Source organism: Sutcliffiella tianshenii, from assembly GCF_016908565.1.
Lineage (GTDB): Bacteria > Bacillota > Bacilli > Bacillales > Bacillaceae_I > Sutcliffiella_A > Sutcliffiella_A tianshenii.
On sequence record NZ_JAFBED010000001.1, the window covers coordinates 461,371 to 519,041 of the forward strand.

The window sequence follows — 57,671 nt, forward strand, 5'->3', positions numbered from 1 at the left end:
ATGGCCTGGAAGTTCTTGCCGAGCTTGATTTTTTCATTGGCAATCTTAGATACATAACCTGCTGTTAAACCTAGAACTAATGCTCCTAAAAATCCGGATGCAACTCCGCCTTCGACTCCCCAGAAGGTGAAATGAAGTCCGGCAGCAAATGCTCCTCCGATAAAACCGGATACGAGTCCTGGACGGTTGGCAAGTGCATAGGCGACAAAGGCACCGAATACAGGATACATGAATTTAAAAATGAGTCCGCCGAATTTATCTAGATGATGCAATATTTTAAAGAATTCATTGGAATGTGTTGCATATTCCGGATTGCTTATTTCCTGTACCAATCCGAATGGCATTGCTCCAAGCTTGGCCAAACCGATCATCAGACCAGCTGATACGATAACCGGGATCATGTAGGAGATACCAGTCAGAATTGCTGCTGCCATCTCGGAAAAGAAGCCTTTCTTCTCTTCGTTCCCTGTTGAAGCATCCTCGGCTTCCTTCACGATGCCATCCGGTTTTTCCAATACACGGGTAATCATGTCTTTTGCATGTCTTAATGGTTCCGCCACTCTCGTACGGACGTATGGCAGGCCGTTGAAGCGCTCCATTCCCTTTGGTGCGATATCGGTTGCAAAGATAACCGCATCCGCTTCACTGATCAAAGCCTGTGTATGCTTGTCCTCGAGGCCATTGGCACCTTGCTTTTCTACGATGACTTCTACTCCAAGCTCACGGCCGGCTTTTTCCAATGCTTCAGCTGACATGTACGTATGTGCGATACCAGCTGCACAGGCGGTAATAGCCAATACTTTCTTTCGTGGTCCTTCCACTGCAGCCATCTTTTCTTCCTTTTTCTCCACAGTATTCAATGCTTGCAATAAGGAGCTCCTATCCTTTGCATCATATAGACGCTTAAGATAATCAGGATTCATTAGTCTTGTACTCAGCTCTGATAAAAGCTTGAGGTGGGTGCTGCCTGCTTCTGTATCCGGTATAGCCAATAAGAATACTAGCTCTACTTGGTTGGATGGATCCAGGCTTTCCCACGTAGAAATCGGTTTTTTCAGCTTTGCTACTGCAAAAGCCGCTTTTTTTACAGCTTTGGATTTTCCGTGGGGGATGGCCAGTCCTGCTTCCATACCAGTAGGAGAAAGCTGTTCGCGCTCCAATACAGCCTGTATGAATGGCTCTTTCGCTTCTAAGTTTCCATTGTTGTATAGAGCATCGACTAGCTGCTCTATCACTTGCTCTTTAGATGTCCATTCGGCATCCAGGAAGAGTAAGTTTTCACTTGTCATATTTCTTAGTTCCATGACAGTCACTCCTGTTTGATATATTTGAAAACAAAGTTAATCTTTTTTGAATGAAAGCGATTGTAAAACCGCTTACACGTTATTTATATCATGGGAAACGTTTGGAAAGTTGTACGGTCGGTGTACTATTGTACGGAATGTTGTACTAGTGTTATTATGTCGAATAGAGGAAAAGATATGAAATAAAGGGGGGAATTGCATGGGAAGAGTGATTGAGAGATTCGGAGCAGCTGTCCCAACTTTAAGCCATTCGGAAAAGCATGTGCTCTACTACATTGATGACCACTTGGATATTGCGAAGAATATCCCGTTAACGGAGATGGCGGAAGCAAATAATGTGAGTACGACGACGATTGTTCGAATGTGTCATAAGCTTGGTCTAGAGGGCTTTACGGAACTGAAATACATATTGAAGACATTGGATCAGGATCATATTCCAAGTGATGAAAACATAATAAAGCGTCATCAGCAGGATCTGGATTCCATGCTTGGACAGCTGGGCATTGATGATATCAATAGAATCACGCAGTTGATGGTGAAGGCGGATAAGATTGTGATTGTGGCAGTGGGGCTTTCGAAGATGATGGGTGAATATTTAAGCAAGCTCTTGATGCAGGTGAACAAGCCTACCTTCTATGTGTACGAATCACATATTATCGACCTGCTCTCCAATATGGTCGGGCGCAATGACCTGGTCATTTTCATATCATCGAGCGGGGAAACACAGACGATCCTGAAGACTGCGGAAAAACTGAAATATCACCAGGCACCAACTGCGGCCATCACCAATACAGTGGATAGCAGATTAAATAACCTTGTTACAGCTTCGCTCAGTGCGAATGTGGAAAGAGTGACCTTTTCGGGGTATGACCTTACTGCACGGTCCACACTTCTTGTGCTGATAGATATCATCTTTGAGTCGTACCTGATGCAGAAGCTGCGGGAGAAACAAAAATAGGGCCATCCAGTGTGGATGCCCTGATTTTTTATGGGTGGGAAACGATCAGGCTTACGTTTCCTTCCAAAGTGAACTTACCTAGTCCATGAGGAAGGATGAAGTGGTCACCCTTTTGAAGCTTGAATGTACCTTCTGCGGTTTCCAGCTTTCCTTCCCCATCTATCACACTTGCTATGAGGAAATGGTGTGGCTGAGAAGCGGTATAAGAGCCGGCGATGTCCCATTTATATACGGTGAAATATTCTGCTTCCACATATGTTGTAATGGTGGTATCTCTTACCTTTTCTACCTTTGGTGTCACATTCACATTCTCATGTGGGATGGTGGAAACAGCAATGGATTTCTCGATATGCAATTCACGGGTATTTCCGGCCTGGTCTCGTCGATCGTAGTCGTATACTCTATAGGTAGTGTCAGAGCTTTGCTGTGTCTCAAGGATCAATACACCTGCACAAAGAGCGTGGATTGTTCCGCTTGGCACATAGAAGAAGTCACCGGGCTTAACAGATATTCGTGTAAGCAGTTCATCCCATTCGCCCTTTTCCACCCGCGCAACAAACTCTTCTCTTGTCTCTGCCGTATGCCCGAAGATGATCTCTGCACCCTCTTCACAATCAATCACATACCAGCATTCGGTCTTGCCCAACTCACCGTTTTCATTCTTGTTTGCATACTCATCATTTGGATGGACCTGTACAGAAAGATCCTGGTTCGCATCCAGAATTTTCGTTAAAAGTGGGAAAACTTCACTTGGATGATTGCCGAAAAGCTCTTTTTTCTCCTTATAGAGCTCCCCTAATTTATAGCCCTTATATGGACCATCTGTCACTACACTTTGTCCGTTCGGATGGCCGGATACCGCCCAGCATTCACCTGTCAGGTCTGATGGGATTTCATAATTGAATTCTGTAGCTAGCTTTGTACCGCCCCAGATTCTTTCCTGGAAGGTAGGTGTTAAAAAGATTGGTTGTTTCATGGTCGTCTCCTTTTAAGTTGATTTTATAGCAATAGAGAAGACAGTATTGAGTGTCTCTCCAGGTTCGATATACAAAAGGTCATTTTTCTTATTGAATTCATCCGTCAAGGACATCCATGGCTCGACACAGACAAAATCATTTTCTTGTTCTGTCCAGAGCATCACATAGCGGAATTCCTGACCATATGTAAGAGTGATTGAATCAAACTCCACTTTATTCTGCTGTGCATCAAGTAGCACCACAGCTTCTTTCTTCGCTTCTAAATCTACCATACCATTATAAGGTTTAACTAATCCATCGTTGTAATCATATAGCTTTGTAGCATCTGTAGCCATAGGGAACACCTTAATATCCGATTTAAAATATGGATGAAAGCCTGCAGCAATCGGCATCGGAGCGTTTGAGGTATTACGATACTGTTGTTCAATGACAAGTTCATTTTCTTTCAAAATATAGGTGAACGTTACATCAAAGTCAAACGGAAACGATTTTCTGGTTTCCTCATTACTAGATAGTTGCAAGGTAATCGAAGAATGTTGTTCGTTGGTGTCCAAAACCGACCATACCAGATTTCTTGCAAACCCATGGTTGCTCATAGGATATACTTGATCGTTCCAGGTGTACTCACCATTTGTCAGCTGTCCTGAGATCGGGAAGAGAATAGGGATGCCTCCCCTTACATTCTTGTCCTTATTATAAAGAGTGTCTTTGTTTAAATAAAGGAGTTCTTTTCCGGCAAAACCCAGTTCTGTGATGATTCCTCCACGTTCTGGGACGACCGTGAGCCAGGAGTTGGTGGTGGTGTTATAGAAATTATATGTATGTAATCCCTCTACAAAGTTATTTTCCATTTTGGTCAAAGATGGTACCTCCTGTGTGTCGAATGCATAAAAAAGCTATAGAAGAGTTTATTAAGCTTATTAGATAGGTAAATCGCAAGTCATTTTTTAGTGATCATAATTTTCTATATTGACAGTCAGAAACTTTACTTTGTTAATTCTCCGAAAAACAGAAAAAGTCCTAGATTAGGGGAAACGGTGGCAAATATCGGAGTTGGAAATAGGATATTTTCCCAACCCTCCCTTCTCACAACGCTTTAATATTCCAAATTATATAATTAAAATCAGAGGGAATTCCTTGAAGTAATGGGAAAATCCCAACAATAAATCCCGCTTTCCCTATAACTTCATAAGCTTTAATAAAGGAGGCCCGCTTTTAAGGAAGGCCTCCTAGGTTAATCTCTATTAAATATATCGCGTGTATATACCTTTTCCCTCACGTCTGAAAGCTCTTCATCTATTCTGTTTGATAGGATCACATCGGACTTTTCTATGAATTCTGAGAGATTTCTCATCACCTTAAATTGTTCGAAGGTATCTCCTTGTATTACGGGTTCATAAATTACTACCTCTACGCCTTCAGATATTAAGCGCTTCATAATTCCTTGGATGGAGGAAGCACGGAAATTATCGGATCCTGTTTTCATAGTTAGTCGATACACTCCCACAGTTTTAGGCTGTTTCTCCAATACTTTAGAAGCAATGTAATCTTTACGAGTACTGTTAGAATCTACGATAGCTGCAATTATTTTGTTAGGCACTTCCTTATAATTAGCCTTCAACTGTTTGGTGTCTTTTGGTAGACAGTATCCTCCATAGCCAAAGGATGGGTTATTATAATGGCTTCCGATTCGCGGATCCAACCCTACACCTTCAATAATCTGCTTAGTATTTAAGCCTTTTTCCTCTGCATACGTGTCGAGTTCATTAAAATATGCTACTCGAAGCGCTAAATACGTGTTAGAGAAAAGTTTAACTGCTTCAGCTTCTGTTGAGTCCGTGAATAGAACTGGAATATCCTCTTTTATCGCTCCTTGAACAAGCAAGGACGCAAATTTTTCCGCACGTTCCGATTTTTCTCCTACAATAATTCTGGAAGGATAAAGGTTATCATAAAGAGCTTTTCCTTCACGTAGAAACTCTGGAGAAAAGATAATATTATCTGTATTGAATTTCGCTCTCGTTTCTTTTGTATATCCTACAGGAACCGTTGATTTGATTACCATTACTGCATCAGAATTAGTCTCTAATACAGTTTCAATAACGGACTCTACAGATTTGGTATTAAAATAATCCAAGTCAGGATCATAGTCTGTCGGTGTAGCAATAATGACAAACTCTGCATCCTTATAAGCTTGAAATTTATCAGTGGTTGCAGTGAAATTCAGATCTTTTTTCGTTAAAAATTCTTCAATTTCATTATCCACAATCGGAGATTGTTTTTTATTTAAAAGTTCTACTCTTTCTTGAACGATATCAAGAGCCACAACCTCATTATGCTGAGCTAAAAGCATTGCATTGGATAAGCCTACGTAACCAGTTCCTGCTATTACGATTTTCATTGGTTGACACTTCCTTTGTTTCAGTTGGTATAATTCTTGTTTTGTAATATCGGGTTATTAAAAAGGGGTTCTTCTACTACTTGATGAAACAGCGCCCCGACCTAAAAATCATCAGCTCTGGATCACACATAATTATTAATAAAGATACAATCTATACCAATAATTAGAAATTTTCTTCATATACAGCTTTCCGTGTGATATTAGCTCTGCACTTATTTTCTGTACTGATAGTAAAATAGACAAAGTCTGGAACCAATTCCTCCTCAGAACCACTTTTCCACAAGAACTGCAGTGCTTGCATCACCTTCATAGAGAATAGGGTAAACAAAATACTGCTACAGCTCTTCTACCACTCCTCAATTCTAATAGGTTAGGAGGTGCAGTAATTCAAGAATAATTGCCATTCACAAAAAAAACACCCCGCAATGGTGTCTTGTTATATCCCATAATTGATCTAAAGATTATAAAATGAGTTGAATATAAGCTTTCTTTATTGCTTTTTTTGATAGGATTTTTGCAGTTTTGCAGGTATACCTGCCCAAATTTCGTTATCACCCGTTGAATTCAATAGAACTGAATTAGCTCCAACTATTGTGTTTTCTCCGACAGTTAAGATACCTTTTTTACAAAGGATTTTCGAACCAGCACAAAGAACAGCCCCTCTTTTGATTACAATACCTTCCATTTCGGAAAACTTGTAGTCTTGATAAGCATCAGCTCTACCAATTGTAACACCTTGAAAAATCTGTACATCATCTTCAATGACAGTTTTTGGATGAATAACTAAACCAGTTGAAAGATGATTAAATTTAACATTTTTTCCAATTATAACTTTCTTAGGAATCTCTAGTCCTAATAATTTTAGTACTACAACTGAAAATTTTCCGATTATTAAAAACTTTCTAGTTTTTATTAAAACCTTTATAAATTTCTCCATTGTTTATCACCATCTTTTAAAAAATACGGATACATTTTTTTTGATATTTAAAAAACTCCTTGCTCTAAACTAGTTATTTTATTTCAATAAAACAACTAGTTTAGAGTTCTCAAGATTTTTTCTAAATATTCCTGTCTTACAATTCCGTTACATCTGGGACAATATAGTCAATGAATATTGCACATGAACACTATCATCTCAGTTAGAACTTTATTTACTCCACACTATTCTATTTTTTTTAGACGTTGTTAATTTAACACCTACAATCGAAAATATAGCAATAACAAACAAAAACGGTAAAGTACTCATTAGCTGACCTCTTAATAAGAAAATCTGGTATGCAGCAAAAATAGGGACAATAACTGAAGCAACCGTAATTTGTTTGTTAAGAACACAGTAGATATATAAATTTTGCATTCTTGCGGTTAAATACCCATAGCAGATAAATAAAGGGATTAAACCGATAAAACCAAAATCGATAAAGAACTCTCCAAATATTGGTGCTGATAAATTCGTATAATCATACATCACACTTTCAGCTGCAAGCATCCCAGTCCCTTGAGATTTACCATCCCAAATGGAACGAGGAACCCAAAATAAAGCTGAAGATATTATTTGTTCGCCATAACTAAAACCATTGATATCTGTGTGTTTTTGAATATTCATTAATTGTTGGAAAGCATCAAAATCACCACTTATTATTACCTTTTCATGAAAACCCTGTATATTAACTTTGAATTCATTATCATACCTGAAAACATCAGAATATGGGAAAACTAACAATAATATTCCAAGAGTGATAATAATAAAGTGTGAAACAGTATGTTGTTTGTGTTTGGAGGAGATAATGAAAAATATCGCAAAAAATATAGAACCTAGCCAAAATCTAGGGGTGGATAATGGGTTGCTAGCAATCATATTAACTACCAAAAGCACAAATATAGATACTATAGTAAAAAGGTTTGACTTTATCAAAGGATGTCTATTTTCTTTATTGATAAAGTAAACCAAACAAAAAATCAATGTGACAAAAACAGGAACTCTTAAGATAGCAGTTCCAATAGCTGAACCTGATATACTTCCCAAAGCCCCTGATACCTCACCTCTTGTACCAAAAACTACACTGGCTCCTCCAATCGCAACAAAACCAACTACAAATAATAACAAACTGATAATAATCATTATTTGTATGCTTCCAAGAGTAAGCTTCAAAGGTCTAACTTCTATAGGATTTATCTTATTACCCATTTTTAATCCTATCTCAAAAGAGATTAGTCCCACAATAATTGTAAGTCCAGCTAGAAAAAAATTATTGTCCGTATAAGAACCCGGCCAATAGAAGGAATGACTCACTATCTGTCCATAGGGGACAAGACCCATGAAAACATAAGTAAAAATGTAGAATGTCATTTCAATTAACCTTCTGTTAATTGACAGGCCAATTGTAACTAATCTAAAAGCCGAATATACAATAATTAAATAAAATAACAGCAAAGAATTAGAAAATCGGCTAATATCAGCCTCTATTAAAGCGATTGGCCCTAAGAAAACTAATACGATAAAAATTAACAAAGAAAGATAAAAGTTATAGTAGCTTGATTGCATTTTCAATACCTCTTTTAAAATAGCTTTTAACTTTAGCTATTATAGCATTTTTCTTAGATTGGTAGCATAAAATTCACGACTTTATTATTCTTAGAACTAATCTATATATTAAGTAATCACAAATTATAGTTAAGCAGTCTCTCTTAGAACAAACCTGTACTTTTGTGGGGGACAACGGAAACGTCAATGGATTTTCAAGGTGCAGTTCACGAGTTTCTCCATTATTAACAATGCGAACAGAATCATATACACGAAAAGTGTATACGATTCTGTTGTATGGATTAATACTCCGGTACAGTGAGCGTGGAGTGGTGCACTTGGTATATAAAAGAAACCTGAAGGCTTAACAGTTACTTTTGTTAATAGTTCATTCCATTCTCCTTTTTAATACGTTGAATAAACTGCTCTTTCGTTTCTACAATATTTTTGGAAATTTACAGGAATCGAGTAAATAATTGGGGTACCAACTCTTACATTTACACCACGGTCAATAAGAGATGCTTAGTTAAGAAATAGCAAGTTTTCATCTTGGAACACTAATTCTGTAACCAAACGACTACGTTCCGGTACAACCAAAAGCGAGATTTGGTATACAGGCTTTTAATTATGTGTAGAAATTCAGACCCCACATTGTTGCTTTCTTCATTAATAAACTCCTTTTTCACCCCAGAAACAAGGGCATAGTACCTGTTTCTAGAGGGAATAGTTACACGATTGCAGCCTTAAGTGCTGTCAGTCTTGCTTGACTAGCTTCTAAGGACTTTTCTTTAACACCGAAGTAATATTTGATTTTTGGCTCTGTTCCGGAAGGACGCAAGCAGAACCAAGATCCATCCTCTAGGAAGAATTTTAGAACATTCGATTTTGGTAATATAATTTCCGTTTTCTTTCCTGTAAACTGACATGTTCTTTCGCTTACTTGATAGTCCTCCACAGCAACTATTTTGATGTCCGTTACCTCTTTAGGTGGATGTAGACGGTATTCCTTCATTAATGCTTGAATCTGTTCAGCACCATCTTTTCCTTTTAAGGTTTTAGAAACTAAATCTTCTAAATAATATCCATATTCTTCAAATATTTCTATAAGCCCTTCATAAAGGGTTTTTCCATGAAGTTTATAGTATAATGCAACCTCTGCAGCAAATAATGCTGATTGCACCGCATCTTTATCTCGAACAAAATCACCAATTAGATATCCATAGCTTTCTTCATATCCGAATAGGAACTCATGTTGTCCCGTTTCCTTGTATTCATTGATCTTTTCCCCTATGAATTTAAATCCTGTTAAGGTGTCAATGGTAGCCATTCCATACTTGTCTGCAATAGCATTCCCAATTTCAGATGTTACGATGGTTTTTAACACAACCCCATTTTCAGGTAGCGTTCCTTTTTTCTTCTTTTGGTGTAATAGATAATGTACCATCAAAGCACCCATTTGATTCCCAGTAAGAACGGTGTACTCTCCAGCTAGATTCTTTACTACAACACCAATTCGATCTGCGTCTGGATCGGTTCCAATTAGGATATCGGCGTTTGCTTTTTTCCCATACTCAATTGCAAGTGCAAATGCAGCATGCTCTTCAGGGTTAGGAGATGTAACAGTTGAAAAGTCTGGGTCAGGTTGCTCCTGCTCTTGGACAATCGTTACATTGGAAAAACCTGTGGATTGTAGTACCCTTCTTACCGACTTATTCGCAGTACCATGAATAGGAGTGAATACAATACTTAATTCCTTTCCCTTCTCAAGAACCAGCTGAGGGTTTACAAGAATGGTTTTTAACTGCTCATTGTAAGCGGCATCTAACTCTTCCCCAATGTATGTTAATAGCCCTTGTGCAATCAGTTCTTCTTTTTCTAGGACTGGGATTTCCAATTCGTTCTCTACTTCGTTCACTTTAAGCACGAGTTCATCTGCTTGTTGAGGAGGGAGCTGTCCACCATCTTCGTTATACACTTTATAGCCATTGTATTCTGCAGGATTATGACTAGCTGTAATGACAACACCAGCGAACGCGTTAAGATGTCTTACGGTGAAGGATAATTCAGGCGTTGGGCGGAGTTCCTCAAACAGATAGGATTTTATGCCATGAGCTCCAAGTGTTTTTGCTGTTTCTAAAGCAAACTCAGAAGACTTGTGCCGAGAGTCATATGCAATAGCAACTCCACGTTCTTTAGATTCTTCTCCATATGATTCTATAAATCTTGCAAGACCTTCTGAAGCTTTACGGACGGTGTAAATGTTCATTCTGTTTGTGCCTGGGCCAATTTCTCCACGCATGCCACCGGTTCCGAAATCAAGGTTTTTATAGAAAAGTTCTTCTTTTTGTTTTTCATCGATTATATCATTTAGTAATTGAAGTAACTCAGGGTCAAGCGACTGATTGTTTCTCCAAAATTCGTATGTTGTTTTCCAGTTCATGGTGTACCTCCTGTGTTTACGAATATAAAATGTATAGTATTTGATTGGAAATGTCCGAAAGACAAGATTTAGCGCTAGTTATTAAATCTTGTTCATTCCTAACATCCCTAATATAGTCTTTACTTATAATTAGTCTTTTTAATTCTTCCCATTGAATAGTAGAGCATCTATTCAACTCTTTTAAAAAGGTTATGGTGACTTGGTCTTCTTGCATATCTTTACGATCCAATAGTATCAATGGTTTCTTTGCAAGTAATGCTTCACTTATTGTCCCCCAACCAGGTTTGGAAATTATTAAATCAGTGGCTGCCAGATAGTTCTGAGATTCTATATAATTTCTTGGGACTACTGTCACGTTAGTTTTCTTAATTTTCATATTAGATGAAACGATAAAATGACAATTCGGACTATCCCATATAGGAAAGTCTTTCTCCACTAAATTATCAACCTTCATACCTAGACCAATGAAAACTACTTGTTTACCTACAGGTATGCTTTTTCGAATTCTTTGAACCTCCATTGTATCAATCTCGCGAGCAAAGAATAAGAATGCAATGTTTTGCTTTCTCCCCCAATTCAGCTCCCTACTGGCTCCCAAATGAAAAAAGTAGTCTACTAACTGGTATTGTTTCCTTAACCACTTCAATTGTTTGGCTGGCACTAGCCCATGATATGCTGTATACCATGTAAAATTAGAGATTCCTATCGTCGGAATCCCTAATAAAGACGCCGCATACAGTGGTAATGGAGAAATATCCGTAATTAGTAAATCTACTTTTTCATTTTTCAGAAATTCGCTTTCTTTTAATGAGCGCCCAGGAAAGTCATTTATGAAGTTATCCATCTTTTTGGATACCGCTTCATAGTCGGGGTATATGGTACACTTTTGCAAAACATATCCTACGTCTGTCTCTATTTCTCTGAAGCGCACTCTATCTTCTAGAAGGGAAGCTTTCATGAATGTTAATGCGAAAGAGTGACAAACAATAATGCATATCTGATCCTCCCTCTTAAGTAACTCCCTAATTATTGCAATACTTCTACTTGCATGTCCATATCCGTAATCTGATATGTAAAAAGCAATGGTCTTCCTGTTCATATTAAAGAATTACTTTTGATTTTGTTTGTTTGAAGTGCTTTAAAACTTCTTCCCAAGTAAAGTATAATCTTGTGAAATCCTCGTCACTTATACCTATTCCAGTCTGTACTTCAATAAATTCAATTTCAGATACTGCTTTAATGCCATGTTTCTTTCCCGCAGGTAAGTGAATAATGTCCCCTGCTTTTACACGTGTTATATTATCATCGAGAGCCAATTCTCCTTCTCCACGGACAATAGTCCAAACTTCGTCTCGAAGGTTATGATAATGGTAGCTAGAGTTCTTGCCTGCATGAATACAGATACGTTTCGTAACCATTTCTTGACCAGATTCATAGGTAGCATAGTCTAACACTCTAGACCAACCCCAAATCCGTTCTTCATACATAGGTGGATGATTAAACTCACCAATTAAACTTTTTATGTTAGGACTTGAAGCTTTGTCTGCTACTAGTATTCCATCTGGACTCGCAGCTACAATAATATCTTTTACCCCCAGGATAGTAACCGGAATATCCAACTCATTAACAAGATGTGTATTGGTCGAGTCGTTTGAAAGGACACCTTTACCTATTTGTGAAGTAGCCATCTCCTCTGTTAATGTGTTCCACGTCCCAAGGTCTTTCCAGTATCCATCATATGGTAGGGCAACAATATGTTGAGCCTTTTCCACTACTTCATAATCAAAGCTAATTTTTGGTAAGGAAGAGTAGTGAGTAAGTAGTTGATCATATTCTAAAGGCAATTCTTTTTCTTTTAAGATGTTTAATAAAAAGCTTAATTTAAACCCAAATACTCCACAATTCCATAATGCGTTAACTTCAAGAAGTGTTTGTGCCTTCTCTTCACTTGGCTTCTCAGTGAATTTACCAACCTTAAAATAGCTACCCTTTTCCACTTTGTCCTGCGGTACAATATACCCGTACTTAGAAGAAGGATAGGTAGGTCTAACGCCCATTAAACCAAGATCTGCATTTGATTCAATTAACACATCTTCTAATTTCTTTACTTGCTCAAAAAAGCTATTTTCCACATATGGGTCTACTGGAAGAACAGCAATAATTTCTTCTTCACTAGTATTCTTTTCAGAATATAAATATGAAGCAGCTAGAGCAATTGCAGGAAATGTATCTCTTCGTTCAGGTTCTACAATAATTGGGACATCTGTTCCGACTTGGCTATGAATCATATCACGTTGCATTTTAGATGTGGCAATTATAGAAGACTCAGCTAGATTAACATTTTCTAATTGCGCCCATACACGTTGGACCATAGATTCCTTCTCACCATTTTTTCCTTCTAGTACTTTTAAGAACTGTTTAGATCTGGTGTCGTTTGATAACGGCCATAACCGCTTACCAGAACCACCTGAAAGTAATACTAGTTTCATTTTTTCCCCTCCACAAAAAAACAGGTCATTTATAGACCTGTTTTATTTCATATTTGTTTTTTGCTGTCTATTTCTAAGTTACTTTACAATACCAGTACTGCTCGGAAAGTACTTCCCTCTATCACTTATTAAATCAAATTTTCTTAATTAACTCTCTATATTTATTAATTGAAGTTTCGCGTCTCAAATATTTTTCTAAGAAAGTACGTCCATTCAATCCCATTATTTTTCTTTCCTCTTTGTTTAGTTTATATAAATGCACAATAGCATCTTTAATCCCTTCATAATCTTGCGGCTCAACTATTATCCCAGAATTACTTTTCTCAATTAATAATTGAGCTTCTGAGTCTTTTTCCAATACACCAAGGATTGGTTTCCCAGCAGCCATTACTCCATAAATTTTACTTGGAACTGAAACGCCTTTAATACCTTTTTGGTTTACAACTAGATGTACATCGGCAATATTCAAAGAGTATTTAATTGATTCTTTGGGCTGATATGGTAAAAATTTCACATTTGAAATTTTATTTTCAATAATGTATTTCTCCATAGTTTCTTTCATAGCCCCTTCACCAACAAAAAGAAAAACAATATTTTTATTGTTTTTAAAACTGTTTGTGACCCTAATAATATTTTCCAAGTCATAATAAAGCCCTAAATTACCTGAATACATGATAATAAATTTATCATTTAAGTTATTCAAACTAATTAATTTTTCAACCTCGAGGTGAGATTTCTCCAAAGGTAAAATCTCATTTTCATTAGTCCAGTTATTAATAATAGTATGTTTAGGAATTGCTTTATTTACAAAACGTTTTCTTAGTGTTTCTGACATATCTTGGCCGACCAAAACAATCATATCTGAATATGAACAGTTAAATTTATCGACTGTTTTTGCTAATTTGAAAATTATTTTATTATTAGTATAATTAACAGCTTCAGCTTGTTCAGGGTTGAAATCTTGAATGTTATAAATATGTTTAGATCCTTTTATAAACTTCCCAATAGTACCAATTAAACCACCTAATATCGGAGGCTGTGAAATGGTATATATGATATCAGTTTTTTCCTCTTTTAATAAAGCAATATTTGCCAATAGAAAATATGATAATATATACTTAATTCTACTTAACTTTGAAGTTTTATTGACTTGTGGGAGTTTAATCCTTACAACCTTAATATTTTCTAATTTCTCGGTTACTAAAATCCCTTTAGATAAGTCTTTTTCCCCAGCGTAACCGGGTTTTGCAGCTATTACTGTTATTTCGAAGTCATCTTGTAAATCTAAACAGAGTTCTGTCATAAGTTGACCTGTGGAAGCAAGATCTGGATAAAAATAATTAATTACAAATACAATTTTCTTCAATTCTATCACCAAAATTCAAATTTTATGAAGCATTAATTGCTTTTAAGATGCTTTTAGCATAAGAAAAAGGATGCAACTTCTTCCAAAGCTTTAAAGGGACACTATTTTGTTTAACTATTTCTTTATTGTCTAAAACCCAATTCAATGACTTGGCATAGTTATCTATGTCTAAAGGATCAATTGACTTTCCGTTCTTTTCTTCAATAATAATATCTCCAGTCGCACCAGCATATTTTGATGCTAATGTAAAAGTATTTGTGGCAATACCCTCATTAATAACTAATCCCCACACCTCGCTGATTGATGGAACAATAAGACAATGAGAGGAATCAAAATAAAGTATTATTTCATTTTGTTGTTTATAGCCTACAAATTTGATATGATTATTCAACTTCTTCTTCTTAACAATATCTGTCAGTTTTTTTTCTAATGGTCCAGAACCTACTATTGTTAGCTCCCAATCATATCTCTTTAATTTTTCGAATGCAGTAATGGTTTCAATTATACCTTTTCTCTCAATCAATTGACCTACATACAAAAATTTAAATTTTTCTTGTTGGTTTTTATTTAATTTATTTTGGTTGGTATTTTTATAATAATACTTAACATCTACTGTATTTGTACCAGTTGTTATCTTGTTTCTATTAACTCCATAATGTATTAAACATTCTGTGGCCTTAGTGCCGTAGGTAACGAAATGATTAATTTTTTTAAAAAAGGTTTTTCTAACTCTGTTTACAATTTTATTTTGTATTCTACTGCTATCTAGTGTACTTCCCCACCAAACGATACATTTTTTTCTGAAAATTTTACAATAAATCATTGCAACCCAATAACCTATATTATCGTAACCCGGAATGATAATTGTATCAGGTGATTCTTTTATCAATTTTATAAACATTCCTGGATTAATATGAATTCCCATATCAAGTTTTTGAATAAATAAATGAAATCCGTACAACAATACATATTTATATTTAATTTCTTCTAAATTTACCTTCCACTTTCTATTAGCTTCTTTTTCTTGCAAGTACCATACATCAAGATCTACATAACTGCTTAGTTTATTTAAAACGCTTATCCTATAAGGAGCAACGGTATTAGTAATTAAGAGAACTTTTTCCACTTGTTTATTCTCCATTATCTTTAAAGATTTTAGTTAAATTTTCTAAATACACTTTATTTGTAAATTTTTCTAAAAATAACTCCCTACTCTTTTTTCCCATTTCTATTCTCATTTGCTTATCGGTTGATATTTCAGAAATATGTGTCTGCAACTCGGCGATAGTAGGGTCTTTTAATAATATCCCATTATCCAAAATTAGATCTGGAATCGCACCTACACAACTGGAAATTATAGGTAATCCGGCTGCTAACCCCTCAATAATTGATATTGGTTGGCCCTCAAAATCTGAAGCTAGAACCATAATATCCGAATTTAGCAATAAATCTTTTTTTTCTTGTCCTGTAACCACACCTAAATGTTCGATAAATTGCGACTGATTCTCCTCTTGCACTTCTTTCATTACACTTTCAAAAAGTGTTTCATCCTGGATAAGTCCGGCTAACTTGAGTGTAAGGTTAAAACCTTGTTTTCTTAGATTTAAAACAGATTTAATTATTTTGTGGTAACCCTTACTTTTCATGAGATTACTTAAATAAACAATTTGAATTGGGTCATCGACCTTCTTTTGAAACTTCCTTTCTTGGTTAGAAACTATTAACTCATTTGGTATAAAATCCTCATCAATTCCATTTGAAATAATTTCCACTTTTTTTGGGAATCCAAGAAAATTATTCCTTAATGAATCACCCAATACTACCGCTACATCCACCTTTAACAATCCATTTTTTACAAATAGCTTTTCATAATTATTTAGACTATTAATTAATTCTCCCAGTTTATTACCATGTAAATGAGTAATGACCTTTTTTACCCTTTTTCGTCCAATATTTATCATTATTATATCCCTTAATAACCCAAATCTGGTTTGTGAAATTGAAATATATAAGATATCTGTATTATAATTTCTAACTAGTTTATTTAATCTAGTGATCCTAAGAATATCGTCCTTTATTTTCTTGTTTGTAAATTTGCCAATATTCTTTATTTCCCCCCTGCTTGTATCAATCACCTCAATATTAAATATTTTCTTTAAGTTCCGTGAAGATACAATTGTATCTATAGCAATACTTTCCCCATGAATAGGTGGGGGGAGAGGTCCTACTACTAATATTTTTTTTTTCAAAAAATCCCCCTCTTTCAAAAGCTTTATTTGTAAATCTTTATTAATCGACACCCGTTTATAATTTCTCAACTTTAATCGTCGGTAAATTAAATTGATTTGTACACCAAGTATCCGGTTAATTGTATAAAAAGATAATATACACACTTCCTGGACTGTTATAACCTTCTACCGGAATTTAAAACAATAAATCATATCGATATTTTCTGTTAAAAATTATTATTATCCATATTAATAAGCGCTAAATATTGATTTGCAAAGTTTTCTACGCTTCTATCTTCTTCAAATTTTCTACTTACTTTTTTTGCATTTGTTTCATAAAATTCATAGTTAAGTAACAGTTTATCAATTGAACTCGCTAAATCTTTAGCATCTTCTACTTTGAATACTATTCCATTATTAAACTTGTTTATAGTTTCAGGAAAATGGATAATATCAGGAACTACAACTGGTTTTTCCATTAAGATAGCATCTGTAAGGACACCGCTCTCACCATTAAAATAAGATCTATATGGAAGTATAATTGCATCAGATACATAAAAATATTTTAAAACATCCGCTTCTTCCACATAACCTAGTCTTAAGGTATTATTAGAGTTTTCATTAGCCATATCAAGCTTGCTTTTAATGAATTCCTTTTTAAAAGTTTGTTCTTGTCCGACTATCATTATTGTGACTTTACTTTCAACGATTTTTAATGCATCTAATAATATATCTAACCCCTTATCATGTCTAGTGCCACCAAAATATAAAAGCACTCTAGAAAGGACAGAATCGGTAAAATCTTGATCAATTTTTAATTTTTTTAATACCTCTTCTTTAGAAGCAAAACTAGGCTTAATTTTTTTTACAGGATATCCAATTGTGTGCACATTAATTTTTTTATTTATATCATTTAACTTTTTCTTTACATCATTTGTATGAACAATAAAAGAATCATTACTTTTCCGTAGTAACGAGAGAATAAAAACTTTAATATTATTATTAGGAAACCAATGTAAAACGTTTATGTTCTTTTCTTTCTTTTTAGTGAAAAAATATTGTAAGATGTATTGGTCAAAATATAGATTAACAAAAATATCTGCCTTAAGTTTTCTAGATATTCTTTTTGCATTTAAATAATCCAGCGAGGATATTAATAAATTGTAAATATGTGAATATTTTCTTTTTTTTGTTTCTTTTGTTGATTCTATACAAATAACTATTATTCCTTTTTTCTCTAAAAAGGATTTATTACTTTCAGAAATATGTTTAGTAATATAAACTATTTTGTGAAATGTGTTTTTCACTTTTAGATTAATCATTAATTCCGAATTATAGAACCAGTGATGTCCTTGGTTAGTTAAATCGAAAAATACAATTTTCATAATATACAGCTCACTTTTTTCCTATATTTCTAACTTTTACTTAACTTTAATTTAATTATTTTATATGTTAATTCTTCTTTTATAAGAATTATTATAATTAGATATGTGATAACACCTATAAAAATAGAGAAAAAGAAATTGAGATCAAAAAAATATATACTTAAACTCATAACAAGAGATGAAAAAAGTATCTTAGAATTATTCAAGCAGAATAATATTGGCACTAAATTAATTGTTTTTTTAGATTTTAATATACACCATATTAATAAGGCCAATTCGCTTATTATATACGCTATCATTGCAGCGTAAATATTATATTTATTGATAAACACATAAATTATAAGTACTCTCAATAGACTTGCAATTATCAACCCTTGAATATAAATAAATTCAAGCTTATTTGGAAAAATAACTTGTTGAATAATAACATTCGATAAACAACCAGTAATAATTAAAAAGCTCCCTAACTTAAAAATTTCATTGTATTGTAAAAAATCTGAACCAAAATAGAAACTTACGAATTTATTGGACGTTATTAAGACACCAAAAAATATGGGTAAACCTAACAAAAAAATAAAATTAGTACTAATCTTAATTACCTTTTGATAATCTTTTTTTTCTTCTCTACTATGGTTTAAATTAGTAACAAACGGCATTAATATTGTGCCTATCGCGGTTATAGGAGCTAGAAATACTCCAAACGTTTTTATGTATTGGCTGTATATACCCAGTTCATAGGTTAGGTTTTTAGATTCTATTATTAATCTATCGACATTCATATAAACTTGAATAATTACAGCTAATACAAAAAAAGGTATTAAAGATTTAATAATTTTCAATGAGTTTCTCATCGAGAAATATTCTAGTTTAGGTTTTCCCACTTCAATGAAAAATTTTATTATAAAATAGATATTTGGAATAAATAGCGTTAAACCGTTAATTAATATAAATACATCTAGATCCCCTGTATCGTTTACAAATAATAATATAAACGCAAAACCAACTATTTTCACAAGAGCATTTCTTATTGTTATTTCCTTAAATCGTTCCTTCCCAGCAAAGTACCAAGTTACATCTAAAATAGTAAATGCCAATAAGTAGACTAACTGTAATAGTAAAAATTCTTTGTAAACTGAATTACTTGCAATAAAAAGAAATAGTACTATTACAAAAAATGCAATAGTACTTCTGATAAAGAATAAATTATAAACTTCTTTACTTAATTTTTCTCTTTCGCCTCTTAAACTCGCAACCATTCTTGTAGCATAGACCGAAGTACCACCTGAAGCAAAAGCGACAAAGATGGATACTATTGAAAGGGTAAAGGCTTCGATTCCTATATTATCTGGACCTAGCACTCTTGTAACATACGGTATTGTAATAAAAGGAATGATTATTGTTAAAAACTGATATCCTAAATTATAAATGTAATTTTGAATAAGCCGCCTCACTTTAAAACCTCAGTTCTGCACCTAAAATATCCTTTAATTTTTCCTTTATAAATACTTTTCTCCAATTACTCTTTCTGTACAAGCAGACTATTGAGGGATATTTAGAATTATTATAACTTTTTATCAAATATTCACGCCCGGGAGATGTGTATTGCCAAGGCCTTCTCCCATATTGTGATATATCTCTAAATAACATCAAATTTTCCTTTTTTGCCAACAAACTTAATATGGACTGATCGTGTCTATGAGCTATTAAATCTTTATTAATATTTGTATTCATTTCATCATTAAGAATACTATAGTCTGAACACCAGTCTAAGTAGTTTGAAATAAATTTTACAGATTGGGAAGTTTTTTTCACTAAAATGAATCCAGCTTGCACCTGATTAGAATATTGGTAACTTTCATTTAAACAACCTAACTTAATGAAACATTCTTTTTTAGTCCATTGATATTCTATAAGAGGTGTTTCAGTAAGAAATATATCTTGGTTAACTTTATCTAATTCTTGAATTATTAAATCAACAGAATTTACGAAAAACGAGCCTGAATCACAATAAAAAACATAATCTCCCTCTGCTGCTTCTTCCATTAGGGTCTTATATAAGATATATGGTTTCCAAAGCCAATATCCATTTCCTTTTCTGCTATTTGTAATAAAATCAGCATGCTTGTCGTAGAAGTTTTTATCTATGCTTTCTGGACCATATTCTATAACTCTATCAAAATTACCGACTGACTTAGCAGTCTGTGTATTTTTTTTTTGTTGTTTTTTAAAGTTTTTGTCTGCATAATTAATTAATATTTTCAAGTTTATTATTCCCTTTCACTAGACAAAAATCAATCAAACATTTTCGTTGTTTTGCTTTCATTTTTTACTTTCTTAACATCCGATTCTACCATTAGCCTTACAAGTTCTTCAAATGAAGTTTTAGTTGGATTCCATCCAAGAAGTGTTTTAGCCTTTGTTGGATTACCTAATAATTGATCTACTTCTGCAGGTCTGAAGAATTTAGGGTCAACTTCTACTATTACGTCACCAGTAGCCTTATTTACCCCTTTCTCTTCAACACCATCTCCACTCCACTCAATTTCAATACCAACATATTTAAAAGCTAGCTGTACAAATTCTCTTACTGAGTGCATTTCACCTGTTCCAATTACAAAATCCTCAGGTTTATCATGTTGAAGAATCAACCACATACACTCAACAAAGTCTTTTGCATAACCCCAGTCTCTAAGAGATTCTAAATTCCCAAGGGACAATTTCTCCTGTTTACCTTGTGCTATTCGAGCTGCTGCAAGAGTAATTTTACGAGTCACAAATGTTTCACCACGACGCTCTGATTCATGGTTGAAAAGGATTCCATTTACTGCGAACATATTATAAGATTCACGGTAGTTTTTAGTTATCCAATAACCATATATTTTTGCTACTCCATAAGGTGATCTTGGATAGAATGGAGTTGTTTCACTTTGCGGTACTTCTTGAACTTTCCCAAATAGTTCAGAAGTTGAAGCTTGGTATACTTTGGTCTTCTCAGCTAAGCCTAGTATTCTTACTGCTTCCAGTATATTAAGTGTGCCCTTTGCATCCACATCTAGAGTATATCCTGGCATATCAAAAGAAACACGAACGTGTGATTGTGCTGCTAAGTTATAAATTTCATCCGGTTGGACTTCCCCAATTATACGAGTCACGTTTAAAGCATCAGTAACGTCTCCATAATGCAAATGGAAATTTTTATTATCTATTAGCGCTTTTGCTTCTTCTTCTGTTAATAAATCTTCTAATCTTTCTTGGTTATAGGAAGAACTACGACGGATTACTCCATGTACTTCGTATCCTTTCTCTAATAAAAACTCTGATAAGTAAGATCCGTCTTGTCCTGTAACACCTGTAATTAATGCTTTCTTCATAATTGCCTCCAAAATTTAATTATTCACTGTAGTAGTTAATTCATTTTCTAAATACCAAGTATATGCTTTGTTTAGTCCCACTTCCAAGGACACAGTAGCTTTCCAACCTAAGGCATTTATCTTTGTTACATCTACTAGTTTGCGTGGTGTACCATCTGGTTTTGAAGTGTCGAATTTAATCTCTCCTTCAAATCCTACAACTTCTTTCACTTTATACGCTAGATCTTTAATGGAGATATCTTCCCCTACTCCAATATTGACAATCTCATTTCCTTCATAATTATTCATTAGGAAAATACATGCCTCTGCTAAGTCATCTGAATATAGGAATTCCCTCTTTGGAGAACCAGTTCCCCAAACTTCCACATTAGAAGTTCCATTTTGCTTCGCCTCATGAAATTTACGGATGAGTGCCGGCAATACATGCGAAGAGTGCAGGTCAAAATTGTCGTTTTCTCCGTATAGGTTAGTCGGCATTGCAGAAATGTATTTCGTACCATATTGACGGTTATAAGACTCACACATTTTAATCCCTGCTATTTTCGCAATAGCATAAGGTTCGTTAGTTGGTTCTAGTTCTCCAGTTAATAGATACTCTTCTTTTAAAGGTTGAGGTGCTAATTTCGGATAAATGCACGTGCTGCCCAGGAAAAGAAGTTTTTCTACATTATTACGATAAGCTGCATCTATTACATTCATTTGTATTAATAAATTATCGCGAATAAAATCAGCTCTATATTCATTATTAGCTACTATCCCACCAACTTTAGCCGCAGCCAAGAATACATATTCAGGCTTTTCCGTTTCGAAAAACTGATCTACAGCAACTTTTTCCCGAAGATCTAATTCACGGCTTGTGCGAAAAATGATGTTTTCATATCCTTGTTTTAGTAAGTTGCGTACAATGGCTGACCCGACTAGACCACGGTGACCAGCTACATAAATTTTTGATTCTTTATTCAACTTAATCATCCTTTAGAAAGCGTTTTTTGAACCTACTAATAATAGCACAGTTTTAACAATTATTTTCATATCTAATAACACGCTGCGTTTTTTTATGTAGGCAATATCCAACTCTACCATTTCTTCAAAACCAACATTACTTCTACCACTCACTTGCCATAGGCCTGTACACCCAGGAGTCACCAATAGCCGTTGCTTATCATATTCTGTATACTCAGCAACCTCTCTTACTAAAGGTGGTCGTGGCCCAACTAGGCTCATATCTCCCTTTAGGACATTCCACAACTGCGGTAGTTCATCGATGCTTGTTTTTCTTATGAATTTCCCAATCCTGGTGATCCGTGGATCATCCTTCATTTTGAACATAGCACCTGTTACTTCATTATATTTTAATAATTCGTCCAATTTAGCTTCAGCATCTGCCACCATGGAACGGAATTTATACATTTTAAATTCTTTTTCATCTTTCCCAACTCTTATTTGGGAGAACAGGATTGGACCTTTTGGATCCTCTAACTTTATCAATAGGGCTACTATTAAAAACAAAGGTAACAATAATAGCAATCCAATAGAAGCACCTATTATATCCATAAGTCTTTTAATCGTTAATTGTATTTTGTTTTCATTTATGGCTGATAGCGGTACGTGAGTTGTGTCATTAATTAATCTCTTAGCAAATTCAGTCAATGTCCTTCACCTCTACTTAACAGGTTGAGCATTTGTGTATTTTTCTAAGATGTCTCTCATGTACTCTACTAATCCTTGTTGAAGGTCTTCATGCTGAAGCGCAAATTCAATAGATGTCTGAATAAAACCTAATTTCTCTCCAACATCATATCGTTTGCCTTCAAAATCATAAGCGAAAACCCTTTGGATTTCATTAAGTGCTTGAATGGCATCGGTCAATTGGATTTCTCCACCCGCACCTGTTTCTTGCTTATCAAGGAACATGAAAATCTCCGGTGTAAGGATATAACGGCCCATAATCGCTAGATTGGAAGGAGCAGTACCTGGCTTTGGTTTTTCAACAAATTTATTCACTTGAAAGCGACGACCTTCATTTTGAAGAGGGTCAATAATCCCGTAGCGATGTGTTTCATTATCTCCTACAGTTTGAACACCAATGACAGAAGATAACGTTTTGTCATATTCATTAATCAGTTGCTTTAAGCAAGGTGTTTCTGATTGCACGATGTCGTCACCAAGCAAGACAGCAAAGGGTTCATTTCCAACGAAATTTCTGGCACACCAGACAGCATGACCAAGTCCTTTAGGTTCTTTTTGGCGAATATAATGAATGGTAACATTCGAGGATTGACGAACTTTTTCTAAAAGATCGAATTTCTCTTTTTCTAATAGATTTTGCTCTAATTCCAAATTGTGATCAAAATGATCTTCAATAGCACGCTTTCCCTTACCAGTTACGATAATGATATCTTCAATTCCTGATTTAATCGCTTCTTCTACTATGTATTGAATCGTCGGTTTATCCACGATAGGAAGCATTTCTTTAGGCATTGCTTTCGTAGCTGGCAAAAATCTTGTCCCTAACCCAGCCGCAGGTATAATTGCTTTTCTTACTTTTTGCATGTAATAAAACCCTCCTTTTAATTATTACCTTCAAAAAGGAAATATCTAATTACCGAAAAAGTTCGATAATTAGATATTTTCTTTTTATTAAATAATGGGCATCTAACCCATCCTCACACCAAGCCTATGACGACAGGCGTCTAAGGCTCGCAGACCCAACAGCTTGATCGAGTGCCTCCATTGATAAAGGTAAGGAGACATTACCTTTCTCTTTAACCTCTTGTTGAAATCAAAGTTTAATTTGTCGAATTCTTATATATCTCTATCATTTTATTAATATAGGATTTAATACCTATGTCGAAAACTGTAATATTCCTGTAATGTTTTAGCACTTTCCAATCTTAACATAGAATACCTTGATATGTAATGGGTGAATTTTGTCGAATGCAGTCGGTTTGGGGTGTAATTTTTAACAATTAACTAGTTCTATTTATCTACATTTGTAACGTTTGTAAAATAATAATAGACGGTTTGAATGTCAGACAACTTTTGTTACCAATGCCTATTATATACAATCTTTCCTTATGTATCTACATTATGTGACATATTTACATAGAAATAACTAGGAAATTTTAGTGAATGCGCTTTCTTGTTTCCTCCTGTACTTCTAACCTACTAACCTTGTCATACAATGGATATAGATAAGCTCAATGTGGGAACGGGGTGGAAAGTCCCTTGCGGAGAAGGCAACGGCAAAGACAGGTTCTAGTTGGAATTGTGGGTGTGTTTCTTCTTATTATAATCGTGTTAATTTTTAAATTGATTTTCTCGATTGGAAATAATACCGCTGAAGGAACGGTGCATCAGTTTTATGAATACGAGCAGGAAGGTGACTTCGGGCGATCCTGGGAGCTGCTTCACCCAGTCATGCAGGAGAAGTTTGGACGCAGTGCATATTTTCAGGATAAGGCGCATGTGTTTATCGGACATTTTGGGGCAGAGACATTTTCCTATGAGGTTAGTGATGTTAAGAAACTAAAGGATTGGCGGATGGAGAAGGAGGGGGAGATCTTTGAAACGGTTTATGAATATGAGGTGGAGTTGAACTATCGTGGGAAGTATGGGCATTTTTTATATATTCAATATGTTTATGTGGTGAAGGAAGAAAAAGAGTGGAGGATATTGTGGGATTATAAAAAGTAAATTTATTTTTCATAGAAAAAGGGACAGCATTTACTGTCCCCCCGCTTTTGGATGGATTACTGCTGGTCGTTCTCAGCATCCTCTTCATCTTTATTCATATCTTCTTCCATCTTGTTCTCATCTTCTTGCATGTCTTCTTCCATGTTGTTCTCATCTTGTTCCATATCAGGATCCATAGGCTCTTCCGCAGGAGGCTGCTCGTTCTCAGGTGGTGGAACATCCTCGTTATTTGCTGCACATCCAGTGATCAACATTGCCGCTAACGCTGTACCAGTTAATTTGATTAACATTTTGTTCATTCTAACCTACTCCTTTCGCATATGGGTTTTATTGTCGAAGACCTTTAATGCTTTTTTCGTTTGGTCCCTTTTTATATTCCCCAATATTCGTAAAAGCTTGCATAAATGAACAAATTATTTCAAATTACGACTTTGGTCCTAATGCGAACATCATTTCCAATTCGCAGACAAGCTCTCCATCGACAGTTGCGACACCTTTTCCTTTACCGATGCTGCCGCGGACGCGGGTCATTTCGACTTCAAGGCGGAGCTGGTCTCCAGGGATGACCTGCTTTTTGAATCGGCAGTTGTCGATGCCGGTGAAGAACGCAAGGCGTCCTTTGTTTTCTTCTTTTTTGAGCATGGCCACCGCTCCGACTTGCGCTAGTGCTTCCACGATCAGTACCCCGGGCATGACAGGGAACTCTGGGAAGTGTCCATTGAAAAACTCCTCATTTGCCGTTACGTTCTTGATCCCGATTGCACGCTGGCCTTCTTCGATTTCTATTATCTTGTCCACTAACAGGAATGGATATCTATGTGGAATGATTTCTTTGATCTGATTGATGTCTAACATTTTTATGACCTCCTACTAATAGTTACTTACAATTATATACGAAGGCATAAAAAAGAGGAAGCCTTTGTCATAGACTTCCCTACTCTTTATTCACTAAGTCGATGATATGCTGCCATGTACTCTTGTCCAGTACATCCATCGGTTTGCCGTCGCCTAATACCCCGTAGCCGAACATGGCACCTGCAACCACTGCAATAATCATGACTCCCAGGACGATGATTAGACGAAGCCAGATAGGAATAAGACGAACACGCCATTTAAGCCGTTTTGGTTTTTCTTCACTTGTTGCCGCTTCTTCTCTTACCTGCTTTGGTTTAGATTTCTGAGCTTTGCGCAATTCTTCCCTTGTTAAGCTCTCTTGTCTTGCTTCATTTTGTTCCATTGCGCAACCTCCCTTTACCTTTGATTTCTATGTTAAGCCTTTAAGCCATTTACAAGTCCCATCATCTGATCTGCGAATTGGACCGATTTTGCATTGAATTGATAATTCCGTTGCATCAAGGTCATTTCCGTTAGTTCCGATGCGAGATCCACATTGGAATTCTCAAGCATCCCTTGTTGCATGCCTACCGCTGTACGGTCAGGGCCTTCTACAAACTCTATGATGTCGTCCGGATTCGCCAATCCTTCTCTAGGAAAGGAATAAAGCGAACCAGGCTTTGCATCCAGCATCTGCGGACGGATTGCACGGGCTATCCCTAGCTCACTTGCAAGTGCCTCACCATTAGGACGTACCGCTGAGATAACTCCACCGGGTTGCAATTTTATATCCTGTATATCATCTGGAAATATTATTTGCTGGTCGTTACTGTCCAATACAGGATTGCCTTCAGCTGTTACCAGCATCACTTCATTGTTATTGATCGGGGACAGGTAAAAGACACCATTTCTTGTGAATTGGGTGCTTTGTTGACCGTTTTCTGTTGCCTGAACGGTAAAAAATAGGTCTTCTTTTGTTAATGCAAAGTCTAGCATACGTTCCGTCGTTTTTAAAGAACCCTGTGTCAGATTTAGTTTTGTCTGGCCAAGGCCTGCCCCAGAGGAAAGACGAATTCCGGTTGGTGTTTGGCGCATGGATTCGTAGCGTCCCATCGGCTGGTTATTGGCTTGTTGCACAAGTAGCTCCTGGAAAGTCGCAGAACGGTTCTTATAGCCGACTGTATCAATATTTGCTACATTATGGCCGATCAGATCCAATTGCTTTTGAAGTTGGTTCATCGTATTGGTTGCATTCAGCATGATTCTGTTCATGATTATTCCTCCATTCCGTTCGTGAGGCGATTAGTTAATACGTCCGATTTCGTTCGCCGCTTTCTGCATGCTCATGTCATAAGCTTGTATCACTTTCTGGTTCGCTTCAAATGCACGGTAGGCGGCGGTCATATCACTCATTGTCTGGGCGGAATCGACATTTGAACGTTCAATGTGCCCTTGCATGATTTGATAGCTGATATTCTGATTCGTAAAGGCGTTCGTCAGCTGCTGCCCTTCCGATGCACGGTACAAACCGTTTCCATCGCGGATTAGCTGGTTCGCATTGTCTGCATAAGCGATGCCCAGGCGTGTTTGTGGTACATTGTCGACAAGTAGGGTACCGTCCGGCTGTAATGTGAAGGAATTGGCATTCACCTGGATACGGTTGCTGGTTTCATCGAGCACATACAATCCATTGTTGGTTGTGAGATAGCCTTGGGAGTCCAATGCAAAGTTACCGTTTCTTGTGTATCGTGGTGTGCCATCCGTGTTTTCTACTGTAAAGAATATAGATGCGTTTTCTGGAAGGGTCTGATTCAGGATGGCAAGATCTGTGTCATTGCCTGTCGGACGCATGTCGCCTTGTGAGAATTTCGGTGCAACATCCTGGACATAGACGCCCGTATTGATTGGTCCAATCAATTGGTTCTGGGCAAATTTCAACGGTTTCGTGGTAGGTACGCTCGTTGCATCGAGCTTGCTTAAAAGCATTTCCGGAAACGCGCGTAGGGATGATTGGTCCGCTTTATAGCCAGCTGTGTTCGCGTTGGAAAGATTATTGGACAACAACTCCATGCGGCGCTGCTGGGCGATCATGCCGGCGGTTGCTGTGTGGAAGCCTCGTAACATTTCATTCACCTCATTGTTTGACGTACAGTTTTATCTATTTTCTATTATAGTACAAAATTGGAAATGTCGATATATGTAATTTTGTGAATAGTGGGTTTTTGAGAGTCATAAGGAGGATTCATACAAAAAAAGAACCCGGTATTTTCACCGGATTCCTTTACATTTATTCTTTCACCATCAGATTGGTCATTTTTGACCTATGGTAATTCAATTTAATTTTCAATGACTCCTTCAAACCTTCATCCAAACAGTCTTGTATCAATATTTCGTGGTACCTTACTCTGATTGTATGCCACATGAGTTTGATTTTTAGAAGCAAATGAGCACACCTCCGAAGTGTTGTTGTTCTTATATATACCCTTCGAAGGCGTTATATAACTTGTGAGGGAGTTTTTAATTTCAGGAGGATAGCAGTATCTAGCTGCATTATTTTCTATATTTTCTGACTCTTTAGACCTATTTTGTAGTATAATTTAACAGAAATACTACAAAATGGAGGTTGGTGGATGAAGAAGATATTGGTTCCTTTTGCAGTGCTGATGATTGGGGGTACACTGGTTGCCTGTAGCGGTAATGAGGGTGCTGCGACGAAGAAAGTGGACAAGGTGGACGAGACCGAGGTTGCGGGTACAGAAGTAGAGACAGAGAAAAGTGAACCTGCGATTGATGCTGCTACTGCACAGGTGGTGGCGGAGGAGGCTCTCCAATCCCACTTCAAGCTTTTGGACGAGGGTGATTTTGAGAGGTATACGGGGTTGTTTGAGACACCTCCCGATGAGGACCGTGCTGCCACAATTCAGAAGATGATGGAACTAAAGCCGACCTCTGAACTAAAGGACATTAAAGTGATATACCAAAAAGAAGATGAAGTATTGGCTACATTTGATATTTCTCAGATAACCGAAGGATTTGACCCATATAATAATTTTAACCGTCGTGGAGATGGGTACTTCATTTTTAAAGTCATGGAGGACGGCAGCTGGCAGATAAGTCACCTCGACTATATTACCCTGCATTACCTTGATTTTTATGGAGAGCGGGACCAAGGATCCTTCAATCACATGGACGTGGAAAACCTATTCATCTGGTCCAGGGAGCTTGCGAAATTGAAGCGGGAGAAGCTGCTTCCGTCCGAATGGGCTGGTGCATTTCTTGCGGAACTAAAGAGAATGGATGATGCCATGCCGGACCAGCCGCTCCAATTTACCCAGGATACGCGCGATTGGCTGGCGCCTGAGATATTGGTAACGTTGCAAAAAACGCTGAATAAGCTTGGTGATCCGCCGAAGGATACGATTACGATCAATAATTTCTTTTTTTATGAACAGCATCTGGAGGGTAATGATTACATAGTTTTTAATGCTTTTATCCGTAATGGATTCGATTACCCGGTCAGCAATCTGCATGGACCAATTTCCCTGACTGGTAAGGCGTTGGATGAGAATGATGAATTGGTCGAAGCTGAAGTCGCAGGGATGACCATGAAATTTGTTGGGTTGGAGACGATAGAGCCTGGTGGCACCGGACTTGCTACCATTTTTTTTGGTCCTGAGAGTATTATGGTTGATAATCTCGATGAGTTTTTGGCGTATGGGGAGTTTGAGATCGAGTCGGAGTTGGCACATGGTGGTGAGTAGGAAGCTGAGATACGAGTGGATACCTGTTGCGGTTGTGTTGATGGGCGGATTGCTTGTTGGGTGTGGCGGTAAGGATGAGGGTGTAAAGGAAGAAGCGGATGGGACGGTAGAGGTTAAAGAGATTGAAGTTGTTGAGTCTGCTGGTGAGGCGATCGAGACGAATGAGCATGGGGTGGATATGACGGTTGTAAAGCAGGTGGAAGATGCCATTCATAATAAGTTCAGGCTGCTGGACGCGGGGGATTATGAGGGGTATCTCGCGACTGTTGATGCAGAGAAGAATGATGAGTTCCTCTCTTTGGTCCGGGATATGATTGAGGCAGATACGATCAGTAGCGTGGAGAATATTGAGGTTATGTATCATAAGGATGATGAGGTACTGGTTGTGTACGATTTGAATCTTATGACGGAAGAGTTTAATCCGGATATGAATTTTAATCGGAACGCTACTTCTTATGCCATTTTGCATAGGGTGGATGATGGTTGGAAGTTTATTGTTGATCATGCTGTTTCGTTGACTGTCCTTGATGGAGAGGGGCAGCCTGATAAGAATTTTGATTATATGAATTATGATACGAAGATGGCTTGGTGGGCTGAGCGGAAGCGGTTGGTTAGCATTGGGCTTGTTCCGAGTGAGTGGTTTGAGGAGGTTTTGCGTGAACAGTTAGATGCTGCTGCGGCTTCTATTGATGATCAGCCACTGCAGATGACTCAGGAGGAGCGTGACTTATTTGCGCCTGGGGCGGTTGAGCAGGTGCAGGCTGTATTGAATGGGTTGGGAGCGCCGGTGGAGGATACAATTACGATGGAGGCGCTGAACTTTTATCCTGAGGAGTTGGAGAATGGGGTTTTTATGTTTGGCAGCTTTATTCGGAATGGGTTTGATCATCCGGTGAGCGGGTTGGTTGCCGAGGTAAGTGTTTGGGTGAAGCAGCCGGATGAAAGCGGGAGATTGGTTGATGTGTTGATTGGTGAGGGTGAGTTTGATCTTAGTGATATGGGTACGATTGAGGCTGGTAATTCGGTGTTGATGACGTTGTTTTTGGATGGGGAGAGTTTGTTGGTTGATGGTTTGGAAGAGATGGAGATTGATGGGTTTGAGGTGGAGGCGGAGTTTTGGTATGTAGAGGAATGATGTGTGGTTTGTAGGATGGGTTGAATTTTGTGTGGTTTAGTTAAAGAGCTTGGGGCCCTTTTTTCTTGATGGGGTTTTGGTGTTGGTTTTGAATTTTGTGTTTCTTAGGATGCACAAGACCGGGGTCAGACCCTTGCAGCTTTATTGGTATCTATTTTTCGAGGGTAGGATAGGCAGAGTTGTGTTTAAGTTTTTGTGTTTTGAAGGGTCAGACCCCAGGCAGCAGTGTTCTTTAGAGTTTTTGTTACTTAAAGCTCGAAGAGCTGTTGTAATTTAGTCTTATAAAATTTTGTTTTTTACGTGGAAAAGAGCAGCCGTTTTTATGGGGCTGCTCTTTTGGTTTTTGTTTATGTTTTTTATGCGAAGCTTTTTCTTGGTAATCGGTCAATGTGGTCTAGCATGATGCCTGTGCCGATTGCTACGCAGTCCATTGGTTGTTCTGCGACTAGGACGGGTACTTTTAGTTCTTCGGCTAGGAGCTGGTCCATGCCGTGGAGGAGTGCGCCGCCGCCTGTCAGGATGACACCACGGTCGATGATGTCGGATGATAGTTCTGGCGGTGTGCGTTCTAGGACGCTTTTCGCTGCTTGTACGATGACTTGTACGGATTCGCGAAGTGCTTCTTCGATTTCTGCTGATGAAACGGTAATTGTCTGTGGCAGACCGCTTACCATGTCACGTCCGCGGATATCGATCGTTTCATTGCGGGAGCCCGGGAAGACGGTCGCGATGGATATCTTTATGTTTTCCGCTGTGCGCTCACCAATTAATAGCTTGTATTTTTTCTTGATGTATTGAAGGATTTCGGCGTCGAATTTGTCGCCGGCCATTTTGATGCTGCTTGCTGTTACGATGTCTCCCATGGAGAGTACGGCTACGTCGGTTGTTCCGCCGCCGATGTCTACTACCATGTTTCCGCTAGGCTGGAAGATGTCCATGCCCGCTCCGATTGCTGCCACTTTCGGCTCTTCTTCAAGGTAAACCTTTTTGCCGCCGCTTTTTTCTGCCGCTTCCCTGATCGCTTTTTGCTCTACGCTTGTGATGTTCGTTGGGCAACAGATGAGGATGCGCGGCTTGGAAAGGAATCCTTTGACGTTCAGTTTTTTTATGAAATGCTTCAGCATTGCTTCTGTGACTTCGAAATCTGCGATTACTCCATCTTTTAGCGGTCGCATCGCTACAATGTTTCCTGGAGTACGCCCAACCATTTTACGGGCCTCTTCCCCTACCGCTAATACTTTTCCTGAGTTTGTATCTAGTGCCACTACTGACGGCTCATTCAGAACGATCCCTTTTCCTTTTACGTGGATGAGAACGTTTGCCGTTCCTAAATCAATTCCTATATCCCTAGCAAACATGTTACTTTTTTCCTCCTTGCATATGCTTTGCGACTGTTGTCCGACAACTTATAGTCCTAATTGTATATTCTATCACAAATTACAAATAAAAGGTTGAAATTAACATTAATTTCATGTCAGAAATTTGAGGTTTTTGTCGAATAGTTTAGGTTGCGGATCTAGGGTGTTTTTTGTGGGGAGTGGTTTGCTGTGGTGGTTGGCGAGCCAGGGGGACAGGCACCTTGGTTTGGATGCTGTTACACGCGTTGAAGTTTGTCGAATGGTGCGCTTTGAGCGTATTTTGGGATTTTCGAGCGTATTTTTTAATTTTTGTGCATAAATTCATTTTTTTGTGCATATACTAGTAATTTTTGAGCGTAAATCAATATTTTTGAGCATAAGCCTTTTTTAGCAGTGGAAAATCGACTTTGCGGCTTACCCTAAATTGGCCAAAACACAAAAACAGCCCAATTTTATGTAAAATGGACTGTTTTGAGAAGATATTTCCCTATTTTACTGCTTCCTCTTCCTTCTTGTACTTCATCTTGGTCGCTTCCCCGCCTCGCAGATGTCGGATTGATTTATGATAATCGAGTATATCCTTCACTTCATTCGCTAAGTCTGGGTTGATCTCTGGCAGTCTTTCTGTCAGGTCTTTATGGACAGTACTTTTGGAAACTCCAAATTCCTTCGCAATCACGCGAACTGTTTTCTTTGTCTCCACGATATACTTTCCAATCTTGATAGTTCTCTCTTTGATGTAATCGTGCACACCACTCGCCCTCCCTAAATTGGATGTTGAGGAATGTGAAATGAGACTCGCCTTTTCCGATGTAACGAAGTGCGTAGTGCTTACAGTTGTGTTTTATAAATAACGATTAGGATGTTTGGTGTTATGCTTCGAGACAATCTACGATCCCTCACCTCAAACACTCTCTTTGTATGTTTGGTTAGTTACAGTTTATTAGCTTGTGTCCTGCTTTATGCTAATAATGTCAAGTGGGACAAGGGATTTGTTCGATTTTTTTGAATTTTTGCGTTTTAGTTGCATCCACAGGTGGAAAAAATGGCAGGGTTAAGGTCCGGAGTGTGGAATATATATAGAAAGGGATACTCAGTTTATGCGAAGGAAGTGAAGTTTATGGCAATGGAAGCCACTCTTACCTATTCCCCATCTGGTCCGGATTCGGTGATGCTGCATTTTATCGTTGAAAACACGGGGAGCAGTCCGGCCAAGGTGATTTTCACTAGCGGACAGCGATATGATTACATTTTGTATCGGGATGGCAAGCGAGTGGAGCAATTTTCCGAAGGCAAGTTCTTCATCATGATCTATGAGGAATTAATGGTGGAACCCGGGGATGAAATGAGCTTCGACATTCCTCTGAAGAACCTGACTCCCGGAAACTATAAGGTGAAAGTCTGGCTGACTGGAGGCAATTGGCCAAAAGCACGCGCAGAGCTCGAGTTTACGATTTGATTCGTAGGCTCTTTTTTATTTTCTATAGACGGCTCTGGTGCTTGTCGGATATATTAAATTGGAATGTACATTTTTTACATATATAGGGGGATGGGAATGCGTATTATTTGGAAGTCAGGTTTGGTGTTTGTATTGGCCATGTTGCTGGCAGGATGTTCGCTTGTGGAAGAGAAAGCAGTGAAATTGATGGATCATCTCGATGCGGAGACCGCGATACTCGATTATCTGGATGCCACCAATCCGATCATAGAAGAAAGTTACGACATTGAATTTGCCGCGGAATCGGGTTTCTGGAACGAAGAGGATGACGCTAAAGCACTCGCATTTATAACTGAAAACACAATTCCCGCTTTGGAAAAGGTGCTACAGGATTCCAAAGAAGTGACGGTGGATTGGGAACCGCTGCAGGCGTCCCACGATGCATTGATCCTTTCAAATGAAAAGCTGCTTGAAAGCTATGTCATTTTTGCCGAGGACATGAAAAAAGGCAACTATGAAATGTCGGAAGCGGCAACTGTGGCTTATGATTCATCGGTCGAAGAGTACGAAAAGCATGAGAGATTGTTCGCTGAACTTGCAGAGGAATATAAGGTTGAGGTTTATTTGGAAGAGGAAAAGGAATAGGGTAAAGTGCGTCTGCCTGTGTGCGGACGCACTTTTTAGTTGAGCCACTCTTTTAGATAGGCCTGTAATTCCCCATTAATTTCGTTGATGGTCTCGTCCATAAACTCCCCACTGATCCTGCTGCCCGGGATGTTTTTCCCGATCGGATTTCCGAGTAAGGTTCTTTGGCATTCCCAGATGACGATGGTGTGGAGGTCGAGCAGATCGCCTCCTGTTTCGCTGATCCCGATGTTGAGGCTCGAGCGGTAGCCTGGTCCGAACGGGTCTGTCCCTTCCTGGTCGAAGGATGAGTCGAGTTCTAAGCCTTTGTTGTGGAATTTATTTTTGTAAGGTTGTGTTATTTCTTCCAGCAGGCTGCCGAGTGACTGCTCGGTTTGTTTGATCTTATCGAGTAATTCCGGTGTGAATTGTTTTGGTGTGTATTTCATTGTACTTGGTGCCTCCGATGGTGTTTAGGTTACTTTTGTATTCGACAGGCCTATGCCAGGTTCCTTTTTTATGCCCCTTCCCCTATCCGCAGCAGGTCACCCCATGTTCTGATCCCTCTGTCATGGCAGATATGTAGAAGCTCGACAAACAAAAAGGCCGTGGTCATGGCGTCCCCGATGGCCGAGTGACGTTGATAAATCCGTGTCCCGAAATCGCGGGCGTATTTTTCAAGGTCGCGCATGTCGTAGCTAGGGGCGATATAGCCGATCAGGTTGAGAGTGTCGATGGCTTTCGGCGCTTTCCAGTGGAGATTGCGGCGCTTGAGCTCGTACTTGATGGCGTGCATGTCAAAGGCGATATAGTGCCCGACATAGCAGGCAGACTTCTTGTCGGCGAGACTGGTCAGTCTGCGAATCGCTTGCATAGCGTCAGGCGCTATGGCCACTTGTTCGTTTGCGATTCCTGTCAGTTCGGTAATTTCCCGTGGGATTTGTCGATTCGGGTTGACGTAGGTTTGAAAGGCGCTATGTTCGATCACTTCCATGCCTTTAATCGTCACTGCCCCAAGCTCGATGATGCGATCTTCTTTTGCCAGGTTGAAGCCTGTCGTCTCGGTATCGAAGACGGTGAATTGAAGTGTGTCAATTGGTGTAGAAAGCGGCAGATTTTCAGCTAAATTGCTCGGGAAATAATCCTTTCGGGCGAATGGAAACATAATTACGCCCTCCTTTCCTAGTAGTAGGATAGCATGTGGCTTTGCAGTTCCTTGATGAGTCGGATGCTGAGCATGAGTTCCTCTTTTTCGCGGGTTGTCAGCTTGGTCAGGTCGAGTGTCGAGGTCAGCGCCTCCCCTTTTTGATGCTGGTTCCAGCGGTTTGTCACGTAATAGTCCAGGATCGATTCGATCGATGCCTTGAGATCCTTTTGAAAGCTGTTGGAAAGGATCTTTTTCTCATGAAGCTGGTCGATTTTCTCGATCGGTGTGCCATAGGTGATCCCGTTCATGAGTGCGAGGATCTGCAGGCTGTGGTGATACGGGAAAAGTATGTGTTTTTTCAGGTCGATGGTTTTCTTTTGCATCCGGAATATGGAACGTATCGGCTGCTCCAAGGCCGGGATCGGGTTGTCGCGCTCAAGCTGGGACAGGCGGTAGAGAAAGATTTTCGCCCGGTCCAGGGATTGCTCGATGCTGGCTTTGAATTGCTCGTGCAAGGTGTCGTCCCCGTAGATGAGCCGGTAGGAAAAGAAATTTTGTGCGAGCAGGAGCCTGTCGTTGGTGGCGTGGAGCACCCACTCTCTTATGCGGCTTTCCCATTGTTCTAGGTCCCCTCTCCACTGCGGGTTGGAGGCCATCATGTCTCCCGGGCATCTTTTATAGCCTGCATGTTCGAGGTTGGCGACGATTTTTTCAGAAAGCTGCTCGAAGTACTCCTTTTTGCTGTCGTCCTCATAGACAAGGAAATGGTCCTGGTCGGTGAGGAGGAACTGCTCCCTTCTGCCGGCGCTGCCCATGAGGTAGAAGCAGAATCTTGCCGGCGCGTCTGTTGGTGGCATCTCCTCGATGCCAAGCTCGATGCAGCGCTGGATGAGCTGGTCGTACAGGGTGTTCATCACGTCCAAGGCATGCAGGGTCGGGACTTGTTGCTGCAGCATGGTGCCGAGTGTGGAGTACAAGGCTGTCTTGATGGTTGGCAGGGTCTCTTTGTTTGCTGTTGAGATCTCGGTCGTCCCCTTAAGGAAGTTCGCGCTTTTGATCTGCAGGAGTTCTGTCAGTGTGACGATGCCGAGAGTTTGCTTGTTGTCGGTGACTGGCAGATGCTTGATTCCGTTTAACAGCATGGTCGTGATAGCTTCATAGAAAAAGGCGGTGGGCTCGATGGTGATCGGGTTTGGCGTCATGACGGTGTGGACGGGCTCTGCGAGATTTTTTCCGTTTGTGATGACCCTGTTGACGAAATCGTGCATGGTGATGATGCCTTGGAGCTCATTGTTTAGGGTGATGACGGCTGCTGTCTGGTTTGTTTGGGAGAGTTTCTGGGCGACCGTTTGGATGGTGTCGGTGGAAGCCGCTTGGACAAATTTTTTTGATAGGACATCCTGGACTCTAAGTGTCGATGTGTCGGATTCGGTGAGCTTTTTCCCAAGCTGAACCTGTTCAGCGAGAGATTGATAGACATCATAAAGGCGCACGCTGACCTGGATGAGCAGATATTCACGGACGGCGGGGTCGCTCCATCTTTCTTTTAGCACAGAGAAAGGGATATAAAGGGCTGTCACATCGTCGATGGCACGAACTTGGAGCAGCGATGCCTCGTCGGTGGTGCCTGAAGCCGGATCTGACAGGAAATGAATGAAGTGCGAGAGGCCGATCAGTTGGTCCTTTTTGATAATTTCCAAGACTTCGTCGTGATCTTGCGCAGGCAGATAGACTTCCACTGTCCCAGATTGAATGAGAAATAGCCCCTCCCGCGTCTCGTTCGCTTTCAGGATGGGCTGGTGGTGGGTGAAGGTGTGGGTTTGGCAGCGAGTGAGCAGGTTTGTCCGCTCCTCGTTGGTGAGGTTATGGAATAGTGGGTGGTGCATCGTTTTCAGTCTCCTTTTATTTTTAGTAGAAAAAGAGGAGCAGCGGGTGGGACTGCTCCTCTGGATAAAATATTATTTGTTGAGCCAGACGCCTCCATCTTTGTAGGTCATCTGTTCCGGATAACGAAGGTCGACTACTTCGTCCTGGATTTTTTGCGATGGTGCTTTCGTTCTTAGGGATACGATGACGTTTGTCAGGATTGCAGCTGTTGCGCCGAAGACCCCTGCCCCAGTGTCGATGATGCCCAAGATCGTGAAGCCGCCGTATTTTGCAGCGAATATATAGGCAAGTGTCACGATAAGACCGACCAGCATACCGGAGATGACCCCAGGTGCGTTGGCTCGCTTCCACCATACACCAAGAATGAGTGCAGGAAAGAATGTTCCGGATGCGAGCGCAAAGGCCCATGCGACAATCTGCGTGATCGCACCAGGCGGGTTAAGTGCCACAAGTCCCGCAAGGACGGTTGCTGTGATAATCGTGATACGACCGACCTTCAGACGGTTGGCATCGGTTGAATTCGGTCTCATCACACGGTAATAGATGTCATGTGCAAAAGATGATGAAATGGCGATCATCAGTCCGCCTGCTGTGGAAAGGGCTGCCGCCATGGCTCCCGCAGCAACAAGTCCGATGATGAATGCTCCTAGGTTGGCGATTTCCGGTGTCGCCATGACGACGATATCGTTGGCAATGATCAGCTCTGACCATTGCAGAATGCCGTCGCCGCTCGTGTCAGCGACCTGCAGTTTACCCGTGTTGACCCAGGATGCTGTCCAGGCCGGCAGCTGATCGATTGGCTGTCCTGCCACATTTTTCATCAGGATGAAGCGAGAGAACGCCGCATATGCTGGCGCTGAAAGGTATAAGAGTCCGATGAAAAGAAGTGCCCATGCTCCTGACCAACGCGCCGCTTTCATCGTGGAAACGGTGTAGAAGCGGACGATGACGTGCGGAAGACCCGCAGTACCTGCCATCAGCGTGAACATAAGCGCAAGGAACTGCCATTTGGTGCCGTTGGTGAATGGTGCAAAATATTCGGATATACCGAGCTCGCGGTCGAGCGCACCGAGTTCATTGACGATGTTCCCGTATGTCAGCCACGGCAGCGGGTTATTGGTAAGCTGCAGGCTCATGAAGATTACAGGAATCAGATAGGCAATGATCAGGACGATGTACTGCGCCACCTGTGTCCACGTGATCCCCTTCATCCCTCCGAAGGCTGCGTAGAATGCGATCAGGACGACCCCGATCATCGTTCCAATTTTTGCATCCACTTCAAGTAGACGGCCGATTACCACTCCGGAGCCGGAAAGCTGGCCGATGGAGTAGGTGAAACTGATGATGATCGTACAGATCGCCGCAATGACGCGTGCGGTGTGGGAGTCAAAACGATCCCCGATAAACTCCGGCACCGTGTAGCGCCCGGATTTCCGGAGCTGCGGTGCTAGAAGGAAGGTAAGAAGCAGATAGCCTCCGGTCCAACCCATTATGTATGCAAGTCCGTCATAGCCGAGTAGCATGATCGTTCCGGCCATCCCGATGAATGAAGCCGCACTCATCCAGTCCGCTCCGATGGCCATCCCGTTAAATACCGGCGGCACCCCGCGACCGGCTACGTAAAAGTCCGAGGTCTGGCGTGCTTTGTTGAAGATGGCGATTCCGATGTAGAGCGCAAAAGTGATCAATATCAATGATAGCGATACAATAAACTGATTATCCAACTGTACATCCCCCTTTGTATGTGATGGTTCTGTGGTTTTTCGCTTGAGTTCGTTGAGTAGAGATTTCTTTTTCAAACAGCGTGTCGATTGTTTGAAACCGAGATTCTTTATTGTGAGGGTCTAGGGTAGATTTGATCCAGTGGCTTGAGTTGCGATTGGGTTGGTGCATGGTTTTTGTTAGGTCTGGCTCTAGCTGCGGCAGGATTTAGTTTAGTGGTCGAGCGTTTTGCCGTAGCTCAGCTGCTCGTTGGCTTTTTCGTCGATGCCATACTTCTGGTCGATCTTGTCGCTCACCTTTGCATTCACGAAAAGCAAAATGATGAAAACCAGGATCGAGCCTTGGGCACCCATATAATAGTGGAAAGGAAAACCGCCGAAAATAGTGAAATCAAGGGACTCCGCAAACATCACCACGCCAAAAGAAACAACAAACCAAATCGCCAAATAAAGAAAAATATACCTCGTCTTCTCACGAAAATACGCATCAGCAACAGACTTATCAATCTTCTTCAAAAGAAAACCTCCTTCATGAATTTGTTGGGGTTTCGACACGGAAGGGAAAATCCCTGCCGGGGTCAGGCACCTGAATTAAATAAAAAAAATATAAAAAATTTGTAAATGCTCGTTATTGCAGGGTGAAGATGAACTTGACGGTGTCAATGAATGATCCGGGCACGAGCGCAATTTCGACGATGACGTAGAATGCGAGTGCGAATACCGGTACGGACAGCAGGATTGGCCGTTGTTTTTTGATGGCGAAGAATATGCAGAGAACGATGACGACCAGGAATGCATAGAAGAAATACATTGTGCTTCCACCTCTTTCTTGGTTGTAAGCGCTTTTATTTTTTGTTGCTGGCCTCCTTTCTTCTTGTTAAAAGTCTGTCTTGTTATAAAACAGAATTTTATAATAATTCTAATAATTAGATTATGAAACATGCTATCGCTTTAGTCAACTACCAAATTAATAACCACTTACTTTTTCTACCGCCACTGTATTAGTACAAATATATAGGTTAAATGGTGGGTTTTTATAGAAAAAATATGTAAATATTACTAGATTAACTATATAATAGAGACAACTTACATTGATAAACTATTTTTATTTGGGGGAAATCATGAAAAAATCATTCACCTTTATCATTTTATTAATACTATCGATAATCTCAAACCCTTTAAATATGACAGCCGATACCACCCGAATCCAAGATAATAGTGATACTTTTCTGCAACTCGAGTTAACCTCGGCTCCAAAACCACCGAGGATTCCTAGTCCACAGGACCCGCCTAAGCCCCCTGTGACAGAGCCGGAACCTGAACCTGTACCAGAGCCTGAGCCAGAACCAGAGCCGGAACCTGAACCACAGCCCGAACCTGTTCCGGAACCAGAGCCTGAGCCGGAACCACCTGCTACACCTAAACCTAATCCTCCAAGTGAACCAAGTACACCTTCTAGACCTCAACCTCCTACTACAACACCTTACACTCCAGTAGAGCCAGACCTGGAGGAAGAGGAAGTAACTAATGAGGAAGAAGAGGAAATTTTAGAGGAAGAAATTATGGTAATCGATATTGAACAGCATGGAGATGTACTTTGGTCGTGGAAAAAAGAGCTTCAGAGACTTCCAGTTCCCATCCTCTATGATGTGCTAAAGCAATACCTTGAAGAAGAAATCGTACCTTCTCTTGACTTTCTCACCAAGCCTGAGCTTGAGGAACTTCTCTCTTTCCTGGAAAATGAAGAACTTGTCTCATCCGTGAACTTTGATGAACTTCGCCAGGAAGTTGAATCTGCGTTCGAATCAGCTCCTGAGGTAGCGGTCGAGGTGGAGGAAGCACCTATCGAGGATAAAGAGGAAGAAACAGAAGAGGTTGTATTGAGCGAGACAACTGAAATCCCACTAGTAGAAGTAAGTGAAGAAAAAGAGTCTGGATTCGGTTTATCCATCAGGAACTTTTTTGAATCCATTGGTTCATTTTTCAAAGGTCTATTCAGCTAATTACCTTCATAAATGAGTTTTAGGAGATCCTTTTCTAAGGATCTTTTTTTCATTTCACGAAATTTGTCTAAAATTATTTTGAATATTGTTTATTTTTCAGACAAATTATTGCGAACTTTTCACTTTTCATCCTTCATAATAATGGGTATATAAAGGTAAACGCTTACATGTTTAAATGTCACTCTTAAGGTCAATAACTATAGAAACAGAAACGGTTCTTTAGGAGGATGCTAACTATGGTCAAAAACAATTTTTTAGTAGGAATGTTTTGGGGAACGGCGTTTAGCATACCATTATGGCTATCTTTTTTTGGATGGATCAAGCTTATCGTAGCTTTTGTTCATATGTAAAAAATAGAGCGTCCGCTTTCGGGAACGCTCTATTTTTTTGTTTTAAAACATTATAGTGTTTGTATAGTCAGTCGGATCGCTTCCGTCAAATCCTTTTGCGACCAGCTCGGGCTGTTCTTCAGCTTGATGGCTAGGCTATGGGACGCCGGGATATGGATGAATCCGGCTTTGATCTGGTCTTGCTTTTGCTCTTCAGCGATTTTGTGCAGGATGGCGTACATGACGTTGTTGCACAGATAGGTGCCGGCGGTGCTAGAAATTTTCGCTGGGTAGCCGTTTTCTGTGAGGTGGTTCACCATGGCACGGATCGGTAGTGTCGAGAAATAACCGTCCGGTCCGTTAGGGTTGATCGGCTCGTCCTGGCAGGTGACGCCGTTGTTGTCAGGCGCGCCGTCCTTGCAGTTGATGGCAATCCGCTCAGGTGTGATGTGTGTGCGGCCGGCAGCAAGACCGAGCGAGACGACTGCATCCGGCTGGATGTCGTTGTAGTGCTGCAGGATTTCCTGTTCTGATTGCTGAAAGTCTACAGGCAGCACCTTGCTGATAATCTGGTAATCTCCTATTGTAGCGCCGTCCAGGGACTTTACGATCTCCTCTGTGGGATTCACAGGGAAGTCCAGGAACGGGACGAAGCCTGTTAAGAGTAGTTTTTTCATTTTTTGTGGCCTCCTTATGTGGTGTAGGGGCCAGACCCCTGTCATTATGTCAACTAACTAAGCACTACCGCTCCATATACCAGTGCTCCGCTTATTACGTAGGCTGGGTGCACTTTCCATCGTTCGAGTAGCAGGTAGCTTGCTACGATTAGGAAGAGTGTTTGGAGTGCGCCTGATCCTTCGTAGGATTCGAAGAAGAAGCGGTATGCCATGCCTCCAAGGAGCAAGGCGATGGTCGGGCGGACGTAGTTGGACATTCTTTTTACTTTTGGCGAGTCACGGAATTTGTAGAGGATGCTCATGAGTCCGATCATCAGGATCAATGAAGGTGCCACGGTGGCAAAGACTCCTACTGCCGCTCCGAGAATCCCGGCTTGCTCATAGCCGATGTAGCCTGCCATTTTTGTGGCGATCGGTCCTGGCAGGGCGTTCCCTAGTGCGAGTACCTCACTGAATTCACTTACAGTTAGCCAGCCGTAGTTGTGGACCACCTCGTTTTCAACGAGGGGAATCGATGCGGGTCCTCCCCCGTACCCCAGGATGCCCGGTATGAAAAAGGCGAGGAATATCTCCCAGTAGATCATGATGCGTCCCCTCCTTGTTCCACTGTTGGCTTTGGTTTATCTTTTTTAAGTATGGCTGCCGCAAGAAGCACACCGATGACGATGCCTGGGTGAATCCCCAAGAGTTCGATGGTCAGGAAACTGACGATGATGAGGATGGCTGCCGCTATCCACCCCATACCTTTTTTGGCGTTTTTGAAGAAATCCCATGTGAGAACCGCAAGCATCACGCCGACCACCGGCAGAACTGCTTTGGTCATTCCTTGCACCCACGGCTGATCTTTGAAGCTCGCTAGTGTGGTAAGCAGTACGATCATCAGGACAATGGTCGGGAGCGTGGATGCCAATAAGGCATTGAGCATGCCGCGGTAGCCCGCCACACGATAGCCGATGTAGCCTGCCATTTTCGTGTTGATGGGACCAGGTAACGTATTGGCCATGGCGAGGATATCAGAGAAATCATCGTCCGTGAGCCATTGGTTTTTCTCTACAACTTCTTTATGTACAAGCGGAATGCTCGCCGGTCCGCCGCCATAGCCAAGCATGCCGATGCGGAAGAAGGATAGGAAGATTTGTGTTTGATGCATGGTGTGATGCCTCCTAAAACTACAAACTTATTTAAGGGGGTGCCTGACCCTCAGTGTAGTAAAGCGATAAAGTACTTGTTGTTAGAATGCGTGTTGAAGGCTACATTCTTTATCGCTTTACTGTGGAGCGGGTCAGACCCCCCAATTAATTAGTAAGCAAATATCGCCCCATCTGTACGTGACTCCGTGCCGCCGCTGAGGACGCCTGTTTTTGGGTCGCGCCAGATGATTTGTCCGCGGCCGAAGCTGCCTCCGTCCAAGGTGACCTGGATCTGATGGCCTTTGCGTGACAGGGCTTGTGCGAGATGCTGCGGGAAGTGGTGTTCGACTACAACCTTTTTGTCCTCCATCCACTGCCATCTTGGGGCATCGAGTGCCGCTTGCGGGTTGAGGTGGAAGTCGACGGTGTTCATGACGACCTGCATGTGGCCTTGTGGCTGCATGTAGCCTCCCATGACGCCGAATGGACCGACTGCCTCGTTGTCCTTTGTCAGGAAGCCCGGGATGATGGTATGGTACGTCTTCTTTCCTGGAGCCAGTGCGTTTTCGTGCTCATGGTCCAGGGAGAAGTCATGGCCGCGGTTTTGCAGCCCTATTCCTGTTCCAGGTACGACGACTCCTGAGCCGAAGCCCATGTAGTTGCTCTGGATAAAGGATACCATATTCCCTTCCCCATCGGCTGTCGCCAGGTAGACGGTTCCGCCTTTAGGTGGTGTGCCTGGCTCCGGAGCCAGGGCTGTTTCTCCGATAAGCTCGCGGCGTGCTTTTGCAAAGGAGTCGGAGAGCAGGTCTTCGGATGTGTGTGTCATGGTCGATGGATCAGATACGTATTTTTTTGCGTCGGCGAATGCCAATTTCATTGCTTCGATCTGTTTATGATAGGTTTCAAGGGAGTCTCTTTCCGTGAACGTGTCTTCTTTTAACATATTTAATGCCATGAGCGCGACGATTCCCTGGCCGTTCGGCGGGATTTCCCATACATCATAGCCTCGGTAGTTGACCTTGATCGGCTGCACCCATTCCGGCTTGTAAGCTGCCAGGTCCTCGTAGGTCAGGAAGCCGTTATGCTGCTTGCTGAAGTCCGCGATTTTGTGAGCAAGCTCCCCTCTGTAGAAGGATTCCCCATTTGTTTCCCCGATTTGTCGCAGAGTATCTGCATGGCCTTTTGATGACCACATCTCCCCGATTTCAGGTGCGCGTCCGTCCGGTGCAAAGGTTTCGAACCAGTGTGCGAATTCTTCTGTTGTGCAAGCCTTTTTATAGGCATTATAGGCGCCCCTCCAGTACTTTCCGAGGGTTGGAGATACAGGATAGCCGTTCTCCGCGTAGTCGATGGCAGGCTGAAGAACTTCGGATAATGGCAATCTACCAAACTTTTTCGAAAGCTCTGCCCATGCTGAAGGCGCACCAGGTACGGTTACTGGGATCAGACCCATTTTTGGCATCGTCTCGTGTCCTAGTTCTTTTACCGCTTCAATGGAAATGGATTGTGGTGCCGGTCCGCTTGCGTTCAGGCCGTGAAGCTCTCCCTTCGTCCACACAAGGGCAAATGCGTCTCCCCCGATACCGTTGGAAGTCGGCTCCACGACAGTCAGGCACGCCGCTGTCGCGATTGCTGCATCTATGGCATTTCCGCCTTTTTTCAGTATATCGAGGCCAGCTTGTGCTGCAAGCGGCTGTGAGGTTGCGACCATCCCGTTTTTCGCGAATACGGTGTTGCGCTGGGATGGATATGGATTGTTCAAGTAGTCGATGTTGTGCATGTTGAAAGTTCCCCCTATTATTTCGTATTTCGAATTAATACCCATTATACTTAATTTTCTTTATTTTTTCAAAATAGAAAATTCAACTTTTCGGTTGGGTGTGAAATGGATTCTGGTGTTTGGGGTTTGGATGTAGTTGGCGTAGGATCCAGATGGATGGTCGGTGAAGTATTCCAGGATGTGGCCTGTGGTGATGATCGGGTCGTCCTTGCGGTTGTAGTAGTAGGCGCGATAGCTGCTCCAGGGGTATTCTTCGGGCTTGGTGACGAGTTTGGCGCGTACGGGGTTCAGATGGATATATTTGCTCACCTCGATTTCATAGACGAGGTCCATGATCAATTTTTCGCCGAATCGACCCTGGAAAAGATGGCCGCTCCATTTGTATTTTCGGTTGATGTATACGGCGTATTTGGTGTTGATATAATGCATGATTTTGCTTATGTCTGTGTCGGTGGTTTCGATTTGGAGATGGGTGTGGTTGGACATGAGGCAGTAGGCGTGAAGGTGGAAGTGAAATTTCTTTTTGGCTTGCTTGATGGTATAGAGGTACATGAGATAATCGTCCACGTCCATGAAAATATTGCTCTGGCGGTTCCCCCGGGTGGTGACGTGGTACTTCGCTCCCTTGTACCACAATCTCTGTTTTCTAGGCATCTTTGTGAGATCTTCCTTTCTGTTTTGGGTATTTTGTGTTGAACTGTTATAGGTTCTACGCGAGTGAGGAAATTCCTGCCGGGGTCTGGCCCCCGATTTGATATTTTTTAAAAACCCCGCGTCCTCCCCCCATGAAAACAGAAAAAAACCGCTGAACGGTACCCTCGTTCGGCGGCCTTAGACATTCTCTATTTGTTGCGCTGTTGTGTTGCTTTGTATCGGTAGTTTTAGTATACCCAGTTGCAGCTGGGTTTATTCCTGTCATCGGAAGTGTTTTGTGACTTTTTTATGAACTTCGGTTAATACGGCTATTCTGACTATCCTTCTACCCGCTCCATTCCATTGAACTTTCCCAGCACGGAATAAATAAGCCTGAATGCCAAAGGAAAAAAGACTAGACTCATCAACAGCCCAATGATGGCAATAGGATCAAAGAAGGATGAGACGAGCAGCATGCTGATACTGATAAAATAGAAACACACGACAAACCAATATAAACCACGGAAGTACATGGATTTAAAATCATTATGTTTTTTATATGGCTTACCGAATAATAAATGAATGAGTTTCATGTATATGCTCCTCACAAATATAATCATATTTTTACCCTATCAATCTACACCTGTGACTTTCAAGGGGCTAATGTACCTCTTTATCTCTCATTAGAGACCGGTACCCTTTTCGCATCAACATTGAATCCTCTTACGGGAGCATGGTTCAGCTTTATCAGATCATAGGTAAATGTCTTATTTCTTACTTTTACCGTTTTACCTGTCTTAGTTGCGCAGTAATCCCATTCGAGGGTAATGTCTCTCCCATTCTTTTTGAGCGAGTGGATGGAAAGGCACTCTTTGGATCCTGCTTTCAGTTCCTTGGTTAATAGCACATAGGTTTCATTTGCGTAGAACATGGTATAGCAGAATGGATGCCTTTTATAGATGAATGGAAAAAAGCTGATGAGGTACAGCACTTTTTTGGCGCTATTCAAATGGGTTTCTTCCAATTGTAAGCTGTCGAATTCCAAGGAGTTTACTTTCGTTTGTAGCATTCTATTCACCTTCCGCCAGGAGCCTTTCTTTTAGGGAATGTTTGAACTTCCCTTCTTCTTCATCTTCGTAGCCTTGATAAACAACTTCCGAGATGGAGGATCCATTGAAGAAGGCTGTATACTCATTACTTACAAATCCGTATGGATAGAGGCATGCCAGATAGTCGAACACCTGCCCCGTGTTTGCACGTGTGATTTTCCTGCCATAGATCATGAATTTTTCATCGGATTGGTGTAGCTTCACAAGCGTTCCTATAGGCAACAATTCAGTTATTTCCATTTATTTCTCTCCCTTTTTCATTTATTTCTTTTTGTCTATTTCTAAAGAAAGCCCTCCGCCGAAGAGAAATGCCCCATATAATTTTACCTTGAAGCCATCCTTCCATTTCGCTTCTCCGCGTCCGCCTATACTGCCAGCAGAGAATTCACCACCAAACTTGATATCAAACCCGAACAGTTCGATGCCATCTGTTTTTCCTTCATATTTTACAATTGCAGCTTCCCCACCAAACTTGACTTCCTCCATGGTAAGTCTTGCTTCAATTTCTGCTGCTGCCAATTTGACGCTGCTATCCACATAGTTGGTATCCCAGCCGGCATCCACCCCGCTCACACCGACCTTTCCACCATACCCATGTACACTATCTCTGTTGTTGTCAGTAGATTTAAAATTGAAACCAGCTTCGGCATTCCCGATGTTCCCATAGAATCCGTCTGAATCAGAAACGGTTTGATAGGAATATTGTCCATCTCCTTTTACATGTTTCTCCACCTTTATGTCTCCACGTTGATTCAATGCTTGAATGCCTTTCTGTTCCTCATTTATTTTATCTCTATAGCCCTCTATCTTTTCTTGTATATCCACTAGTTTCTCCAGCGGATCCTTTTCCCGGTTTGTGACACTGCCTTCGCGAAACTTAAGAAGCAGCTCGTTTCCCGCTTTAGGGTCACCTTTGTAATTTAGGATATCATTTTTCAAGCCTTTCATCTCTTTTTCCAACTTCTTGATCTGTTTTTCATACTCGCTGATTTTTCTTTCCGCTTTGGTCAGGCCATCTGAAGCAGACGAGCTTTTCCCTTTCGGGGCACCTTGATCAAATAGCTGGCGGTATTTGAATTCAGCATGCCGTTGCTGTGGTGATTTTGCTTTTGCGTTCAATCTTTGCTCAGCCTTTAGGTAGTCGCCTGCGGATTGATCGATGAACACCTGCAATTTTTGTATGTTCTGCGTCAGTTCATGCATCCGGTTAGCTACAAGGGAAACACCGAAGCTGATGCCATTCCTAGAGAGTATCCTGCTGTCCAATCTGCTTTGTATCGAAGAGGCCATATCCCTGGCCTGGATGATTTGATTTTTTATCGCATGAAGCCTGGGATTCTGAGCCTTTACGGTATCAATATTTATCCTTATTTCTGACATAGCCGACCTTCCTTTCCACCTTATCGCAACTCTTATTTCCCAATTTGTTTCCATCATCCTATTCCCTGTTTTTATTTTACAGAAACGTTATTATTTATCTTTTACTCAAAAAAATAAAAGCACCCACACATTAAGCGTGGATGCCCTTGCAAACATTTATTTTTACAAGACTTCGTATTAGATGTTATAGCTGACGTTTTCTTCTTCCTCTGCGGAATCAGTTCCTTCGTCGCCATCTTTTTCTTCTCCATCTTCAGGCTTGTCTGTGCCTTCAGCTGGCTTTTTCTCTTGCTCGTCAGCCGGCTCGCTGCTCTCTTCGGAAGCTTGTCCCTCTTCGTCAAGAAGCGCTGTTACCGGTCTGTCAAAGTACTCAGTAGGATTCACTGCTACAGAATCTTTGCGGATTTCAAAGTGAACGTGGACGGAATCCTTGTTCATCAGGCTTGTGCCTGCTTCCGCGATCTTTTGGCCTTGGTCAACGAAATCTCCAGCTTTCACTGTTACATTGGAAAGTGCTTGGTAGTAAGTTTTAACACCATTCAAATGCTCGATTTCTACAACATTACCTAAAAGCGAATCTTCTTCTGCACGAATTACAGTTCCACTTAAAGATGCTACGACGTCAAACGTTTCGCCATCTTTCATTTTGATATCTACCCCAGTGTTTGGATGGTACATACCATTGTAGTATACGAAAGATGCCTCTTGCTCTTCCTTGGACGCATCTGCATCCCAGAATTGCTTTTCGATCACTGCGGAATTTTTGTCCGTTACCGGCATTACGAAGTTTTCGACTGGACGGTTAACCTCTACTGCATCGTCTTCATTGTATGAAGTAGTTGGTCCTTGTCCGTTGTTGTTTTCATCCTCTGGATTCGTTTCCGTGTTACCTGCTTGGAACATCAAAACCGCTGTCAAAATGATTGCTGCGCTAGCTAGATAGATTGCCGGGAATACCCAACGCTTTTTCATTAAACGCTGCCAATTTGAATTTTGAGAAGTCCGTTTCTTTTCTTCCTCTCTCATTGTATCATCACCTCAGCAATCATTCTGAACAGAATCAGAGAATAATATACACACCGACGAAAAAAAATTTAAAAAACTTATTTTCCTTCAAAGTTGGCGGAATTATGCATGAGGGGGGAAAGTTTTTTTAGCGGGGAACTACATTGAAACTACATTTGGGGCCAGACCCCGGCAGGAGAAGTGGAATGGGTGTCGAATAGTTTAGAGTTTTGGTATGATTAGTTTGTCTTTATAGCCTTCTTTAATATCACAACTCTCCCATAAAGAAGTTCACAACAGCTTATACATAATAAAGGAGCACAAAATATGTTTCGCAACCTAATCAGATTTTGTTTAAAACTTGCACCCTTCGCCTACATGGGGTTCATCTGGTTCCTATCGAGCAACCCCGCGGATGCATTCGTCGATACAGGAATGTCCTGGGACAACGCATTTAAAGAATCACTCCATCTCATTGAATTCGGGATTCTGTACGTCATGCTCGCTCTATTCTTCCTTATAGACGGCAAACTCACAACAAAAACAAACATCCTATGCGCAGCCATCGCCATCGCCTATGGCCTAACAGACGAGATCCATCAATCCTTCGTCCCAGCCCGTTCAGCAACCGTGATCGACTTCGTGAAGGACACAACAGGAGTGTTGATTGCCTTTTTCTTTATTCATCATGCACACTTCGGCACCAGGTTCCAAAAGCTCGGCCACCTTTTACAAAAAATCGAAACCACATTCAAAAAGCCCGTATCACTCAAATAAGCGATACGGGCTTCTTTCTATTGTTATTGCTTCGCTGTCAGCTTCGTCAAATACTGCTCCGCACTGCCAATCTGAACACCTTTATAATAATGCGCCACAATATCCGAATGCTTTTTCCCCTCAAGCGCCATTCCATTCGCGCCGTATTGACTCATCCCGACGCCGTGCCCGTAGCCTTTGGTTGTGATGACGATGTTATCGCCCTTCCTCTCCCAACTGAAGTCGCTTGATTGCAGCTTCAGCTTTTCACGGACTTCCCTGCCTGTCAGCCTCTTGCCATTGATCTCGACCGTATCGACCCGGTTTCCGGTGGTGCGTGCGGTGATTGTCCCAACCGTCCCATCCGCGCCAAGCTGTACGCCAAGCTTATTTTGAAAATCGGCAACCGATAGGCTTACCTGCTTCAGGAATTTAGGCGTGTCGATGTCCCACGGGCTTTCTACGCTTCGCAAGTAAGGAATTTCGTTTGGCCAGTATTCCTCCGAGTTTTCCGTTTTCCCGTTGCTTGTGGAGAAGAAGCTTGCGGTGATCGGTTCATTATTATAGGTAAGGATCTGGCCGGCAGTTGCCTTTACGGCTTCTGTCACTTTTGCCAGTTTCCATTCGTAATCGCCTTTCCAAATATTTTTCAGTTCCTCTTGCCCTTTATACACTTGATGTGCCACCGTATCCGTCACATCAGCTCCCTCTGGCGTCCCAATCTTCTCCCCTGCCAATAGGTGCCTTAAAATAAATGTCCTAGCAGCGAGCGCCTGGGCCTTTAATGCCTCTTCTTCAAACTCTGCAGGCATTTCAGAGGCCACCACCCCCACCACGTACTCTTCTAATGGAATGTTTTCTATTACATCTTTATTCGCACGGTACACCGCTACATCGATGGGTGATTCCGCTACTGATGTCTGGACCTGTTGCTTGCTCTGGAGTTCTTCGGCGAGTTTTCCACTCACTTTGTCGGTGAACGGCATGACTAGCAATGTTGGTATCATTAATACCATAACGAAAAGGATGGATGTTAGTACGATGAATGGTTTTAAGTTTCTCATAGCGTCGAGCCTCCGTTAGAAATTTTGAGTAGTTGTTAGCACCTTTACTCTTACATTCTTATGGGGGCGGACAAGCAATTATGACTAAAAACTGGGCAAGTTTTAGTGTTGCGTTTCTATAGAAAAAAAGCGGTGAAAAAATATATTTCCAACACATTACACATAACTGGAAAATGTTACATTCCTGTGAAAATGCATTTTCCTAAAAAAAGTGGAATAAAAATAATTTAAACATCCATAATAAATGAGGTGAAAAAAATTAAAAAAGATGAAAAAGAGGGCCAGACCCCGGCAGGAGTTTGACCCTCTTCGTAGAATATATGTTATTAGGAAGGTTTATGCTTCTTTGATCTGCTCAAGGATGACTGTTTGTTCTTGTTCCATTGAGCTTACACGTTCGATGTCTGCACCAAGTGCTGCTAGCTTGTTGTGGAAGTTCACATAGCCGCGATCTAAGTGTTTCAGTTCTGTAACGCGTGTATATCCATCTGCAATTAATCCCGCCAAGGTTAATGCTGCCGCTGCACGCAAGTCCGTCGCCGCTACTTCTGCACCCTGTAAGCTTGATGGTCCGTTTATTACAACGGAACGTCCTTCAATCTTGATGTCACCGTTCATGCGGCGGAATTCTTCCACGTGCATGAAGCGATTTTCGAATACAGTTTCCGTGATCATACTTGTGCCTTCAGCCGCTAAAAGAAGAGACATCATCTGGGACTGCATATCAGTCGGGAATCCAGGGTGAGGCATTGTTTTGATGTCAATCGCCTTCAACTTTTCTGGTCCAATGACACGTAAGCCGTTTTCGACTTCTTCGAATTTAACGCCCATTTCTTCCATTTTGGCAATAAGTGAGCTGGAGTGTTCCGGCACTGCTCCCTCAACGATTACGTCTCCGCCAGTGATTGCAGCTGCTACCATGAAAGTACCTGCTTCAATACGGTCAGGGATGATGTCGTGTTTGCAGCCGTGAAGCTCAGACACACCTTCGATTCTTAATGTTCCAGTACCCGCGCCACGAACCTTCGCTCCCATGGAGTTCAGGAAGTTCGCCAAGTCCACAATTTCCGGCTCTTTTGCTACGTTTTCCATGATAGTCGTACCTTCTGCAAGCGTCGCCGCCATCATGATGTTTTCAGTAGCCCCTACACTTGGGAAATCCAAATATATTTTCGCGCCTTTTAGTCTTCCGTCTACTTCAGCGTCGATATAGCCATTTCCTACTTTCACTTTCGCACCCATCGCTTCGAATCCTTTTAAATGCTGATCAACCGGTCTAGAACCGATTGCACATCCACCAGGTAGAGCAATTTTGGCTTTTCCGTTACGAGCAAGCAATGATCCCATTACAAGTACGGATGCACGCATCTTTCTTACATATTCAAATGGTGCTTCGATATTCAAGTCTCTCGTTGCATCGACAGTTATACGATTATTTTCAAAATCAACATCGGCATTCAGAAAACGCAAAACCTCGTTAATCGTATAAACGTCGGAGAGCTCTGGTACATTTAAGATTTCGCATTTGCCTTTGCTAGCTAATAATGTTGCGGCGATAACAGGTAGTACTGCATTTTTTGCTCCCTCTACTCTTACAGTACCTTTCAACCTTTGTCCGCCGCGGACGATGATTTTTTCCAAAATTTTCCCCTCCGCGTCATATGTTCTATATATTAATATTCAACAGTAATAATTGGCGTGCCTACAATCACGGTAGTCTTATCGCCCAATCCTTGTTTTCGTAACCCAATTTGTAAGTTCATCTTTCCATGATGTGTCGGAAGAACATTATTCCATAATTCAGTGTATGCTGAAACTGAAACAAAGGTATCTTCATTCAACTCTTCGATTACACTTGCTGAAAATGCGTCCAGCAAAATATTTGTCGTATTTTGCAAACCATCTTCAATTTTATCACTGAAATCGCCTGTCATACAACTAAATATTTCAATGTTCTCTTGAGAAATATTGGTAAGATTAGAATGGAAGTCCTTTAGTATCTCCATTGCCGAGGTGTTTTCCCAACCATATCCAGTGACCTCATATAATAAGTACGATGTTGGGGCTGAGTTTATGTGGGTTGTGATGAGCTGAAGGGATTCTTCCTGCTTTAATGAATCATTATAATGAGTTCCAATCGCTTTCCACTGATCCTCTTCCACTTCCACAGTCCAGTTTAAATGGCCCATCTTCTGTTTTAAACCATTTACCTCTTTTTGAAAACCTACTAAATCCCTAATTTTATAGACGTCGTTTCTGCCATAAAGTTTCCACTCTCTAATATTAATTTTTTTCTCTTGAAAAACTTGAGCAATTTCAAGTATCTCAGTACTGATTTCGTTTGGTAATTGAGCTCTGCTTCTTTCATTCCCAAGAATTACCCCAGTAAAACATATAACCAAAATAAAAATCAAACTAATTACCCTCTGCACCATCTTCTTCCCCGTTTCACCGCTCAAAACCATCCTCATTTTCATATCCCCCACGTCCCTTTTTCTCTTCTCTCCTTACTAACCATTCTTACCACCAAAAGCCCCGCCATACATGGGAATAATCGTCAAATTTCTCATAGCGACCCGGCCGGGAAAATGATAAAAAAACATCAAATAGGGGCCAGACCCCGGCAGGAGATTTTAGACATATGTCGAAAGACGCACAATTTATTTATTTTTTTATTTTTGTCGCCTGATGTCAGGTTATGGCAGGACTATTTGCATGGTTTTGGGGTTTTATGGAGGATATTACCAAGGGTTTGTTTGGTGGGTTTGGTGGGTTTGGTGGGTTTGGGGCTTAAATGTGTGATGGGGTGTAGTTAAAAATGGGGGTGGGTATCGGTTTTTTTCTTTTTTGAAGGATTTGCTTCATTTTCTTAGGCTGGAACGCTGAGCGACTATGCCAAATACATGCTTATGCTCAAAAAAGACGAGGTTATGCACAATTATTTCAATTTGCGGTGAAAAATCATGCTCTTTCGCACAAAAATTATGATTTGCGCTCAAAAATGAAAGGTTTATGCACAATACGCAATCCTCGACACAATAAGTCACTCCCCGATTTGTCGATTCGCCAATCCACCGATTCCTCGATACGCCAATCCGCTAATCCGCCATACCGCCGGCCTCCCACTCGCCACTCGCCGATCCATATCCACTCCCCTAACCAAAACAAAAAACCGAGGCACACACCATCACCTCGGCTCCCAACTCTCTATACGTTTCTCCCTGCCTACCACATCATCGGCAATCGCTGCGACAGGAACAGATAATCCAAAAAGAAATTACTCACAGCCGATCCGATCGCAATTGTTACCAGTATAAGCAACAGTCTCATCTGCACCACGCGATTCGGCTTCATCCATTTTTCGTAGTGGATGGCCTGCAGCGCCCACCAGGTGATGCTGATGAAAAGCAGATGCGACAGGATGCTGATCAATGATTGTACGCCTAAGTCAACCATACTGCATCTCCTTTCTCCCATTCGTAATCATTATTTATGTATACTTTTTTCCGCCCTTGAAATGATAAAAGTGATGAGCGGAAACCGTCACTTTAGCACATTAACGCACAGCGGGTCAGGCACTTGAACGCACTTGAACGCTCTTGAACGCTCTTGAACATACTGATCCTATAAAAAAGAGAAGGAGCACATCCCCATGCTCCTTCTCACATTAAACCATATACCCCTTTTTACTTTCAAACCGTGAGTTTGCGTTTACTGGCGGTTTTCAGGTTATCATCTGCCAGGTGCGAAGAAGTCCTTGAGCACGTCGAGATTTCCGTTGTAGAAGTCGAGTGCCAGGCCTGGCATGATTCCAAGTGCGATGGTCCCGAGTGCACAGAGGATGACCGTGATCCAGATTCCCACTGGCACGGTGATTTTCTCTTGGCTTGCTGCGGGACGGAAGAACATTTGGGTCATGATACCGAAATAGTAAAAATACGAAATGACGGTGGTTGCGATCAGCACCGATGCAAGGACGTATGCCTTGGATGGTTCTGTGATCGCGCCGACGAAAATCCCAAGCTTTCCGATGAATCCGGCTGTTCCCGGAATTCCTGCAAGTGATAAAAGAAAGATGCTCATCAGCACAGCGAGCACCGGCGAGCGTCGGTACAATCCGGCGAATTGGCTCAGATCCTCGGAATCGTCCTTCGATGTAAGCACCTGCAGGACTGCCAATGCCCCGATGTTCATCAATAGATATGCCGCCAAATAGAACCACATTGTCTCAAAAAGGAACAACAGGTTGATTGAGCTGATCGCGACGAGCAGGTAACCTGCGTGTGCAATCCCGGAGTAGGCGAGCATTCTTTTGACATTGCGCTGACGCAACGCGACTGCATTCCCGACTACCATCGAAACGACTGCAAGAATTGCGATCATATCCTTCAGCGAGAAGAGCATGGAATTCTGCCCTTCAGCGGCAGGTGTCATCAGGAACAGCGTGATGAACAATCGTGCGATGATGACAAAGCCCGCAGTTTTGGATACGACCGCAAGGAATGCCGTTACAGGTGTCGGTGAACCTTGGTACACGTCCGGCGCCCACATATGGAACGGGGCGGTGGCGAGTTTAAAGGACAATCCGACAAACATCATGACAAAGGCCATCATCAACAGGAATTGCATGTCGCCTGCACGGGTTTGCATCAGGACCTGCTGCATTTCCAACAGGTTGGTCGTGCCGGTCAATCCGTACACATAGCTCATCCCGAATAGCGTGATGGCAGTGGCGATACCGCCGTTGATGACATATTTCATCGCTGCTTCGTTGGACTTCAGATTCTTTTTGCGCAGTCCAGCGAGCACGTATGAGGAAAGGGATAATAGCTCCAATCCTACAAACAAAGTGATCAGGTCGCCGCTTGACGCCATGAACATGGTTCCAAGGGTTCCTGCGAGTAGTAGATAGTAGAATTCCCCGCGATATTCCTTCAAGCCTTCCTTCGGTTCGTAGCTGACTGCCATCAGCATGACAAGTGCCGAGCCTGCCAACAACAGGAGCTTGAAGCCTTTTGCAAAGCTGTCCAATCGATAGGTTTCAAAAAGGATGCTTGTGACCCCGCCCTCATCGAAGTAGGACAGTACCACAAAGACGATCGCAGCCAAAATGCCTGCAAACCCGATCCATCCGAGGATGCGTCGGTCGATGTCTTTTGGCATGAATAGATCTAACAGAGTTAAAAGAGTGATTACACCAAGGATGATGAATTCCGGTGCCATTGCTCCCCACTCAAAGCTGAGCAGCGTATCTAAATCCATCTTTCATCACCCTCCTATTCCTAAAATAATGGCTTCGATGGTTGCCTGAAGCGGTTCTGCCAGGATGCTCGGGTAGACACCGATCAGTACGATGAAAAACAGCATCGCCACCACCGGAATGAATTCCACCCCGCGGATGTCGACCACCTTTTCCCCATAAACAGGCGTTTTGCCGAAGGTCATGCCCATCACTGCGCGCAGCAGATATGCCGCTGTCAGGATGATCCCGAGCGTGCCGACTGCTGCCACAACAGGCATTTCGTTGAATAATCCCAAGAACGCAAGGAACTCACTGACAAACCCTGACATGCCCGGCAAGCCAAGTGACGCCATCGCGCCAACAAGGAAAAAGCCCGCCGTCAGCGGCATCACTTTTGCCAAGCCACCTAATTTTTCAATCGAAGTCGTGCCAACACGCTCATGCATCACACCGATCAGGAAGAACAAGAGTGCTGCGATGAAGCCGTGGGAAACGACTTGGAAAATGGCCCCCTGGACGCCCGCTTCGTTCATGGAAGCGAGTCCGATCAGCACAATTCCCATATGCGAGATACTGGAGTATGCCAGCACCATTTTGAAATCAGTCTGGATCAGTGCAAGGAACGCTCCATATAGAAGGTTCACGACACCAAGTATTGCAAGGACGAACGCAAGCTGCCCGAACTGCTCAGGGAAGATCCCCACCCCGAAACGGATCAGACCGAATGCCCCGATTTTCAGGAGCACGCCGGCATGCAGCATGACGATCGATGGCGGAGCCTGGACGTGCACCTTCAGCATCCAGCTGTGCAAGGGCACGATCGGCAGCTTGATTCCGAATGCAACAAGAAGCGCGATCAGCATGCCAAGTCGGAAATCATCCGTCATGCCGCCGATCAATGCATCGTTGCCGGAATGGAACAGATACGTGATATCGGCAATGTTCATCGTCCCTGTTTTTGCAAAAAGAATGACAAAAACGATAAGCAATATCGCAGAACCAAGTCCGTTGTAGATAAGGAAACGGTATGCTGCATTTTCTTTTTCAAAATAGCCCCACTTACCGATCAGGAAGAACATCGGGATCAAGGTCAGTTCAAAGAAAAAGAAGAATAATAATAGATTTTCAGAAGCAAAGACTCCAAGCATCCCGATCTGTAAAAGAAGGAACAGGATGAAATATCCCTTCCACTCTTTTTTGATATGGATGGAAGCAATCGCTGCAAGCGTCGAGAGCACGGCGGTCAGAAGGATCATCACCAGTGAAAATCCATCGATGCCAAGCTCATAGGAAATCGGCTGGTAGAGCTCGATGCCATAGAGATTTTGCATAGCTTCCTTGTTGCCGAAGCTGAACCATTCCGCTTTTACCGCGAATTGCTCGAGTCCCGCTCCCGCCTTGTACTGCCAGAATGCGATGATGGCGAAGATCAAGGAAGGCAAGGTAGCCGCGAAGCCGACGAGCTTGATCAGCTTTTCGTTTGTTTTTGGTATAAACAATAATGCCAGTACACCTAATA

General features: G+C 41.3%; 56 protein-coding genes (2 of these 56 only partly in view). 8 read left to right on the plus strand and 48 right to left on the minus strand.

Annotated features, from left to right (window positions below):
- Positions 1 to 1,304, minus strand: the 5' portion of a protein-coding gene (locus JOC95_RS01965; protein ID WP_204412889.1) for a fructose-specific PTS transporter subunit EIIC. It extends 661 nt beyond the left edge of the window; the window shows 1,304 of its 1,965 coding nt (coding positions 1-1,304); it begins with the start codon at positions 1,302 to 1,304; its stop codon lies beyond the left edge, outside the window.
- Positions 1,305 to 1,503: 199 nt separating this feature from the next.
- Here JOC95_RS01965 and JOC95_RS01970 point away from each other — a divergent pair, with 199 nt between their 5' ends.
- On the plus strand, positions 1,504 to 2,262 hold the full coding sequence (locus JOC95_RS01970) for a MurR/RpiR family transcriptional regulator (RefSeq protein WP_204412891.1): 759 nt from the start codon (positions 1,504 to 1,506) through the stop codon (positions 2,260 to 2,262).
- Between the two features lie 28 nt (positions 2,263 to 2,290).
- On the opposite strand, the gene manA is transcribed toward JOC95_RS01970, so the two are convergent.
- From manA to galU, 18 genes are all read right to left on the minus strand, one after another.
- Positions 2,291 to 3,238, minus strand: coding sequence for a mannose-6-phosphate isomerase, class I (manA, locus tag JOC95_RS01975; protein ID WP_204412892.1), 948 nt, complete (start codon positions 3,236 to 3,238; stop codon positions 2,291 to 2,293).
- 12 nt (positions 3,239 to 3,250) lie between these two features.
- Positions 3,251 to 4,090 (minus strand): aldose epimerase family protein, encoded by an 840-nt coding sequence (locus JOC95_RS01980; RefSeq protein WP_239582684.1) that lies wholly within the window; start codon positions 4,088 to 4,090, stop codon positions 3,251 to 3,253.
- A 383-nt stretch (positions 4,091 to 4,473) separates the two neighbouring features.
- Complete coding sequence (locus JOC95_RS01985; protein WP_204412897.1) at positions 4,474 to 5,640, minus strand: nucleotide sugar dehydrogenase; 1,167 nt, start codon at positions 5,638 to 5,640, stop codon at positions 4,474 to 4,476.
- A gap of 490 nt (positions 5,641 to 6,130) precedes the next feature.
- The gene (locus JOC95_RS01990) at positions 6,131 to 6,577 is read right to left on the minus strand and encodes an LbetaH domain-containing protein (RefSeq protein ID WP_204412899.1); all 447 of its coding nucleotides are present in this window, start codon (positions 6,575 to 6,577) and stop codon (positions 6,131 to 6,133) included.
- A 210-nt stretch (positions 6,578 to 6,787) separates the two neighbouring features.
- Positions 6,788 to 8,182: an oligosaccharide repeat unit polymerase gene (locus tag JOC95_RS01995; RefSeq protein ID WP_204412901.1), complete on the minus strand. Its 1,395-nt coding sequence runs from the start codon at positions 8,180 to 8,182 to the stop codon at positions 6,788 to 6,790.
- Between the two features lie 706 nt (positions 8,183 to 8,888).
- Complete coding sequence (locus JOC95_RS02000; protein ID WP_204412903.1) at positions 8,889 to 10,601, minus strand: phospho-sugar mutase; 1,713 nt, start codon at positions 10,599 to 10,601, stop codon at positions 8,889 to 8,891.
- Between the two features lie 16 nt (positions 10,602 to 10,617).
- Positions 10,618 to 11,700 (minus strand): glycosyltransferase, encoded by a 1,083-nt coding sequence (locus JOC95_RS02005; RefSeq protein ID WP_204412905.1) that lies wholly within the window; start codon positions 11,698 to 11,700, stop codon positions 10,618 to 10,620.
- Between the two features lies 1 nt (position 11,701).
- A complete protein-coding gene (locus tag JOC95_RS02010) occupies positions 11,702 to 13,090 on the minus strand; it encodes a sugar phosphate nucleotidyltransferase (RefSeq protein ID WP_204412907.1) in 1,389 nt (462 codons plus the stop codon).
- Positions 13,091 to 13,223: 133 nt separating this feature from the next.
- Positions 13,224 to 14,456, minus strand: coding sequence for a glycosyltransferase family 4 protein (locus tag JOC95_RS02015; RefSeq protein ID WP_239582661.1), 1,233 nt, complete (start codon positions 14,454 to 14,456; stop codon positions 13,224 to 13,226).
- A gap of 22 nt (positions 14,457 to 14,478) precedes the next feature.
- Positions 14,479 to 15,582, minus strand: coding sequence for a glycosyltransferase (locus JOC95_RS02020; protein WP_204412909.1), 1,104 nt, complete (start codon positions 15,580 to 15,582; stop codon positions 14,479 to 14,481).
- A gap of 4 nt (positions 15,583 to 15,586) precedes the next feature.
- Positions 15,587 to 16,705: a glycosyltransferase family 4 protein gene (locus JOC95_RS02025; RefSeq protein WP_204412911.1), complete on the minus strand. Its 1,119-nt coding sequence runs from the start codon at positions 16,703 to 16,705 to the stop codon at positions 15,587 to 15,589.
- Between the two features lie 206 nt (positions 16,706 to 16,911).
- Complete coding sequence (locus tag JOC95_RS02030) at positions 16,912 to 18,069, minus strand: glycosyltransferase family 4 protein (protein ID WP_204412913.1); 1,158 nt, start codon at positions 18,067 to 18,069, stop codon at positions 16,912 to 16,914.
- 29 nt (positions 18,070 to 18,098) lie between these two features.
- Positions 18,099 to 19,520, minus strand: a complete 1,422-nt coding sequence (locus JOC95_RS21490) for an oligosaccharide flippase family protein (protein WP_204412917.1) — start codon at positions 19,518 to 19,520, stop codon at positions 18,099 to 18,101.
- Between the two features lies 1 nt (position 19,521).
- The gene (locus JOC95_RS02040) at positions 19,522 to 20,331 is read right to left on the minus strand and encodes a hypothetical protein (protein WP_204412920.1); all 810 of its coding nucleotides are present in this window, start codon (positions 20,329 to 20,331) and stop codon (positions 19,522 to 19,524) included.
- 29 nt (positions 20,332 to 20,360) lie between these two features.
- The gene (gmd, locus tag JOC95_RS02045) at positions 20,361 to 21,440 is read right to left on the minus strand and encodes a GDP-mannose 4,6-dehydratase (RefSeq protein WP_204412929.1); all 1,080 of its coding nucleotides are present in this window, start codon (positions 21,438 to 21,440) and stop codon (positions 20,361 to 20,363) included.
- A gap of 15 nt (positions 21,441 to 21,455) precedes the next feature.
- Positions 21,456 to 22,403, minus strand: a complete 948-nt coding sequence (fcl, locus tag JOC95_RS02050; protein ID WP_239582662.1) for a GDP-L-fucose synthase — start codon at positions 22,401 to 22,403, stop codon at positions 21,456 to 21,458.
- Between the two features lie 12 nt (positions 22,404 to 22,415).
- Positions 22,416 to 23,066: a sugar transferase gene (locus tag JOC95_RS02055; protein WP_419096217.1), complete on the minus strand. Its 651-nt coding sequence runs from the start codon at positions 23,064 to 23,066 to the stop codon at positions 22,416 to 22,418.
- Positions 23,067 to 23,102: 36 nt separating this feature from the next.
- On the minus strand, positions 23,103 to 23,993 hold the full coding sequence (gene galU, locus JOC95_RS02060; RefSeq protein ID WP_204412932.1) for a UTP--glucose-1-phosphate uridylyltransferase GalU: 891 nt from the start codon (positions 23,991 to 23,993) through the stop codon (positions 23,103 to 23,105).
- Positions 23,994 to 24,668: 675 nt separating this feature from the next.
- Here galU and JOC95_RS02065 point away from each other — a divergent pair.
- The gene (locus tag JOC95_RS02065; RefSeq protein ID WP_204412933.1) at positions 24,669 to 25,136 is read left to right on the plus strand and encodes a hypothetical protein; all 468 of its coding nucleotides are present in this window, start codon (positions 24,669 to 24,671) and stop codon (positions 25,134 to 25,136) included.
- 56 nt (positions 25,137 to 25,192) lie between these two features.
- Here the strand turns inward: JOC95_RS02065 and JOC95_RS02070 are convergent, their stop codons facing one another.
- From JOC95_RS02070 to JOC95_RS02090, 5 genes are all read right to left on the minus strand, one after another.
- Positions 25,193 to 25,435 (minus strand): hypothetical protein, encoded by a 243-nt coding sequence (locus JOC95_RS02070; protein ID WP_204412934.1) that lies wholly within the window; start codon positions 25,433 to 25,435, stop codon positions 25,193 to 25,195.
- A 124-nt stretch (positions 25,436 to 25,559) separates the two neighbouring features.
- A complete protein-coding gene (gene fabZ / locus JOC95_RS02075; protein WP_204412943.1) occupies positions 25,560 to 25,991 on the minus strand; it encodes a 3-hydroxyacyl-ACP dehydratase FabZ in 432 nt (143 codons plus the stop codon).
- A 79-nt stretch (positions 25,992 to 26,070) separates the two neighbouring features.
- A complete protein-coding gene (locus tag JOC95_RS02080; RefSeq protein WP_204412944.1) occupies positions 26,071 to 26,373 on the minus strand; it encodes a DNA-directed RNA polymerase subunit beta in 303 nt (100 codons plus the stop codon).
- Between the two features lie 32 nt (positions 26,374 to 26,405).
- Positions 26,406 to 27,242 (minus strand): flagellar hook-basal body protein, encoded by an 837-nt coding sequence (locus JOC95_RS02085; protein ID WP_204412945.1) that lies wholly within the window; start codon positions 27,240 to 27,242, stop codon positions 26,406 to 26,408.
- 30 nt (positions 27,243 to 27,272) lie between these two features.
- Positions 27,273 to 28,094, minus strand: coding sequence for a flagellar hook-basal body protein (locus tag JOC95_RS02090; protein ID WP_204412946.1), 822 nt, complete (start codon positions 28,092 to 28,094; stop codon positions 27,273 to 27,275).
- A 506-nt stretch (positions 28,095 to 28,600) separates the two neighbouring features.
- Here JOC95_RS02090 and JOC95_RS02095 point away from each other — a divergent pair.
- Complete coding sequence (locus tag JOC95_RS02095; RefSeq protein WP_204412947.1) at positions 28,601 to 29,731, plus strand: hypothetical protein; 1,131 nt, start codon at positions 28,601 to 28,603, stop codon at positions 29,729 to 29,731.
- Entirely contained in the window at positions 29,718 to 30,866 is a 1,149-nt protein-coding gene (locus tag JOC95_RS02100) for a hypothetical protein (RefSeq protein ID WP_204412948.1), read from the plus strand. The genes JOC95_RS02095 and JOC95_RS02100 overlap by 14 nt, the downstream gene beginning before the upstream one ends.
- A gap of 356 nt (positions 30,867 to 31,222) precedes the next feature.
- Here JOC95_RS02100 and mreB read toward each other — a convergent pair whose 3' ends face one another.
- Positions 31,223 to 32,224, minus strand: a complete 1,002-nt coding sequence (mreB, locus tag JOC95_RS02105) for a rod shape-determining protein (RefSeq protein WP_204412949.1) — start codon at positions 32,222 to 32,224, stop codon at positions 31,223 to 31,225.
- A gap of 487 nt (positions 32,225 to 32,711) precedes the next feature.
- Positions 32,712 to 32,975, minus strand: a complete 264-nt coding sequence (gene spoIIID / locus JOC95_RS02110) for a sporulation transcriptional regulator SpoIIID (RefSeq protein WP_204412950.1) — start codon at positions 32,973 to 32,975, stop codon at positions 32,712 to 32,714.
- Positions 32,976 to 33,269: 294 nt separating this feature from the next.
- Between spoIIID and JOC95_RS02115 the strand changes: the two genes are divergently transcribed.
- Positions 33,270 to 33,683 carry a BsuPI-related putative proteinase inhibitor gene (locus JOC95_RS02115; RefSeq protein ID WP_204412951.1) on the plus strand — a complete coding sequence of 138 codons (414 nt, stop codon included), beginning with the start codon at positions 33,270 to 33,272 and terminating at the stop codon, positions 33,681 to 33,683.
- Between the two features lie 96 nt (positions 33,684 to 33,779).
- Entirely contained in the window at positions 33,780 to 34,307 is a 528-nt protein-coding gene (locus JOC95_RS02120; protein WP_204412953.1) for a hypothetical protein, read from the plus strand.
- A 35-nt stretch (positions 34,308 to 34,342) separates the two neighbouring features.
- Here the strand turns inward: JOC95_RS02120 and JOC95_RS02125 are convergent, their stop codons facing one another.
- The 6 genes from JOC95_RS02125 to JOC95_RS02150 form a co-directional block, all read right to left on the minus strand.
- Positions 34,343 to 34,735 carry a hypothetical protein gene (locus JOC95_RS02125; RefSeq protein ID WP_204412954.1) on the minus strand — a complete coding sequence of 131 codons (393 nt, stop codon included), beginning with the start codon at positions 34,733 to 34,735 and terminating at the stop codon, positions 34,343 to 34,345.
- 68 nt (positions 34,736 to 34,803) lie between these two features.
- Positions 34,804 to 35,451 carry a 3'-5' exonuclease gene (locus JOC95_RS02130; protein WP_204412955.1) on the minus strand — a complete coding sequence of 216 codons (648 nt, stop codon included), beginning with the start codon at positions 35,449 to 35,451 and terminating at the stop codon, positions 34,804 to 34,806.
- 17 nt (positions 35,452 to 35,468) lie between these two features.
- Entirely contained in the window at positions 35,469 to 37,319 is a 1,851-nt protein-coding gene (locus tag JOC95_RS02135; protein ID WP_204412960.1) for a DUF294 nucleotidyltransferase-like domain-containing protein, read from the minus strand.
- Positions 37,320 to 37,391: 72 nt separating this feature from the next.
- Entirely contained in the window at positions 37,392 to 39,044 is a 1,653-nt protein-coding gene (locus JOC95_RS02140; RefSeq protein WP_204412961.1) for a sodium:solute symporter family protein, read from the minus strand.
- A gap of 210 nt (positions 39,045 to 39,254) precedes the next feature.
- Positions 39,255 to 39,557 (minus strand): DUF4212 domain-containing protein, encoded by a 303-nt coding sequence (locus tag JOC95_RS02145; RefSeq protein ID WP_204412962.1) that lies wholly within the window; start codon positions 39,555 to 39,557, stop codon positions 39,255 to 39,257.
- 112 nt (positions 39,558 to 39,669) lie between these two features.
- Positions 39,670 to 39,852 carry a hypothetical protein gene (locus JOC95_RS02150; RefSeq protein WP_204412963.1) on the minus strand — a complete coding sequence of 61 codons (183 nt, stop codon included), beginning with the start codon at positions 39,850 to 39,852 and terminating at the stop codon, positions 39,670 to 39,672.
- A 310-nt stretch (positions 39,853 to 40,162) separates the two neighbouring features.
- Between JOC95_RS02150 and JOC95_RS02155 the strand changes: the two genes are divergently transcribed.
- Positions 40,163 to 41,044 (plus strand): hypothetical protein, encoded by an 882-nt coding sequence (locus JOC95_RS02155; protein WP_204412964.1) that lies wholly within the window; start codon positions 40,163 to 40,165, stop codon positions 41,042 to 41,044.
- A gap of 400 nt (positions 41,045 to 41,444) precedes the next feature.
- Here the strand turns inward: JOC95_RS02155 and pcp are convergent, their stop codons facing one another.
- The 10 genes from pcp to JOC95_RS02205 form a co-directional block, all read right to left on the minus strand.
- Positions 41,445 to 42,050: a pyroglutamyl-peptidase I gene (pcp, locus tag JOC95_RS02160; RefSeq protein WP_204412965.1), complete on the minus strand. Its 606-nt coding sequence runs from the start codon at positions 42,048 to 42,050 to the stop codon at positions 41,445 to 41,447.
- Between the two features lie 53 nt (positions 42,051 to 42,103).
- Positions 42,104 to 42,634 carry a chromate transporter gene (locus tag JOC95_RS02165; protein ID WP_204412966.1) on the minus strand — a complete coding sequence of 177 codons (531 nt, stop codon included), beginning with the start codon at positions 42,632 to 42,634 and terminating at the stop codon, positions 42,104 to 42,106.
- The gene (locus JOC95_RS02170) at positions 42,631 to 43,200 is read right to left on the minus strand and encodes a chromate transporter (protein WP_204412968.1); all 570 of its coding nucleotides are present in this window, start codon (positions 43,198 to 43,200) and stop codon (positions 42,631 to 42,633) included. The genes JOC95_RS02165 and JOC95_RS02170 overlap by 4 nt, the downstream gene beginning before the upstream one ends.
- Positions 43,201 to 43,349: 149 nt before the next feature.
- On the minus strand, positions 43,350 to 44,954 hold the full coding sequence (locus JOC95_RS02175) for a gamma-glutamyltransferase (RefSeq protein ID WP_204413426.1): 1,605 nt from the start codon (positions 44,952 to 44,954) through the stop codon (positions 43,350 to 43,352).
- 69 nt (positions 44,955 to 45,023) lie between these two features.
- Positions 45,024 to 45,617, minus strand: coding sequence for a transposase (locus JOC95_RS02180; RefSeq protein WP_204412969.1), 594 nt, complete (start codon positions 45,615 to 45,617; stop codon positions 45,024 to 45,026).
- A 317-nt stretch (positions 45,618 to 45,934) separates the two neighbouring features.
- A complete protein-coding gene (locus JOC95_RS02185) occupies positions 45,935 to 46,189 on the minus strand; it encodes a hypothetical protein (protein ID WP_204412970.1) in 255 nt (84 codons plus the stop codon).
- Between the two features lie 80 nt (positions 46,190 to 46,269).
- Positions 46,270 to 46,665 (minus strand): hypothetical protein, encoded by a 396-nt coding sequence (locus tag JOC95_RS02190; protein WP_204412971.1) that lies wholly within the window; start codon positions 46,663 to 46,665, stop codon positions 46,270 to 46,272.
- Position 46,666: 1 nt separating this feature from the next.
- The gene (locus JOC95_RS02195) at positions 46,667 to 46,945 is read right to left on the minus strand and encodes a DUF4176 domain-containing protein (RefSeq protein WP_204412972.1); all 279 of its coding nucleotides are present in this window, start codon (positions 46,943 to 46,945) and stop codon (positions 46,667 to 46,669) included.
- Between the two features lie 21 nt (positions 46,946 to 46,966).
- Positions 46,967 to 48,085, minus strand: coding sequence for a hypothetical protein (locus JOC95_RS02200; RefSeq protein WP_204412973.1), 1,119 nt, complete (start codon positions 48,083 to 48,085; stop codon positions 46,967 to 46,969).
- Positions 48,086 to 48,262: 177 nt separating this feature from the next.
- On the minus strand, positions 48,263 to 49,111 hold the full coding sequence (locus JOC95_RS02205) for a stage II sporulation protein SpoIIQ (protein ID WP_204412974.1): 849 nt from the start codon (positions 49,109 to 49,111) through the stop codon (positions 48,263 to 48,265).
- A gap of 306 nt (positions 49,112 to 49,417) precedes the next feature.
- Between JOC95_RS02205 and JOC95_RS02210 the strand changes: the two genes are divergently transcribed.
- On the plus strand, positions 49,418 to 49,867 hold the full coding sequence (locus tag JOC95_RS02210; protein WP_204412976.1) for a VanZ family protein: 450 nt from the start codon (positions 49,418 to 49,420) through the stop codon (positions 49,865 to 49,867).
- A 23-nt stretch (positions 49,868 to 49,890) separates the two neighbouring features.
- On the opposite strand, the gene spoIID is transcribed toward JOC95_RS02210, so the two are convergent.
- The 6 genes from spoIID to JOC95_RS02240 all read right to left on the minus strand — a co-directional run.
- A complete protein-coding gene (spoIID, locus tag JOC95_RS02215; protein WP_204412978.1) occupies positions 49,891 to 50,910 on the minus strand; it encodes a stage II sporulation protein D in 1,020 nt (339 codons plus the stop codon).
- A 336-nt stretch (positions 50,911 to 51,246) separates the two neighbouring features.
- On the minus strand, positions 51,247 to 52,551 hold the full coding sequence (gene murA / locus JOC95_RS02220; RefSeq protein WP_204412981.1) for a UDP-N-acetylglucosamine 1-carboxyvinyltransferase: 1,305 nt from the start codon (positions 52,549 to 52,551) through the stop codon (positions 51,247 to 51,249).
- 32 nt (positions 52,552 to 52,583) lie between these two features.
- Positions 52,584 to 53,381: a YwmB family TATA-box binding protein gene (locus tag JOC95_RS02225; RefSeq protein ID WP_204412982.1), complete on the minus strand. Its 798-nt coding sequence runs from the start codon at positions 53,379 to 53,381 to the stop codon at positions 52,584 to 52,586.
- A gap of 754 nt (positions 53,382 to 54,135) precedes the next feature.
- Entirely contained in the window at positions 54,136 to 54,366 is a 231-nt protein-coding gene (locus JOC95_RS02230; RefSeq protein WP_204412984.1) for a DUF1146 family protein, read from the minus strand.
- A gap of 276 nt (positions 54,367 to 54,642) precedes the next feature.
- Entirely contained in the window at positions 54,643 to 56,172 is a 1,530-nt protein-coding gene (nuoN, locus tag JOC95_RS02235; protein ID WP_204412986.1) for an NADH-quinone oxidoreductase subunit NuoN, read from the minus strand.
- 6 nt (positions 56,173 to 56,178) lie between these two features.
- Positions 56,179 to 57,671, minus strand: the 3' portion of a protein-coding gene (locus tag JOC95_RS02240) for a complex I subunit 4 family protein (protein WP_204412988.1). It continues 40 nt past the right edge of the window; the window shows 1,493 of its 1,533 coding nt (coding positions 41-1,533); its start codon lies beyond the right edge, outside the window — the gene reads right to left on this strand; the stop codon is at positions 56,179 to 56,181.

Bases quoted from the DNA above. Each gene is read 5' to 3' on its own strand.
- JOC95_RS01970 (WP_204412891.1), top strand. From the start codon at position 1,504: ATGGGAAGAGTGATTGAGAGATTCGGAGCAGCTGTCCCAACTTTAAGC.
- manA (WP_204412892.1), bottom strand. From the start codon at position 3,238: ATGAAACAACCAATCTTTTTAACACCTACCTTCCAGGAAAGAATCTGG.
- JOC95_RS01980 (WP_239582684.1), bottom strand. From the start codon at position 4,090: ATGGAAAATAACTTTGTAGAGGGATTACATACATATAATTTCTATAAC.
- JOC95_RS01985 (WP_204412897.1), bottom strand. From the start codon at position 5,640: ATGAAAATCGTAATAGCAGGAACTGGTTACGTAGGCTTATCCAATGCA.
- JOC95_RS01990 (WP_204412899.1), bottom strand. From the start codon at position 6,577: ATGGAGAAATTTATAAAGGTTTTAATAAAAACTAGAAAGTTTTTAATA.
- JOC95_RS01995 (WP_204412901.1), bottom strand. From the start codon at position 8,182: ATGCAATCAAGCTACTATAACTTTTATCTTTCTTTGTTAATTTTTATC.
- JOC95_RS02000 (WP_204412903.1), bottom strand. From the start codon at position 10,601: ATGAACTGGAAAACAACATACGAATTTTGGAGAAACAATCAGTCGCTT.
- JOC95_RS02005 (WP_204412905.1), bottom strand. From the start codon at position 11,700: ATGAACAGGAAGACCATTGCTTTTTACATATCAGATTACGGATATGGA.
- JOC95_RS02010 (WP_204412907.1), bottom strand. From the start codon at position 13,090: ATGAAACTAGTATTACTTTCAGGTGGTTCTGGTAAGCGGTTATGGCCG.
- JOC95_RS02030 (WP_204412913.1), bottom strand. From the start codon at position 18,069: ATGAAAATTGTATTTTTCGATTTAACTAACCAAGGACATCACTGGTTC.
- gmd (WP_204412929.1), bottom strand. From the start codon at position 21,440: ATGAAGAAAGCATTAATTACAGGTGTTACAGGACAAGACGGATCTTAC.
- galU (WP_204412932.1), bottom strand. From the start codon at position 23,993: ATGCAAAAAGTAAGAAAAGCAATTATACCTGCGGCTGGGTTAGGGACA.
- JOC95_RS02070 (WP_204412934.1), bottom strand. From the start codon at position 25,435: ATGAACAAAATGTTAATCAAATTAACTGGTACAGCGTTAGCGGCAATG.
- fabZ (WP_204412943.1), bottom strand. From the start codon at position 25,991: ATGTTAGACATCAATCAGATCAAAGAAATCATTCCACATAGATATCCA.
- JOC95_RS02080 (WP_204412944.1), bottom strand. From the start codon at position 26,373: ATGGAACAAAATGAAGCAAGACAAGAGAGCTTAACAAGGGAAGAATTG.
- JOC95_RS02085 (WP_204412945.1), bottom strand. From the start codon at position 27,242: ATGAACAGAATCATGCTGAATGCAACCAATACGATGAACCAACTTCAA.
- JOC95_RS02090 (WP_204412946.1), bottom strand. From the start codon at position 28,094: ATGTTACGAGGCTTCCACACAGCAACCGCCGGCATGATCGCCCAGCAG.
- JOC95_RS02095 (WP_204412947.1), top strand. From the start codon at position 28,601: ATGAAGAAGATATTGGTTCCTTTTGCAGTGCTGATGATTGGGGGTACA.
- JOC95_RS02100 (WP_204412948.1), top strand. From the start codon at position 29,718: ATGGTGGTGAGTAGGAAGCTGAGATACGAGTGGATACCTGTTGCGGTT.
- mreB (WP_204412949.1), bottom strand. From the start codon at position 32,224: ATGTTTGCTAGGGATATAGGAATTGATTTAGGAACGGCAAACGTTCTC.
- JOC95_RS02115 (WP_204412951.1), top strand. From the start codon at position 33,270: ATGGCAGGGTTAAGGTCCGGAGTGTGGAATATATATAGAAAGGGATAC.
- JOC95_RS02120 (WP_204412953.1), top strand. From the start codon at position 33,780: ATGCGTATTATTTGGAAGTCAGGTTTGGTGTTTGTATTGGCCATGTTG.
- JOC95_RS02125 (WP_204412954.1), bottom strand. From the start codon at position 34,735: ATGAAATACACACCAAAACAATTCACACCGGAATTACTCGATAAGATC.
- JOC95_RS02130 (WP_204412955.1), bottom strand. From the start codon at position 35,451: ATGTTTCCATTCGCCCGAAAGGATTATTTCCCGAGCAATTTAGCTGAA.
- JOC95_RS02135 (WP_204412960.1), bottom strand. From the start codon at position 37,319: ATGCACCACCCACTATTCCATAACCTCACCAACGAGGAGCGGACAAAC.
- JOC95_RS02150 (WP_204412963.1), bottom strand. From the start codon at position 39,852: ATGTATTTCTTCTATGCATTCCTGGTCGTCATCGTTCTCTGCATATTC.
- JOC95_RS02155 (WP_204412964.1), top strand. From the start codon at position 40,163: ATGAAAAAATCATTCACCTTTATCATTTTATTAATACTATCGATAATC.
- pcp (WP_204412965.1), bottom strand. From the start codon at position 42,050: ATGAAAAAACTACTCTTAACAGGCTTCGTCCCGTTCCTGGACTTCCCT.
- JOC95_RS02165 (WP_204412966.1), bottom strand. From the start codon at position 42,634: ATGATCTACTGGGAGATATTCCTCGCCTTTTTCATACCGGGCATCCTG.
- JOC95_RS02170 (WP_204412968.1), bottom strand. From the start codon at position 43,200: ATGCATCAAACACAAATCTTCCTATCCTTCTTCCGCATCGGCATGCTT.
- JOC95_RS02180 (WP_204412969.1), bottom strand. From the start codon at position 45,617: ATGCCTAGAAAACAGAGATTGTGGTACAAGGGAGCGAAGTACCACGTC.
- JOC95_RS02185 (WP_204412970.1), bottom strand. From the start codon at position 46,189: ATGAAACTCATTCATTTATTATTCGGTAAGCCATATAAAAAACATAAT.
- JOC95_RS02190 (WP_204412971.1), bottom strand. From the start codon at position 46,665: ATGCTACAAACGAAAGTAAACTCCTTGGAATTCGACAGCTTACAATTG.
- JOC95_RS02195 (WP_204412972.1), bottom strand. From the start codon at position 46,945: ATGGAAATAACTGAATTGTTGCCTATAGGAACGCTTGTGAAGCTACAC.
- JOC95_RS02200 (WP_204412973.1), bottom strand. From the start codon at position 48,085: ATGTCAGAAATAAGGATAAATATTGATACCGTAAAGGCTCAGAATCCC.
- JOC95_RS02205 (WP_204412974.1), bottom strand. From the start codon at position 49,111: ATGAGAGAGGAAGAAAAGAAACGGACTTCTCAAAATTCAAATTGGCAG.
- JOC95_RS02210 (WP_204412976.1), top strand. From the start codon at position 49,418: ATGTTTCGCAACCTAATCAGATTTTGTTTAAAACTTGCACCCTTCGCC.
- spoIID (WP_204412978.1), bottom strand. From the start codon at position 50,910: ATGAGAAACTTAAAACCATTCATCGTACTAACATCCATCCTTTTCGTT.
- JOC95_RS02225 (WP_204412982.1), bottom strand. From the start codon at position 53,381: ATGAGGATGGTTTTGAGCGGTGAAACGGGGAAGAAGATGGTGCAGAGG.
- JOC95_RS02230 (WP_204412984.1), bottom strand. From the start codon at position 54,366: ATGGTTGACTTAGGCGTACAATCATTGATCAGCATCCTGTCGCATCTG.
- nuoN (WP_204412986.1), bottom strand. From the start codon at position 56,172: ATGGATTTAGATACGCTGCTCAGCTTTGAGTGGGGAGCAATGGCACCG.